Here is a 57,671-nt window from a genome sequence, read left to right as displayed (position 1 = left end):
CAGCAGGGCCGTTACCACGCCGCCCAAGCGGCCGTAGAGGCTCCAGCCGCGCTTCACGGGATTGCTGTAGCGCACTTCCAGCGGAATGCTGGCCATGCTGTAGCGGAAATCGGTGGTGCGCAACTGATGTTTGGTGCCGGCCTGGCCCAGGTCGAACAACTGCTCGCCCACGAAGGACGACGATGAAGCCGACTGCGCCGTAGCCTGGCTGAATTCGGCCCCGGTGCTCAAGGACCAGTGGCCGCGCAGGTGGCGCGTGGCCAGCAGCGCAATGCGCTGGCTCAGGCCCGGCCGCAGGTTGTTGCGGTACTCGGTGGCAGCTATTTCAGTCAGTTTTGGGGAGTCCGTACCGAAGGCGGCGCCTCGGTCATAATCGAATTCCGGCTCGATGCCGGCCCGTGAGAAATTAACGTTGGGGTTGAATACGCCGGCCGTGTAGCTGGCCCCGTAATGCCAGCGGTGCGCGTCGACGGCGGGCAGTTCTTCAACCGGCACCGTGGCCAGCCCATTCGGCAGCGCGCCAGCATTGGCCAGACTCAAGGATGACTGGCGAGCGGCCAGTAGGCTTACTTCCTCGGACGCAACCGTGGCCGCCGATGCGGTGGTAGCGGCCAGCGAAGTTGTGGCTGCTACACCGCTGCCCGTTGCGCCAGCCATGCCGCCTCCCGCAACTGCCGAAGTGCCGGCCACAGTTGTGCCCGCTACGTCAGCCGCTGCCAGCATGCGGCCGGTATTCTGATTTGAAGTCGATTCTTCGGATTTTGCCTGGGCTGCTGCCAGGTTTGTGACCGACGTTAGCGTTTCGTTAGCAGCTATTGCTACAGTAGAAGCAGCCGTTGCAGTGCGGCCTTCCGGGGTAAGACCGTTCTGCGAAGCTGATTCAGCCATTGAAAGTTTGCCAGCCGAATAGCGGGCCGTTGAGGCCGGACCGAAGCCGGTGTACTTGCCTTGAGTAGCCGCAGCTACGGCCGGCCGGTTCGTAGTAGCAAAGCCTTGATTACCTGCTGATGTAACGTTGGAGTTGTTATTCGTTGAGGTGCCGTTATTAATAGAAGCCTTACCCGACGTAGCCGCTCCGCTAGTGCCGGCTGCCGAATTGTTAGCAGCCAGCGAAGCATCGGACTGGCTCGCTACCTCTTTTATGCCCAGCGTATCTGCATTATTAGCGCGGCCCAATTGAGTACCGATGTTTGCAGCCATTTCTGCACCGCCCAATACATCGGTGCGGTTAGCCCACCAGCCGGTGCCGGCCAGCGTGGCCAGCAGCAGGCTGGCCGCCGCCACCCAGCGCATAGCCACGAGGCGACGGCGGTAGGTTTCGTTTTGCCGAATCAGCAGCGAGTTATCAATCTGGTCCCACAGCATGGGGCGCGGGGGCACGGCGGCCTCCTCGCCCAAGTGATGGCGGAATAATTCCTCCAGGCTGCCGGTGGTTTTAGGCGTAGAGTTGTCTTCGATAGGATTAACGGACATGGCGGGTTGGGGCACCGAGGCGCTCCAGTTTAGTTTGTAGGATGACGCGGGCCCGGGAGTATTGGGATTTGCTGGTGCCCTCGGTAATGCTTAGTAATTCGCCGATTTCTTTATGGGTATAGCCTTCAATAGCGTAAAGGTTGAAAACCATGCGGTAGCGCGGAGCCAGCTCCTGCACCATTTCCAGCAGTTCGTTGAAGTTGAAGTTGCTGAGGGTAAATTCTTCGCTGGAGAGGGTTTCGGGGTAGTCGCCATCACTCACCGCTACCAGTGAAGCGTTGCGGCGGTGCTGACGCAGGGCCGCGTTAATCATGATACGGCGAATCCAGAATTCCAGCGGGCACTCGCGCCGGAAGCTGGCCAGCGTCCGAAACACCGTCAGGAAACCTTCCTGCAACACGTCCTCGGCCTCGAAGGTGGTTTGGGCGTAACGCAGGCACACGGCCATCATTTTGCCGGCGTACTTGTCGTAGAGCAGCTTCTGGGCCAGCTGGCGGCCGCGTAGGCAGCCGTCAATCAGCTCGGCCTCGGTGGGCGGGCTGGTCACGGCCGCACTGCGGCTGGCCGTGAGGCGGGGCGCCGTGGCGGGCTGGTCGGGCAGCACATCATCCGCCCCGAACGCGAACCAGGTAAGCGCGCTCATGCCCGAGCCCGGTAACCCGTGCCGGCCAGGGTAAGAAGGGTAGAGGAGTCCATTTTTACTTGCATAGAAAGGTGTGTCAACCAGAAGGTAACCAGCATGTGGTAGGCCGGCTTATGGGAGATGCGCGCCCACCGGAAAAGGTTGCAAACGACTTTCAGTTATCAAGCAGTTGCTCCCTTGTTCCAAATGTCCCAGGCGGCTTCGGCCTGCAGGCACAGCATTTCAAAGCCGTTTTTTACCTGCGCGCCGGCCGCCCGGCCTTTGGCCATAAACAGCGTTTCGGCCGGGTTATATACCAGGTCATACAGGTAGTGCTGCGCCGTCAGCGCCTCGTAGGGCAGGCGCGGGCACTCCTCTACCAGCGGGAAGGTGCCCAACGGTGTGGTGTTGATGATGAGCTGATGCGCGGCCAGCACCTGTGGCGTCAGGTCATCATAAGTCAGGCCGTGGCCCAGCGGGTCGCGCGTCACCGACCAGTAGGCAATGCCCAAATCGTTCAGCGCCACGCCCACGGCTTTGGCGGCCCCGCCCGCGCCCAGCACCAGCGCCCGCGCTTCGGGCGGGGCCGGAAAAAACTGGCGTAGCGACTCCCGAAAGCCCACTACATCGGTGTTGTGGCCGCGCAGGCGGCCATCCGGCAGCCACTCAATCACATTCACGGCCCCCACGCGGCGGGCCGAGCTGGCCAGCTCATCAAGGTACGGCACCACGCTTTCCTTGTACGGGATGGTCACGTTCAGGCCCGCCAGGTCAGGATTCGCCGCCAGCAGGGCCGGAAGCTCGTCGATAGTAGCTAGCTCAAACAACTCATACGCGTGGTCGGCCAGGTTCTGCGAGTAAAACTTCTGGCTGAAGTACGTCTGCGAGAACGAGTGCTTGAGGGTACGGCCAATGAGCCCGAACTGACGCATGGAATTGAAATTAAAACCGAAAAACAACCCAAAGTAGCGCAAAAAAGCCGTCCCGGATATGAAAATCCGGGACGGCTTACGATTGGCGAGGGGCGTTCCCGAGCTGGACAACCCACCGGCTACAGGGCCGAGGCGTCGGCCGGGCCAGCCATCTTGCCTTTCACAAACGACCACAGCGGCGGTAGCACCGACAACGCAATAATGCCCAGAATCACCAGCTCGAAGTTCTTCTTCACCACCTCAATGTTGCCAAACAGGAAGCCCGCCAGCGTGAGCAGCACCACCCACAGCACCGCACCCATGATGCTGTACGACGCGAAGTAGCGGTAAGTCATCGTCCCAATACCCGCCACAAAGGGCGCAAACGTGCGTACGATGGGCACGAAGCGCGCCATGATGATGGTTTTGCCACCGTGTTTGGCATAGAAGGCTTGCGTCTGGTCGAGGTACTTGCGGTTCAGGAATTTGAAATCCTCGCGGAACACGCGTGGCCCCAAGTAGTCGCCCACGGCGTAGTTCACGTTGTCGCCGATGAAGGCAGCCGCAATCAGCAGCGGAATGAGCACCCATACACTCAGACCGGTTTCGGGGCGGGCGGCCAGCGCGCCGGCCGCAAATAGCAGCGAGTCGCCGGGCAGGAAAGGGAACACGATAATGCCCGTTTCGGTGAAAACGATGAGGAAAAGCACCAGGTAGGTCCAGGTACCGTAGTTGTGCACCACCTCTACTAGAGTCTTGTCGAGGTGAAGCAGAAGGTCGAAAAAGTGTTTGATAATTTCCATGCCGGGCGTGAAGTGAGCCACAAAGAAAACCGGTTGCCGCCGAAACCGCCCTACCATCGGGCATCAGTTGTTGGCACAGCCGGTTTATTATTCCCCGCAGTTAGCGTCCCGAACCTATGACTCTTACCTTTGCGGCCCGATTGGCTAAGCTGGCACTCGGCTTAGTATTTATTGGGTATTCTTTCGAATAATGTAAAAATCCTATATTCTGGGTAATAGACCTCTTGCCGAGCATTGTGCGGCATAGACGTGCTGTTCAGTTAAGCGCTACGCGGCAAAATGTGGCATGACCTATGATAGGGGCCGTTGCAACGCGAATATGGATTCGGTCACTGTCCAGTTTCATTATTCCACTGAGCGCTTAAATAGGCTCAACCCCGGCAAATCATTTACCGTTGCAGGACAAAAAATACTAATTCAATGATTGTTTATCAGGGCGGAGATTGGTGGCGGGCCTTGTGGCACTTTCACACCTCGGCGGTCATCCGCCTGTTGCTGAAGCGTGTGGCCCTGGTCGGGCTGTACGGTTCGGCCATCGCCGTCATCAGCCTCGATTTTCATACCCTCAACGTTCGCATCGGGCGCGAATACCTCTCCATTCTGGGCATCCTGCTCAGCTTGCTGCTGGTGTTTCGCACCAACACTGCCTACGACCGTTACTACGAAGGCCGGCGCGTGTGGGGCCAGCTCGTGTCGCACTGCCGGGGCCTGGCCATGGAAATGAACGCCCTGCTGCCCCGCGAGGCCAAATCCAGCCGCCGCTACTTCGCCGCCCTCATCTCCAACTTCCCCATTGCCCTCGAAGGCAGCCTGCGCAACAAAGTCCGCTTCGATAAAATGGAGGCCACGCCCGACATCATCGAGCGCCTCCAAAAAGCCGAGAGCGTGTGCTCCACCATCATCGCCGTGCTCATGGAAAGCGTGGAGCAACTGCGCCAGGTCCAGATTTTCGACCCCATCCACCTCATCAACATCAAGCAGCACTACCTGGGCATGATGACCGTGAACGGCACATGCGAGCGCATCAAATCTACGCCCATCCCGTATTCCTACAGCTTTTTCATCAAGTGCTACATCACCGTGTTCATCATGGTAATGCCCTTGGTATTGGTCGATTCCTGCGGCTGGTGGATGGTGCCCGTCACCATGATTGGGGCCTACGCCATGCTCGGGCTGGAGATGATTGGCAACGAAATTGAAAACCCGTTTGGGTACGATAGCAATGATTTGCCTATCACCCAACTCTCCAATAAAATCCGGGTAAGTGTACATGATTTGCTGGGCGTGGAACTACCCGCCGAGAAAAAGGCTTTGGCGACCGTACCTTACAGCGTGGTTCATTAACCGAGTGGTTTTGTGTATTCAGCCATTAATAAATATCATTCGTCTATGCTCGCTTGATTATCTCGTAAACAGTTTATTTGGATAGATTCGGCATTCGTTTAAATTTTCCTAGACTAGCTCACCCTTTTTTTTAACCTCTGCGTATATGCGCCTCGTCGTGTAATCCGCATTCCAAGCGTTTCGTTCTCTCTTACATTCAACCCTCAATTACATGCAAACTCTAACCTTTACTCAGAAGCTGTCGCGACAGCGGCGCTTTCTAAGCTCCCTCCTCCCGCTCTTCGCCATTTTCTTGGGCTTGGGCGCCTCGCTGACGGCTTCGGCGCAAACTATTAACACTTCCAAGGTATTTGTTGACCCTAACGCAACTGGTACCAACACTGCTTACGGTGCTAAAGGTGGAGGAGCACCTCTGTTTCAAGGTGCTGCGTTAGGTACTTTCGATATTAACACGGGTCAGCTATTGCTCAATGGCGGTATAGTTACGACAACTGATGGTACAGATGGTACTGATAATTATGCTTTTAACAGCGTTGTTTTATCGTACTCAGTGTATAAAAGCACAGCTACTGCTCCTAGCACATATCAAAATACTATCAACCTCCCTCGTACCAGCGGGCCTGATGCAAGTGGCAACAGCACTTTTAGCCTGAGTACAGCTCAGATTAATCTGATTCGCGATGCAGCCGTTACTGCTGGTGGTGGCGGTGCTTCGCCTGGCACAACGTATAACATAAAGCTCAAATTCGACGCTAACTTTACTGCTACGCTGGTCGCTGATGGTTCTGCTGACCCTGCAAGCGATGGTACCATTACTGATGCACGTAACGCAGGCAATAGCGGTTACATAGCAACATTCAAAGTAACTGGTACTCTTCCTGCCCCTAGCTCGGTCACCTTCTCTGGCGAATCGGTTACCGTGGACCAAGGCAACGGCTCCGTTAACTACGTTGGTACTGGCTTCAACACGAAACTGATTGACCAAAAGCCCGGCTCGACTACGACTCCGGCTTTCGATATCAACGCTGGCCAGCTCATCCTGCAAGGCGGCACGGTAACTACTACTGAAACCGGTACCTATCAGGTGAACGGTGCCAACTTGGATTATACCCTTTATGACCCTAGCTTCAACCAAGTAAGCACTGGTACGCTGCAACTGACGCAGACAAGCGCCAACAATGGGGTGCGTACTTTTTCGCTCGGTAGCGGTAACACTAACCTGATTAGCCTTATTTCTAATGCTGGTAATGGTTATACCATTCAGGTATCGTTCCACGCCACATACCAGGTAAACGGGGCGGGCCTGCCGCAACGCGCCAATGACAACAACTCCTACGCTGCTACTTTCGACGTAGCCGGTACCAAGACGCCTGCTCCAACTATTCAGGCTAACACCATCGGCATTGCTCCGAACAACAGCGGCACGGTTATATACAACATCAACCCGAACACGCCGCGTCCTTTCCAAGGTGCTGACCTGAGTGCTTCTGCTAACAACGGCACTACCTACGACGTGAACACCGGCCAGTTGCGCCTGAACTCTACGACGGTAACTACCACCGAAGCCGGTGCCAATACCATTACCAACGTAGTGCTCTATTACCGTACCCGCCTGAGTGGTACGTCCGGTGGCGCTTTCCAGCCCATTAACCTTACCCAGTCGGGCAACACCGTCAACGGGACGCGTACGTTCATCCTCGACCCCGGTGTTAACGGGATTAACCCCCAGCCCAACTTGATTGCTACTCCGGCCGTTACGGCTGCCGGTAACTATCTGGTTGACGTGTACTACCAGGCCAGCGGTACGAACTCCATCACGAACATGAACTTCACCATCACCGACCCGAACGGTGCTCCTGCAAACTACTATTCGGCCAACTTCACGGTTGTCGGTACGCCAGTCGCCCAAACCATCTGGACGGGTTCTATCAATGACAACTGGTTCGATGCCCGCAACTGGAGCAATGGCGTTCCGGACGAAACCAAGAATGCCCTGATTCGTGACCTGGGTGCCGGTAGCGGCGTTCCCTATCCCAACATCAACTCTGACGTTGCTACGCCTACCTACAGCAACATCGGTTCCGGCCCGGCCAAAACCCTCAACCTGATTATGGGTGGTACTTCACAGGGTTCGCGTTCCATCACCCGCCTCGTACGGGGGCAGTTGAAAGTGTACGGCAACTTCGATAACAGCTACGACAGCTTCATCCAGCGTGAGAATACCATCATGGAGTTCGCGGGTAGTGCGACCCAGACCATCTCGGGCGGCTCATTTGTCCGGGTTGATATCTCGGGTGGCGGCAGAAAGGATGTGGTTGGTATTATGAACGTTTCGGAAGCTATTAACTTCCTGACTCCTAGTGTTAATGCTGTTAACACAATCATCCCAAACCCCTATACTGCGCTCAATGCCAATGCTGGCGTTCTAACTACTGATATTCTTCAGCCGCTGCTGTCGGTGATTGTACTTGCTGACCGGGCACTCACCAATGGTAACAACGGTGCACAACTCAACGGCGAAACGGATGACTCTTACCTGCGTGGCTTCGTTCGCACCACCCGTCAAGGTGTATTGGTAGGCGAAACGCGTACGTATGGCAACATGGGTATGACCCTGACCTTCAACGGCACGAACAGCCCCGGCAACGTAGACGTAACCCGCAACACGGTAGAAGCATATGCGCCAGTAAGCGGCCGCTTCGGCATCCGCCGCATCTTCGGTGTCCGTCCTTCCGACCAAGCTACTAACAATGGCGGCCTGACTGCTACGATGATTTTCCACTACCGCGATTCGGAAACCCGCAACCTCAACGGTGCTGATATCCGCACTCCCGGCAACAGCAGCATTCCGGAAGACCAGTTGACTATCTTCCTTTCCAGTAACGGTGGTGGTGCCTTCAGCCTGATTGGCCGCGACGGCCCGGTTGACCAAACGAACAACAACGTGACCAAAACCGGCGTTACCCAATTCGCCACCTTCACGTTGGGCAGCACCGAAACGCCCCTGCCCGTTCGCCTGATGGCGTTCGATGCCAAGCGCATCGGCAGCGACGCTCTGGTGACCTGGCAGACGGCTACGGAAGAAAACAGCAAAGGCTACGAAGTGCAGGTTTCGACCAACGGCACCGAGTACCGCACGCTGGCCTCGATTCCGAGCGCTTCGCCTAACACCACGCAGGTGACCAACTACAGCTACGTAGACAAAGAAGCCAACAAGTCGGGCAAGCGCTACTACCGCCTGCACCAGATGGACCTGGACGGCAAAGATGCCTTCTTCGCCCCCACGGTGGTTAGCTTCGATGGCAAGGCTCCTTCGTCCAGCTTCGTGGCCTACCCCAACCCCCTCAATGCTGGCAACGAACTTCACGTAGCTCTGCAGTCGACGGCTACGGGCACGGCCAAGCTGCTGGTGACCGACATGACGGGCCGCACCCTGCAGCAGCAGAACGTAGTCCTGACCGGCAACCTCACCGATACTTCGGTAGCCGGCATGGGCGACCTGAAAGCTGGTGTGTATCTGGTGAAAATTACCTTGCCCAACGGCGAAGTGAAGAACCTGAAAGTGGTGAAGCAATAAGCTAACCACGGCTCTGACCAACAAAAAAGCCGGTCTCCGCAAGGAGGCCGGCTTTTTTGCTGGCGTTACAGCAAGCAACAATCCATGAAAAAGCCCGCCATGCATAGCATGACGGGCTTTTTTCCATCTGTAATCGGCTGGCAGTACTCCTGCTTAGCCGCGAGGCATGGAAGTGCCGGGCTTGCCGGTCTTGGCTGCCGGCTGAAACATGGGGTCGACGGCATCCATGTCGAGGAAGTGCGAGAACGTGTCGCCGCGCAGGCCCAAGCGAATGGTTTCAAGGCTTACTACTTCGTTCGGAGCAATGTTGCCGAGGTTCACATTAGCACCCAGCAGTTTGATGAACCACACCTGCTGAGCTTTCTGCGGGGCTTCCCACAGAATTTTATCCGAAGGAATTTTGGTGAGAATCTCTTCTACCAGGCCCGAGCGTACCTCGCCGGTGCTACGGAACAGGCCCACGTTGCCACCCTCGCGGGCCTCACCAATTACCTTGACGGCCCCAGCCTCAAGCTCGGTCTGCATCTGCGAAATCCACTTGTAGGGGGGGATAATTTTTTCGGCATCCTTCGAGCCCACTTCGCTCAGCACGCGCACGGCCTTGCTCAGCTCGCGGATGTACTCGCATTTGCGCTCGTGGTCGAGGTCAATGCTTCCGTCCGATACCTCGGCATATTCCATGCCGTAAGTGTCCAGCAGGCGGCGGTAATCGTCGAATTGGTTACGAATGATGAAGGCCTCGAACAGTGTGCCGCCGAAATACACCGGAATATTGGCTTCGCGGTAGATTTCGAGCTTGCGTTTCAGGTTGGGCACGACGTAAGAAGTGGCCCAGCCCAGCTTCACCACGTCGGTATAGGACTCGCCTACTTCCAGAAAGTCTTCTACTTCGCGCAGGCTCATGCCTTTGTCCATTACCATAGTGTAGCCCTGCTCGCGGGGCTTGGGAGTACGCTCTGGCAGTTGGGAGAGGTCGTAATTCATTAATAAAAAGTGGAATATGAGAATTTGGGGAAGACTTGCCCGCTCTGAAAAAGGGGTGGCACGGGCAAAGAAAAACCGCCCGTCGGCTGACGGGCGGTTACAAAAGTAGCATTAAGCCAAAAAGTTATTTCCGAAACTGCTCAATAAGCCGTTTCAAACCCGGTTGCTCACGCAGTTGGGGGAAGTAGTCGAACAAAACAACATGCTGCTCATAGTTGAGCGTAAGGGCCGTTTCGAGGGTTGCGTAAGCCTCGCGCATCCGGCCATCGGCCAGTAGATAAGCGCACAACATGTAGTGAAAATGGGCCTCGTGCGGGTGCAGCTCCACGGCATGGCGCACCAAATCAACAGCTTCGCTAAAATGGCCCTGCTCGTAGAGAATGGCGCTCCAGCTCACCCAGCCCTGCACGTCGTTGGGGGCTACCTCGGTGGCTTTCTCGTACGATTCGAGCGCACTCACCACGTTGCCCACCTGGTTTTCGGCCGCGCCCAGCGCCGACCAGTATTCGCCACTTTCGGCATACAGCTCAGTGGCCTTGCGGAAGTAGTGAATGGCCTCAAACCAGCGCCCTTGCTCCTGCAGCAGCACGCCCTGGCCAAACCAGGCCTCGTCCATTTCGGGGTTCAGCTCCAGCGCCTGGCGGTAATATTTGCGGGCGGGCTCCCACTCGCGCAGCTTCTCGTAGCACTCGCCAATGTTGCACAAGGCCTCATCGGTGGGCTCGCCGGGCGGGTAGGCCATTTCGAACTCCGGAATGGCTTTCAGATACTCCTGCTGGCACACGAAGGTATCGGCCAGCCAATGGTGGGCATCGTAGAAATCGGCGCGGATGGTCACGGCGAAATCAAACGCCTCGGCAGCCTTTGCAAAATCCTCGCGGCGGTACCAATACTGGCCCAGGTTGTACCAGGCCGTGGCCGAGTAGGGGTCGTCGTCGGTGAAGCGCTTGAAGAAATCTTCGTGCTCCTCCAGCCGCGCCGTGATGTCGAGGCAGTGCAGGAGTTCCTGCACGCCGGTTTCGTTGTCGGGGTTAAGGCGCAGGCTCTGCTTGTAGTGCTTGGCCGCGCTCTTAAATTTTTGCCAGCTCTGAAAAGCCAAGCCGAGATTAAAATGAATGTCCTCACGCTCGGGCTCCTGCTCCAGGCCGGTGCGGAAAAATTCCACGGCCTGCGCAAATTCGCCCCGCTGCGTGCTGATAATGCCCCGCGTCACGGCCACGTCGGCATTGGTGGGGTCGAGGGCCGCCACGGCGTCAATCTGACGCTCGGCTTCGCTGTAGTCGCCACGCATGGCCGTCACCTGCGCGCGGTCAATCAGCAGCTCAGTCGAAAAAGGGTATTGGCCGAGGGCCGCTTCACAGGCCTGGAGGGCCTTGTCAAACTCTGCACTCGTCACATAATGGTCGATGATGTTCTCGAAATCTTCCAGGTCGAAGAAAACAGACTCCTGCTGGGCCACCATGCGCTCGAAGCGACGCACGGTATCCAGCACGGTCCGGTGATTATCAAAATTTTCGTTCATGCGCATAAAATCGCAGTTAAGTGGATTAATCTGGTTTTGTGAATTAGCGAATCCAGCGACCAGGGGCGTTTATGCCACCACTTGCCAGAACCATTCCACTCCACTGTCTCAGTACTCTATCAATGATAACAAATATTGGCCAAAACCGTGCAATCTGGTTGTTGCTAAGATACGATAACCGGTTCGAGGCGCTTGGGTTTTGTCTCTAATTCAGCGGCGCACCACGCTAACGTCTCGGCTAATGGCCGGAATGATAGGCCTGTAGCGCTTTGCACTTTGGCGTGGCTGTATACCACCGGCTGGCGCCCGGCACGCGCGGTGTCTTTGGTGATGAGCGGCCGGGCACCTGTAAGCACCGCACGGGCGTGTTCCAGCCGCCAGATAATTTCGGCGGCCCAGTCGGGCACGGCCACGGTGGGGGGGCGGCGCTGCATGGCCGCTGCCGCTTGCCGGAAAAAGTCGGCTAGTGGCACGGCCTCGGCGCTCAGAATGTAGCGTTGGCCGTTCGCCTCGGGCTGGTCGAAGGCCAGGGCCAGCAGCTGGGCCACCACATCGCGCACATCCACGAAGTTGATGAGGCCGCGGGTGTAGAAGCGGTGCTGCTGGTGGGCGTAGCGCAGTAGGCGGGTGCTGCTGCGGCGCCAGTCGCCCGGCCCGAGCACCACCGAAGGGTTCACAATGACGGCCGACAGGCCTTCGGCCACTCCGCGCCATACTTCCAGCTCGCCCAGATACTTGGAGGTGGCGTAGGCCGAATGCGCCGCGCCCAGGTCCCAGGATGCCTTTTCGGTCACGGTAAGCACCTCGCCGGGGGCGGCCGTAGCGCCGGCTGCCGGCCCGCCCAGCGCGGCCACCGACGAGACGTGCACCAGCCGGATGCCCGACCGCTCCAGGCAAGCATCCACCACGGCGGCGGTACCCTGCACATTCACGCTCAGCAGCAGGTCCTCGTCCTGCGGCGCGTAGGAAACCAGCCCGGCGCAGTGGAAAACGTGCGTGACATCGGGCGTGAGAGCCACCCGCAGCTGTTCGGTGTCGAGCAGGTCGCCGGCCAGCCATTCCACGCCGGGGGCCGCGTCGGCGGGCACCGCGCCGCGGTGCAGCGCCCGCACAGCTAGTCCCCGCTCCCGCAGTGCCCGCAACAGAAAAGAGCCGATAAGGCCGGTGCCGCCGGTAACAAATATCATGAAATCAGGAATTAACGCTTAGAAACCAATGGTGGGCATCAGCCGGCCGTAATGGCCTGCTAATTACAACTAACGGACCAGTTGTTTAAAGCGTATTGTTCAGCAAAGGCAGCCGGAGCAGCTTTTCCATATAGGGCTGGGTGAGCGTGCGCTGGGCCAGGGTATCGGTGTGGCGCAGATGGTGGGCATCGGTGCCCACAAAATCAACCAACTCGCCGTCAATCAGCTGTTCCGCCACCTTTTTGGCGGCCGGCGAGTAATAGCCAGCCAGCGAATTCAGGTTCACCTGGAGCAGCACGCCGTAGTCGCGGCGCATCTTCTCAATCTCAGCAAAGCGGCCGTAGAGGTAAGTGTAGCGCTCCGGATGGGCCAGCACCGGCTGGTAACCTTGGGACTTCATCTCAAAAATGATTTCGAACAGATTCAGTGGCTCGTTCATGTAAGAGGTTTCAAACAGCAGATAGCGCTTGTCGCCGCCGAAGGTGAGCATCTCGGTGCCATCGGCCAGCTTTCGGCCCAGAAACTCGTCGAGGTAATATTCGGCGGCGCATTCAAGGGCTACGTCGTGCAGGCCCGTTGCGGCAGCGGCCTCGCGTAGCAACTTAAGGGCGGCCCTTATCCCTTCCGGAGTATTCTTATAGAAGTCGCCCATGATGTGGGGCGTCATCACCAGCTTGCGGTAGCCGAGGCCGCGCAAGGCCCGGAGCAGGTCCAGTGAGTGCTCCACGGTTTCGGCCCCATCATCGAGGCCGGGCAGCAGATGCGAGTGCATATCGGCCTCTAGGGCCGCCAGCGAAGCCGTGGCCACCGGAGCGGAAGTCGCCCCGCCAAATAGTCGTTGCCAGAGCGAAGCCATTTATCCTGTGCGCGTTAGGTAAAGAACTTCTTCAGCTTCTCGCCGAAGGTAAGTTGTTTGGTCGCAGGCTCTTCGTAGTAGCCCTGTCCATACGCACCGTAGCCGTAGCCGTAGCCGTAGCCATACCCGTAACCGTAGCCATAGCCACCACCCGACTGGGCATCGTTGAGAATGGTACACATGCGCGTGAAATTATTGCTGCGAATCAGCCGGTTCATATTCTTAATGAAGGCTTTGCGCGAGTAGCCGGCCCGCACGATGTAGAGCGGGATATCGGCCTTGCGCATGATAAGGATACCATCCGTGACCAAGCCCACGGGGGGCGTGTCAATCAGAATGACATCATAAAGCTGAAACAATTCCTGAATCATGGTATCGAACCGGTCGCTCAGAATCAGTTCCGACGGATTAGGCGGTGTAGGGCCGGCCGAGATGAATTGCAGCGAATCAATGCTCGTGGGCTGAATGCATTCCTGCACATTATGCCGGTCGATGAGGATGGTACTCACCCCGCGTGTGTTTTCGGCCCCAAATGCCAGGTTGACTTTGGGCTTACGCATGTCCAAATCCAGGATGACAACCTTCTGCCCGGAAAGGGCAATAATGCCGCCGAGATTAACGGTCACAAAGGTTTTGCCTTCGCCGGAGATGGTGGACGTCACCGAAATCAGCCGCTTCTTTTTGGCCGAGCTGATGAAATCCAGGTTGGTTCGGATGGAGCGGATGGACTCGGAAATGGCCGATTTAGGATTCTTGTCCACCACCAGGCGCGACACTTCCATCTTTTCCTTGTCATAGGTTGGGATGATGCCCAGCACCGACGCTTTAGTATTGCGCTCCAGCTCCCGCACGTTGGTCACCGTGTTGTGCATGAAGTAGCGCACCGCAATCAGGCCCAGGCCCAGCAGTAGGCCGCCGGCTAGCCCTACGGCGTATACGATGAGCTTGTTGGGAAAGATGGGCAGCGCGGGCGGCGAGGCCGGCGACAGAATCTGGAAGTCGGCTGTGGTACCGGCCTTCTCGATGTTGAACTCCATTTTCTTGTCCAGCAGCATCAGGAAGGACTTTTCGTACAATTCCAGCGGACGTTGCAGGCGGGCCAGCTCGGTGCCCTTCTCGGGCAGACTTTGCAGCTCGCCAGTGAGTTTGGCGCGCTGGGCGTTGAGTTCGTCCATGCTGCGGCGCAGCAGCTTTTGGTTTTGCAGCAGCAGGCGTTGAATGTTGTTGCGGGCAAAGTTGATTTTGGCCTGCTCGGCCTGAATCACTTCCGTCTTATCGGTGTAGGAGCGCGACAGCCGTCGTAGGTTCCACTGCAGGCTGTTGAGCTCGGCCAGCTGGTCTGCTAGTTGCGGGTCTTTAAGCTCGGCCAGTGCGGGAATGCTCTGCTGCACGGTTTGGTTTTCGTCGCGCGTGAGGCTGCCCTGCTGCGCCATTTGCGCTACCTGGCCCAACATCGTCAGGGTTTCTGAAAGCTTTACCCGGTCCTCTTCCAGCTTTTCCAGCTTTTCGCTAATCGTCCCCACCTCGGCCTTCACATCGTAGGTGCCCGAGCGCTGCACAAAATTTTGCAGGTTGTCTTCGGCTTCCTGCAGGCTTTTGCGGTTTTCCTCCGAAATCTTATCCAGAAAGCGCAACTGCTTCTGAGTAGCTTCTTGCTTGCTGGCAATTTTCTCGTCCAAGTACACCGAATCAATCTTATTGACGATGTCCTGCGCCTTCACCGCATTGAAATCGTTGAACGAGATGCCAATCGTGTTGGCGTCCGGGTTCACAATCTCGACGGTCAGGTTTTTATCCAGGTAGGCACTCACGGTGTTGTCGTCCTGCACCGTGAAGTGATAGCTGCCATCCAGGGCTTCCTTATTCAGCTTCGGGGTCGGCAGGATTTGTAGTGTAATACCAGGCAGCGTGATGGTTTGGCCCAGCGCGTATTCGCCCCCCTGCGGCCGGTTCTGATTGGTGAATTCGAGCTTAAAACGCTGCTGGTTCACAAATTTCAAATCAAACTTGCGGTTGTACAGCGCATTATCCGTGATTTTGTAGACCACCCGAAAAGGGGAGGTGCCGTACATTTCTGACTCCAGCACCGTGCCCTGCACGTAATAGTTCACATCGAGGTCCAGCGAGTCTTTCAGCCGCCGGTAGATGATGTTGGACTTAATCAGTTCTACCTCGCCGGCCAGTTTGGTGCCGTGGGCTTTGTCCACCACGGCCGGAGCCATCTGCCCGGCCAGGCCTAGGGCGCTTCCTTCGTTGCGCTCGTCAATTTTGAGCAAAGATGTCGACTTATACACCGGCTTGGTGTAGCGTAGATACAGCCACGAGGCCGTGACGCCCAGAATAATCAGCAGCAGCATCCACAGCAGGCTGCGGCGGGCTACCATTACCAAGGTGGCCAAATCCAGGCCGGCAGAATCATCGTCAGCCTCATTGCCTGCGGCGGTGGGCACGGCCGAAGGCTCGGCTGTTCCGCCGCTGGCATTCCGGATGAGCTCTTCCAGCTCCGAGTTTTCGTTTACGGCCATTGTGATGCTATTGCCAGCAAGCGCTGGGTATGATATAAGGGGCTCAATCGGTGCGTTATTTTACAACGTTGATGATAACAAGTGTAGTAGTCAGGATAAGCGAAGCAAAGCTGATAATGGGTGCCGCGTCGGTCAGGGTTTCCAGCACCGGGCGGTGCACCGGTTCTACGTAAATAATATCGTTTGGCTCCATTTGTAGGTTGGCTCGGCGCATTCCCTCCAGCGTGGTCAGGTCCACTTGCTGAACGCGCGGGTTCTTCAAATCGCCCCGGATGATGCGGATATTGCTGGCCTTGCCGCCGTAGCGGTAGAAGCCTTGGTTGCTACTGCTGCCCTGGCTGCCACCGTCGAGGCCGCCGGCCAAAGCCAGCACCTCAATCAGGTTCATGTTATCGTTGGCCAGGGTAACTACTTGGCCGCCCGGTGCCCCTAGAATGAAAACGCGGTTGTTAGTAACGCGCGTGGTCACGAAGGATTCTTTATAAAATTCGTTGTAGCGTACCTGCAGTACACTGTCAGCTTGCAATAACGACAAGCCACTCACTTTCACCCTGTTCACCAAGGGTAATACAACTGTGCCATCGGCCTGAACCAGAAACTCAGAGCCCGACGTGGCACTGCCAGCCGCTTGGCCCACGGCACGCTGGCCCACAATACCGCGCGCATTGCCCCCGCTGCTGGAACTGGCGGCGCCTGCGCTACGGCTAGGCAGTGCCCCGCTGGGCTGGCCAAACTGTAGCTCGCCGTTGGGGTCCAGAATTCGTTCGCCCTTGTTGGTGTTCACGCGCACCTCCAAGTAGTCGTTGGGCTGGATGAGGTAGTTGCGGGCCGTGCGGTTCACGGCCAGGCGCAGCTTGGTGCTATCTAACTGGCGGCCCTGGCTATCGGTGAGCCGGAACATGGTGCGCTGGTTATAATAATGAGTGGAAACGCACGACGAAAAAAGCAGCAGCGCGGGCAGGGCCAGCAGCCACAGCGGCTTGAGGCGGCGAAAGGGAAATGTCGGCATGAAGGCCAATTAGGGCTGAATCAAACAAAAACCAGGAAAAAATTTGGCCTCGAAAGGCAGATTCCCCCCAAAAAGCCTCAAAAGTAACGCTTTTGCCGCGCCCATTCAACAACAGGTGGTTGCGACGGGCCGTGCCCTCCCCGTTGCCAACTGCCTGAATCGTACTTTCGTGGACCGAAAACGGTGAAACGGCCGTTGCGGTAACGACGACCTTACATTCTCCCAAATCCCACCCTTAGTTCCCTTTATATGGAAGCCGTAGCCACCGAAAACCAAACCATGATAGCGCAGATGGTGCGCGACTTTGGTGCCCAACACATCAAACCCGAGATGATGAAATGGGATGAAAGTCAGGAGTTTCCCATCGACGTATTTCATAAGCTCGGCGAGCTGGGCCTGATGGGCGTGCTGGTGCCCCAGGAGTACGGCGGAGCCGGTTTTGGCTACGTCGAGTACGTAACCGCCATTGCCGAGCTGGCCAAGATTGACGGCAGCATCGGCCTGAGCATGGCGGCCCACAACTCGCTCTGCACCGGCCACATCCTGCAACATGCCTCCGAGGAGCAGAAGCAGAAATACCTGCCCAAGCTGGCCTCCGGCGAATGGATTGGCGCCTGGGGCCTCACCGAGCCCAACACCGGCTCCGACGCCGGCAACATGCGCACCACCGCCGTGCTTGATGAGAGCGGCGAGAACTATATTATCAACGGCGCGAAAAACTTCATCACGCACGGCAAATCCGGCAACGTGGCCGTAGTCATTGTGCGCACCGGCGAAGTGGGCGACTCGCACGGCATGACAGCTTTCATCATCGAGCGCGGTACGCCGGGCTTCGCGGCCGGCCGCAAGGAGGACAAGCTGGGCATGCGCGCTTCGGAAACCACCGAGTTGATTTTTACCGACTGCAAAGTGCCCAAGGAAAACGTCATCGGCAAAGTAGGCGACGGCTTTGTGCAAAGCCTGAAAGTGCTCGACGGTGGCCGCATCAGCATCGCAGCCCTCAGCCTGGGCATTGCCCAAGGCGCTTTGGAGGCTGCCACCAAGTATAGCAAGGAGCGTCACCAGTTCAACAAGCCCATCAGCAGCTTCCAGGGCATCAGCTTTAAGCTGGCCGACATGGCTACCGAGGTGGAGGCCGCCAGCCTGCTCACCTACCGCGCTGCCGATATGAAGGACCGCGGCCTGAACGTGAACCTGGAATCGGCCATGGCCAAGCTTTACGCCTCGGAAGTGGCCGTGCGCACCGCCAACGAAGGCGTCCAAATCTTCGGCGGCTACGGCTACACCAAAGATTATCCGGCCGAGAAGTACTACCGCGACGCCAAGCTGTGCACCATTGGCGAAGGCACCAGCGAAATCCAAAAGCTGGTCATTGCCCGGGCATTGCTCAAGTAAACTATGGATTTTGACGGATTTGGCGGGTTTTGGGTCTGGTTCGGCCACTTTCGCCTAGGCGTTGGAAATGAATAGACTACAAAATCCGTGAAATCCATTTGAATCCGATAAATCCGTGATTATCTTTGCGGCCCGGTTTACACCGCCTCCCTCTGAAAATCTCCCTCATTCCCTGATATGATTATCATTCAAATCAAAGACAACGAATCGGTTGACCGCGCTCTGAAGCGTTTCAAAAAGAAGTTCGAGCGCACCGGCGTTCTGAAAGAGCTGCGTCGTCGCACTTTCTTCCAGAAGCCCAGCATCACCGAGCGCAAGATGAAGCAGAAGGCTGTTTACAAGCTTGCCACTTACGGCCAGCCCGGCGAATAGCCCGAAAGTTTTTCGGCCGTTTAGCTTTGTTGAAAACCGGCTGGTTTGCCTCTGTTGGCAAGCCGGCCGGTTTTTTCGCGTCCATACCTGAGCGGTAAGCTTGATGGAAAATAAAAAAATGCTACATTGGATGCCCGGCCCAACCGCCGGGCTTTTTTGGTGTTGGTATGAATGCTTTTCTCGATTTTTTGCGCTTTGAGCGGCGCTACAGTCCGCACACGATTGTTTCGTATCAGACCGATTTGGGGCAGTTTGCGGCCTACCTAAAGTCGGCTTATGAGTTAACCGACCCCACGCAGGCCACGCATCCGCTCATCCGGGGCTGGGTGGTGGAACTGATGCAGGAAAACCTCGACCCGCGCACCGTGAACCGCAAAGTGGCCTGCCTGCGCTCGTACTATAAGTTTCTGCTCCGCAACGGCCTTATCGACAGCAACCCCATGCTGCGCATCAAGGCCCCCAAAATGGCCAAGAAGCTGCCCGAGTTTGTGCCCGAAGAGGCCCTGAACGGCTTGCTGAACACGTTTGAATTTGGCGACGACTTTGCGGGGCAGCGCGACCAATTAGTGCTGGAAATGCTGTACGGCACCGGCATCCGCCTCTCGGAGCTCATTGGCATTCACGCCGACGATGTGAGCCTGGGGGCCGGCACCGTGCGCGTAACCGGCAAGGGCAATAAGCAGCGCCTCGTGCCCCTGAACCCCACGCTGAAGCTCGTGATTGAGCGCTACCAGGCCCGGCGGGCGCACGAGTTTGGTGCGGTGGGTGGCCCGCTGCTGCTCACCGACAAAGGCGACGCGATGTACGAAAAATTCGTGTACCGCACCGTGAAGCGCTACCTGAGCCAGATTACGACTTCCGGGGCGCAGCAGCACCCGCACGCGTTGCGGCACGCCTTTGCTACGCACCTGCTGGGCAAGGGGGCCGACCTGAATTCCATCAAGGAATTGCTGGGCCACGCCAGTTTGGCGGCTACGCAGGTGTACACGCACTTGTCCGTCGACCGCCTGAAATCCGTATTTGAACAGGCCCATCCCCGGGCCTGAGTTTTGTTTACCCTTTTACCTCTAAATCACCCACCTTATGAAAGTACAGATGCATTCGGTGCATTTCGACGCCGACAAGAAACTGCTTGATTTTGTTCAGCAACGCCTGAATAAACTGGAAACTTTTTACGATAAGGTCACCGAAGGCGAAGTAATTATGCGCCTCAACAACAAAGATGGTATCGAGAACAAAACCATCGAGATAAAGCTGCTGGTCCCCGGCAACATCCTGTTTAGCCAAGAAGATGCTGCTTCTTTTGAAGCCGCTGCCGATGCCGCTACTGACAGCCTGCGCCGCCAGATTACGAAGCACAAGGAAAAGGCCATCGCCCATTAATAGATTCGGCATTCTGCCCAACAAAAAGCCCCGCCTGATTTATCAGGCGGGGCTTTTTGTTGACGGAGTTCGCAGATTTTACAGCCCGAACTCGGCCTTAATCTGGGGCACGTAGTCGAGCTTTTCCCAGGTGAAGGTTTCGAAGGTTTTCTTCTCGCCGTTGGGCATCACCACGTCCACGGTGCCGGGCTGGCGGCCCATGTGGCCGTAAGCCGCCGATTGGGCGAAGATGGGGTTTTGCAGGCCGAAGCGCTTCACGATGGCATAGGGACGCAGGTCGAACAGCTTGTTCACTTTCTCGGCCACTTCGCCGTCGGTGAGGAGCTGGCCGGCAGCATTCTTGGCCTTGATGGTGCCGTAGGTGGTCACGAATACGCCCACGGGCTGGGCCACGCCGATGGCGTAGGCTACCTGCACCAGCACTTGGTCGGCCACGCCGGCGGCCACCAGGTTTTTGGCGATGTGGCGGGCAGCGTAAGCGGCGGAGCGGTCTACTTTCGACGAGTCTTTGCCGGAGAAAGCACCGCCGCCGTGCGCGCCCTTGCCGCCGTAGGTATCCACGATGATTTTGCGGCCGGTGAGGCCGGAATCGCCGTGGGGACCACCGATGACGAACTTGCCGGTGGGGTTGATGTGGTAGGTAATTTTGTCGGTGAACAGGGCCTGGGCATCGGCGCTCAGACCGGCTTTCACGCGCGGGATGAGAATCGACAGGACATCGGATTTGATTTTGTCCAGCATCACGCTCTCGGAGGCATCAAATTCGTCGTGCTGCGTGCTGATGACGATGGTGTCGATGGCCTCGGGCTTGTGGTCGTCGGAATAGCGGATGGTTACCTGGCTCTTGGCGTCGGGGCGCAGGTAGGGCATGTCGCGGCCTTCGCGGCGGATGGCGGCCAACTCCTGCAGCAGGCGGTGCGAGAGGTCGAGGGCCAGCGGCATGTAGTTGGCCGTTTCGTGGCTGGCGTAGCCGAACATCATGCCCTGGTCGCCGGCGCCCTGGTCTTCGTCCTTGGCGCGCTCCACGCCTTGGTTGATGTCGGGCGACTGCTCGTGCAGGCGGTTCATCACCTCGCAGGTGTCGGCGTTGAAGAGGTATTCGGGCTTGTTGTAGCCAATGCGGCGGATAGTTTCGCGCACAATGGGCTCGGCATCGACGTGAGCCGTGGACTTGATTTCGCCGGCAACGAGAGCGAAATCGGTCGTCACGAGGGTTTCACAGGCTACTTTGGCAGTGGGGTCCTGGCGCAAATACTCGTCGAGGATGGCGTCGGAAATCTGGTCGGCAACTTTATCGGGATGGCCTTCCGAAACCGATTCGGAAGTGAACAGATAGGGCATTGAATGCGCGAAAAGAGCGGAAGATTGAAACGAAGCGCGCCCGCCAGGCCGAAACCGGCGGGCGGGCGCGGCACAAAAGTACGGAAACCCGCGCTATTGGCGGCTATGCCCCCGCCGATGAAATGTGGTAGGAGTCAGCAACCAACGAAAAATAGTTGCCGAAATCTGCTGGGGTGAGCCGTGGTGCTACAACTGAGCCAGCCGGCCGCCATCCACCACCAGCGTGGTGCCGTGCACGAAGCTGGCTTCGGACGATGCCATGAAGGCAATGGCGGCGGCCAGCTCCTCGGGCGTGCCTACGGCGGCTTTATCGATTTTCTCGGTGCCGTTTTTTACGTTGGGGTTGCTCCAGAGCATGGGCGTGTCCACGGCCCCGGGGGCTACGGCATTGATGCGGGTTTGCTTGCGGTCAAGTTCCAAGCTCAGGCCGCGCACGAAGGCTTCGAGGGCGCCCTTGCTGGTGGCGTAGGGTACCACATTGGCCGTGGTCTGGTGGGCATGCACCGAGCTGATGGCCACGATGGCGCTGCCTTTGGGCATGTGCGGCAGGCACAGCTGGGTGAGTTGGGCCAGCGAGCGCAGGTTCACCAGCATCAGCAGGTCCCACTGAGGCAGGGGTAGGTCTACGAGATGGTCGAAGGTCATCATGGCTGCGTCGCACACCAGCACGTCGATGCGGTGGTATTTGGCCAGCACTTTTTTCACCACGGCGCTGATGGCGCGGGGCTTGGCCAGGTCGCAGGCCATAAAAACGGCCTGGCCACCGGCTTTGGTAACCAGGCGCACGGTTTCGACGCCATCGGTTTTGTCACGGCCCAGCACCACTACGGTGCCGCCTTCGGCTCCCAGCCGCACGCAGCAGGCCCGGCCAATGCCGGATGTTCCGCCCGTCACCAGGCACACCTTGTCTGTAAAACGCATTAATCTGGACTGTTGAATGGAAAGCGCTACGCTAGCTGCGCAGCTACTCTACGGCTCACAACCGATTACAGCGGCTTTTGTGCTGGCGAAACGACGTGGCGTGCCCGGGATTACGCAATGGCCGCAGGGCCATTTACCGGGGCCGTGAGCTTTTCGCACACCAGCACTACCAGCCGCCCGCGCAGGTCGGTGGTCGCAAACAGATATATCTCGCCGCCCTCGCGGATGCCGGTGCGCCGCCGGAAGTCGGCCACCGAATCGGGGTAATTGCGGGTGGTGACGTGGGCGCGCGCCTCCGGCCCCAAGTACGCCTTGAGGGCCGCGCCATCGGCCTTTTCCACGGCCAGAATCTTGAAAACCCGGCCCGGAAAATCAGCCCGCAGCACATCCGAAGTATACAGGTGGCTGTGCTGGTGCAGCTTGAGCAGCTCGAATGCCGTGCCGATGCTGCGGAACGCGCCCGCTTTGAGCACGGCCGCGTTGGGCTCGTATAGGTACTGCTGGGCCTCGGCGTAGCGGGGTGTGGCACGGGCTTCACGGGCGCGGTTGAGGCGAAATTCCTGCTGGGTGCCGTCGCGGCGCAGGTTCAGGGCGTAGCGTTCGGGGTCCACGGCGGGCTCCTGGCCCAGTTCGTACAGAACTTCTTTTACCTCATTATCCACGGCCACCACCCAGAGGCGGCGCACGTGGGCCAGGCCCTGCACGGCGTGCTCAATGTCCAGCATGGGCGAGGTCTTGAGCAAGACTCTGTCGGCCTTGTGCAGCAGCAGCGGCATAAGTTTCACCACGTCGGGCTCACAGTCGCGCAGCAGGAAAATCTTGCGGGCGGCCGTGTCGCGCCGGGCCGGGTCGAGGTAGAGCCAGTCGTAGTGGTACGGCGTGCTTTTCAAAAAAGCCACTGCATCGGCCGCGTTAATGGTCACGTTATCAATGCCGAGCTGGCTGAAATTGTAGCGCACCACGCCAGCCAGCGCGGGGTCGCGTTCCACATAATCGACCTGACTCACGCGAGTGGCAAAAGCAGCCGAGTCGGCTCCGAAGCCGCCGGTGAGGTCGGCCAGGCGCTGGCCGCCTACTAAGCTAGCTTTAAACGCGGCTGTGCGTGCCGATGAAGCCTGCTCGACGGACAGGGCGGGCGGAAAAATCAGTTCCGGGTTATCGGCCCAGGCGGGGAGCTTGGCGCGAGCTTTCTGACGGGCCTGAATCTGGCGCACCAGCTCGGGCACGGGGAGGCCGGGGTGGCGGCGGGCTTGGAGGGCCAGGTGGGCGGGGTCGTCGTGCAGGTGCGCGGCCACGTACCGCCGGGCCGCTTCGGGCAAGGGGTAGTCCATGGATGACCTTATACGGGAAAACGCGGCACTTAGCGCAAGGCCCAGCGCAGCGAAAGCAGAGGCTGACCCGTGGGCGCAGCCGCAAAGCCGATAGCGGCCGGCTGCAGGCGCTGCCAGGTGCCGCCATGGGCCACGTCCTGGTTAAAGGTTTTCACCGCCCGCTGCAGGTGCGAATTAGTATTGCGGTTGATGAAAATGCTGGCCACCAGGCTCGTAGCAAATGCCCCGATGGCTACCTGCTGTGTGGAGTTGAAATACACCCGGTCGCCGTGGGCCAGAATCTGCTGGCCGTAGAGGCCAAATGAACCGACGGCCACCAAGCGGTCAATCAGGAAAAAAGTCTTCTGGCGGCGGTACTCGTTGAGGTGCGCCAGGGCATCGGCATTGCCGGCGAGGTAGGGGCGAAGCTTCTGCCCAAAGAAACCGGCCGTTTGATAATTATCGCCGCTGGCGCCAGGGGCCAAGAAATCAAAATTGTGCTGGGGGCCGCCTAGGCCACGCCCTTCATCTTCGGGCAGGAGGCGAATACTACCGGGAGCTTGTTGGGCCAGTGCAGGCGCTAATAAGCTAAGGGATAGGATAATAGTGGCTGCGCCACGGCGCTGCCAATTACCTGAACGCAGCTGGTTGATTTCGTGCATAGTAACAAATATAATGATGCTTATAGGGCTTAAAAGAGCGTCGCCGCAATATTTTCTGGCCGCCAACCCAACAAACCCGGAGTACTACACGTTCAGGCCGAACCGGCTAATCACCCCTTGGGCCGCGTGTTTCACCCACCAACCCGAAATTTTCCATGAAAACATCCTCCGTATTCCGCCGCGCCGTTCAGGCTGTTTTGCCGGCCACGCTGCTGCTGGCCGCTTGCAGCAAGAGCGATACGCCTGCGCCGACACCAGCTCCCGACCAAGGTCGTCTCAGCGTGTACCATATGGCGGCGAGTGCCAACGTGGGTTTGAAGTTCCTGTTTGATGATGTCGAAAAAGCTTCGCTCAACTACGGGCAGAATTCGTTAAACCAAGCACTGAACACAGGTAGTCGCACCATCAAAGTAAACGTTGCTTCCTCTGGTGCTAACGTGGACACGAAGACTGTCACGGTAGAAAAAGACAAGAACTACTCGTATTTCGCTTACTCTACCAGTGGTACTCAGTTAGCGGGTCTGGTCACGACGGATGACCTCACAGCACCATCGGCAGGTAAGGCCAAAATTCGCTTAGTACACCTCGGACAAGGTGCTGCTACACCGCTCAAACTGTCTGCTACTGCTTCGTCGGCGGTAGATGTTGTGGGTACAGAAACGCAGTTTGCCTCTGCTTCCCCGTTTATCGAAGTGCTACCCGGCTCCTACAACGTAGCGGTGACCAGTGGGGCCGCTTCAACTGTGATATACAATGTGGGCGACGGCAACGGTACGAGCACCAACGATATGGGAACAATTGCCAACAAGACATACGAAGCGGGCAAGATATACACCGTTGTTTACCGCGGATTGACGGGCACTACTGTGTCCGACCCGCTGAAGTTAAGAGCTGTAATAGTTCAGAACAACTAGTCGCTTAATCGGATAAATATTCTGGTAGCAAAAGCCCGTACCTAATCGGTGCGGGCTTTTTTGTGTTTCAAGGCGAACAAATCCAGTATCTTTGCAGTTGAATCGCCACACAATAAATTAATCCGTATCATGGTGGAAACCACGACGAAGACGTACGTTCCGTACAAAGTAAAGGACATGAGCCTGGCCGAGTGGGGCCGCAAGGAAATCCGCCTGGCCGAAGCCGAAATGCCCGGTTTGATGAGCCTGCGCGAAGAGTTTGGCGCGGCACAGCCCTTCAAAGGCGCGCGCATTGCCGGCTGCCTGCACATGACCATTCAAACGGCCGTGCTCATCGAAACCCTCAAGGCGCTGGGCGCGGAGGTAACGTGGTCGTCGTGCAACATCTTCTCGACCCAGGACCACGCTGCGGCCGCCATTGCTGCCGCTGGCATCCCGGTGTATGCCTGGAAAGGCATGGACGAGGCTTCGTTCGACTGGTGCATCGAGCAGACGCTGTTTTTCGGCGAAGACCGTCAGCCCCTGAACATGATTCTGGACGACGGCGGCGACCTCACCAACATGGTACTGGACCGCTACCCCGAGCTGGCCGCCGGCATTAAAGGTGTGTCGGAAGAAACGACGACCGGCGTACTGCGCCTGTATGAGCGCGTGAAACAGGGCACGCTGCCTTTCCCCGCTATCAACGTGAACGACTCGGTAACGAAGTCGAAATTCGACAACAAATACGGCTGCAAAGAGTCGGCCGTGGATGCTATCCGCCGGGCTACCGACGTGATGATGGCCGGCAAAGTGGCCGTGGTGGCCGGCTACGGCGACGTAGGAAAAGGCACCGCCGCTTCGCTGAGCGGCGCGGGCGCCCGCGTTATCGTGACCGAAATTGACCCCATCTGCGCTCTGCAGGCGGCCATGGACGGCTTCGAGGTGAAGAAGATGGAAAATGCCATTCCGCGCGCCGACATCGTCATCACCACCACCGGCAACTGCGACATCATCCGCGAGGAGCATTTCCGCGCCCTCAAGGACAAAGCCATTGTCTGCAACATCGGTCACTTCGATGATGAGATTGACATGGCGTGGCTGAACAGCAACTACGGCCACACCAAGGACACGGTGAAGCCGCAGGTGGATATTTACACCATTGACGGCAAGGAGGTTATCATCCTCGCCGAAGGCCGCCTCGTGAACTTGGGCTGCGCCACCGGTCACCCCTCGTTCGTGATGTCGAACTCGTTCACCAACCAGACCCTGGCCCAGTTGGAGCTGTGGCAGCGCGCCGACCAGTACGAAAATCAGGTGTACACCCTGCCCAAGCACCTCGATGAGAAGGTAGCCCGCCTGCACCTCGCCAAAATCGGCGTGGAGCTGGACGAGCTGACCGCCAAGCAGGCCGATTATATCAAAGTGCCGGTAGAAGGTCCGTTCAAATCGGATTTGTACCGTTACTAGAACGTGTTAAACCAACAGCAAAAAAGGCCGGCTCACACATGTGGGCCGGCCTTTTTTGTCTGCGGGGAATGAAACGGCTACTCCAGCATTACGCGGTGAGAGACAATGGTGCTCCCAGCCACGCCCAGTTGAAGGGTGTAGGCACCAGTGGGCAACGCGGGCAGTTGCAATTGCCAGTGGCCGCCCTGTGGAAGGAGGGCTTTGCCGCTACTGATGTAGCAGGTGCGGCCCACCGCGTCCAGCAGCTTAATGGAATCGACTTGTTTGTCGCTTGGGATTGTAAGCGAGAGCGCACCGCCAACGGCGGGCGTTGGGTACACCGCCCACCCTTCTCGGGCGTGCGTGGTGGTGGCCAATGGGCTACGCACTTGGAACGTGAGGGAGGCGGTATCGCGGCGACCTTCGCAGAGTTGGTTCCCGCCTGCCGCCTCTACGCTGATAAAAGACACGGTGTAGGTGCCCACTGGCAAGCGGCCAACGCTCACCGAATCCATAAATTTGGACTGGTTGGTTGAATAGCCTATCTGATAACAGCCGGTGAACGTCATGTTTTGGCCGGTAACGGAAAAACTCGTGTTGATGCGGTAGCTTACCGCGCCCGTCCTTGCCAAAAAATATAGCTTAACAGCGTCAGAACTGGTAGGATTTGCGGGTTCTACAATCGGCCTGATGAAAAGATTGGGGTTGCCTTGGGCAAAGGCCGCAGGGGCAGCCAACATCAGGAAGAGCAAAGTAACAAGTTGACGCATAGAGTGGAAGGGTGAAGGTGGAAAAGGGTTGCAACGCAAATAATTTCCCAAGGTTTCACCGTATTCCCTCGCTTTGTTCACGCATTGGCTTTCCAGCTCGGTGAGCTATGCGTTTGGCAAAAAAGCTACACCTGCACGGGCGCAACGTTGCCCAGCGCTGCCCGCACGGCTGGCGCTACCTGCGTGCCCAGCAGCTCAATGGAGCGCAGTACGCTTTGATGTGAAATACCTTCGATGACAAGCTGGGCCAGGAAACGCGTGTTATTGAACAGTTTGTGCTGATAAAGCAATTTGTCAATAATATCCTGCGGCGAGCCCACCAGCAGCGGGCCCTGTGGGCCACAGAGGTAGTCGAAGTGGCGGCGGTCCATAGGCGACCAGCCGCGCTCGCGGCCTATGCGGTTCATGAGCTGTGAGTAAGGCGGGAAAAACTCGTCACGGGCCTGCTCGGCGGTGTCGGCCAGGTGCAGATGGCAGTTGATAGCGAGCTGCAACGCGTCCACGTCGTGGCCGGCTTTCTGGGCTGATTCGCGGTAGAGCTCGGCAAACGGCACGTACTGCGCGGGCGCACCGCCCAGGATGGCAATGGTGAGCGGCAAACCCAGCTGTCCGGCCCGAATGACCGAGGCCGGCGTGCCGCCCACACCAATCCAGACCGGAATTTTGGCCTGGGCGGGGCGCGGGTATACGCCTTTGGCATCGATGGCGGCGCGGTGCTTGCCCTGCCAGGTCACCACTTCGTTCTCGTTGATGTTCAGCAGCAATTGCAGCTTCTCAATGAATAGCGCATCGTAGTCCTTCAAATCCTGCCCGAAGAGGGGAAACGACTCGATAAAGGAGCCGCGCCCGGCGATAATCTCGGCCCGGCCGTTGGAAATGAGGTCAACGGTAGCGAAATTCTGGAAGGTGCGCACCGGGTCGACAGAACTGAGAACGGTGACGGCGCTGCTCAGCCGGATGCGCTTGGTGATGGCGGCCACGGCGGCCAGAATGACTTCGGGGGCCGAGATGATGAAATCGGGGCGGTGGTGCTCGCCGAGGGCCAGCACGTCGAGGCCGGTTTCATCGGCCAGCTTGCCCATGGCCAGGAGCTCCTGCATGCGTTGGGCGGCGGCGTGGTCCTGGCCGGCTACGTGGGCAGGGGCTATTTCGCCGAATGAGCTAATTCCTATTTGCATATGATTGGGCGGATTGAGTCGGATAAAGCAGAGACGCATAATTGCGTCTCGTCGTTGAACAACCGGTAATGGGGCCAGGCGTTTTCGTTCAATGACGAGACGCAATTATGCGTCTCTACAGCAGTCAGTAAAAAGGCTTACTTCACGTCCGGCGTCACGCCCATGTTGGCGTAGCAGAAGCTCCACACGTCGGCCCACTCGTCGATTTGCAGCTTGGTGCTTTTGCCCGCGCCGTGGCCGGCGTTCACGTCCACGCGGATGAGGGTGGGATTGGGGCCGGTGTTGGCGGCTTGCAGAGCGGCGGCGAATTTGAAGGAGTGCGCGGGCACCACCCGGTCGTCGTGGTCGGCGGTGGTGATGAGCGTGGCGGGGTAGGCGGCGGGCTTCAGGTTGTGCAGGGGCGAGAACTTCAGCAGGTTCTCAAACTGCGCTTTATCGGCCGAGGTGCCGTATTCGGGGGCCCAGTTCCAGCCGATGGTGAAGGTCTGGTAGCGCAGCATGTCCATCACGCCCACGGCGGGCAGGGCCACTTTGCAGAGGTCGGGGCGCTGGGTCATGGTGGCGCCTACGAGCAGGCCGCCGTTGGAGCCGCCCGCGATGGCGAGGTGGTCGTAGTCGGTGTACTTGCTGGTTTTGAGGTACTCGGCGGCCGCGATGAAGTCGTCGAATACGTTTTGCTTGTTGGGCGTCATGCCGGCTTTGTGCCAGGCTTCGCCGTACTCGCCGCCGCCGCGCAGGTTGGGGATGGCCAGCACGCCGCCGTTTTCCAGCCACAGCATGCGCGCCACCGAGAAGCCCGGCGTGAGCGAGATGTTGAAGCCGCCGTAGGCGTAGAGGTAGGTGGGATTTTTGCCGTTCAGCTCCACGCCTTTTTTGTGGATGATGAACATGGGAATCTTCGTGCCGTCCTTGCTCGTGTAGAACACTTGGGTGGTCACGTAGTCCTGCGGGTTCACGTCCACCTTCGGGGCACGGAACACGGTGCTGGTGTTGGTGGCCAAGTCGTATTTGTAAATCGTGGTCGGGTAGGTGAACGACGTGAAGGCGTAGTATACCGACTTGGCATCGCGCCGGCCACCGAAGCCGCTGGCCGTGCCAATGGCCGGCAGCTTCACGTCGTGCTCGAATTTGCCCAGCTCCGAATACACTTTCACCTGCGAGCTGGCATCGTTCAAATAATCAGCAATGAGCTTGCCGCCCACCTGGGTCACGCTTTCCAGCTTGTTCTTGCTTTCGGGCAGCACGTCGTGCCAGTTGGCTTCGGCGGGCTTCTTGGGGTCGATGCGGATGACGCGGTAGTTAGGTGCCTTGTAGTTGGTGTACACCAGCACTTCGCCGCCCACGTTGCCAATGACGCTGTTGTTGAATTCGTAGCTCGAAATGAGCATGGTCCAGGTCTTGGCCTGCTTGGGGTCGGTGAGGTCGCGCACCAGCAGCTGGTTGCCGTCGGCCTTGCCGTCGGTGAGCGTCAGGGCCAGGAACCGCTCGTCCTCGGTCGCATTAGCAAAGCGGAAACCGAGGGGCATTTTGGGGTTTTCGTACACCAGCTGGTCGGCGCTCTGCGGCGTGTTCAGCTTGTGGAAGTACACCTTGTGGAACTCATTCTTGCCCGAAAGGCCGTTTTCACCGGCTTTGGGGGCGTCGTAGCGGCCGTAGTAGAAGCCGTTTTTGGTCCACGACGTGCCGGATACCTTCACCCATTCCAGGGTTTCGGGCAGCAGCTTATTCGTTTGCAGGTCCATGATGCGGACCTTGTGCCAGTCGGAGCCGCCGCCGCTGGTGGCGTAGGCCAGGTAGCGGTGGTCGTTGCTGAACTCGGTGCCGGCCAGGGCGGTGGTGCCGTCGGCCGAGAATTTGTTGGGGTCAAGCAGAATCTGCGGCTCTTCGGTACCGCGCTGGCGGTAGAGCACAGCCTGGTTCTGCAAGCCATCATTCTTGCTGAACACCAGCTCCGAACCCACCTGCTCAGGCACCCCAAACCGCTCGTAGTTCCAGATTTTGGTGAGCCGCTCGCGGATTTTATCGCGGAACGGAATCTGCTTCAAATAGCCGAAGGTTACCTCGTTCTCCGCCGTCACCCAAGCCTTGGTTTCGGGCGAGTCGAGGGCTTCGAGCCAGCGGTAGGGGTCAGGCACTTTGGTGCCGAAATAGGTGTCGGTGAAGTCGGTTTTGCGGGTTACGGGGTATTTCACGGGGGGCAGGGGGGTAGGCAGCTCCAAGCCGGCGCGGCGGCTGGGCTCGCCTTTTTCGGGCACGGTGGTTTCGGTGAGAGCCTGGTGATTGGGCAGGGTGTTGCGGGCGGGAGGCGCGGTGGCGCGGCAAGCCGTGGCAGCCGCCAGAATGGCGACCAGGGGTAAAACAGCTTTCATAAAAAAAGGAAGAAAGATGAAGGCCGTTGCCAGCCGGACTAAGTGCGTGAAAAATCTGGGTCAGTTGAAAGTCAATCCATTTGAACATCGTCGGCCACGGCGCCGCCCTGGCTGCTGGGAGCGGCATCGGGCACGGGGGCGGCTTGTGCTACCGCGGTAGCTACACTCGGCTGGTTGATGGCGGAGGCCACCAGCTCGGGCAGGTTGGCGTGCAGCCAGCGCAACTCCTCGTCCACGCGCTGGCTCACCAAGCGCTCCACTTCCAGGCGCTGGGCGGGGCTGAGCTGGTCGAGAACCGGCGTAGCCGGGGCATTGTTGGCCTCGGATGCCGAAGCAGCGAGTATCAACGCTTCGGCGCGCTTCACGCGGGCTGCGGAGTCGGCCACGGCGGCGCTGGTTTCGGCTGCGGCGGCCTGGGCCGCGGTGGCGGCCTGCTTGGCCAGCAGGGTTTCGCGGCGCTGCTGGCGGCGCCACTGGCCCAGCGTCACGCGCAACATGATGTAGAGCACCAGACTGAGGATGCCCAGGATAAGCGCCAGCGGGGCCGCAAACCGATAAAGCAGGCTGCCCGGGCCGGTGGCAGGCAGCGCCACGGCCGAGGGGCCGGCGGCATCGCGCTCGGCGGCAGCCTGGGCTTCGGCGGCTTCGGCCGGGCCGGGGGCACCGGGAGTGGTGGCAGCAGTGTCGGCCGTTTCCGGGGCCATGGCGGCCGAGACTTCGCCCAGCGGCGTGCCCGAGGTCACGTAGTTGGTGAGGGCGGTTTCGAGGGCGGCCACGCGGGCCATGCGGGCGGGGTCTTTGCGGCGGGCGGGCGAGCTTTTCAGCTTGCTCACAATGGCTTTGGTGAGGGCGGCCAGCCGGGCCGGGTTGTCTTTCTTGCCCTGATAAATAGCGCCCCGGCCCTCAATGGACTGGTACAGCACGCTGTACACGCGCAGGCTGTCGGGGCGGATGCTGGCGGCCAGGGCATCGAGGTTGCCGCCTTCGCAGCGCACGGTGCTTTTGAGGTTGGGCCGGCCGGCGTCGTCGTACACGAAACGCACCGTGGCGCACCAGATTTGTACCTTGCTTTCATCGAGCGAGGGCTGGCCGAGGGGCGTTTGGGCCGAAGCAAACAACGGCAGGGCAACAGCGAAAGCAAGCAGCAGGCGACGGAAAATCATGCGCAGAAAAATGGTTGAGGGCCGAAAAGTACGAAATGCCGGCCCAGCGTCCACATCCTTCTTAGCTGTAGTCTATTTCGGTATTATCCCCAATATTCAGCGAGTGGTTCATGCCCCGGAACGAGGCGTCGGAGCCCACGATGCAGTCGTGCATCACGGCCGCGCGCAACTCCGAGTAGCTCCCGATGATGGAGTCGCTCAGGATGCAGTTTTTGACGATGGTTTTGTCGCCGATGGCCACGTTGGGACCGATGATGGAATGCGAAATCTGGCAGCCGCGCCCGATGCTCACCGGCGGAATAATCACGGTATCCGGGTATTCGGAATAGTTCTGGCCGTCGAGAAACTCGGGGCGGTTCAGCAGGCGGGCGTTGGCTTCGAGCAGGGTTTCCTTGCGGCCGCAGTCGAACCAGTTATCCACCGGGCAGGTCGTCATCACCTCGCCCTCTTCGATGAGGTGCATCAGGGCATCGGTGAGCTGAAACTCGCCGTGCGTACGCACGTCCGAATCGATAAGCCATTCCAGGGCCTGGGCCAGCTTTTCGGGGTAGGCGAGCTTGTAGAGACCCACCATCGCAAAGTTCGATTTCGGAATTTTGGGTTTCTCTACCACCTTGTTTACCCGGCCGTTGCTCCCGGTTTCGACCAGCCCGAACATGCTGGGGGTTTTCACCTCCTTCACGGCCAGCACCGAGCCGGGCGTGGCCATGAGGGCGGCCAGGTCCACGTCCACAATGGTATCGCCGAGCATGATGAGCACACCGTCGGGGTCGTGGCGGAACTCCTCGCGGGCAAGCCACAGGGCGTGGCTGATGCCCTCGCGCGGTTCCTGCACCACAAACGTGGCCTTAAGGTCGGGGTACTGGCGGCGCACGTAGCGCACGATTTTATCGCCCAGGTAGCCCACAATGAACACGAACTCGGTGAGGCCGGCGGCCTGCAAGCGGTCGATGATGTGGCCCAGAATGGTGTTGCCGGCCACCGGCACCAGGCTCTTGGGCTGGGTGTGGGTGTGGGGGCGCAGGCGCGAGCCAATGCCGGCAACGGGAATAACAGCTTTCATGAAACAGGGCTGTGTAATGGAGAAGGCAGGAGGACGATAAATGAAGGCGTTCGGGCCAGCTAAGCAGCAAGCTACAACCACTAGGGCTAAGCTGCGTACTTTGCCCCAAATCCGGTACCAAACCGGAGCAGGGGCTGCAAGTTTGGCCCGCTGCACTTTCAACCCGCGGATACCCTTCATTAACACCCTTCACAACCCATCATGAAACGCTTTCTTCTCTATTTCGCGGGCCTGGCCCTGTTGCTCACCCAGTCGTCGTGCGGCTACAACGGCATGGTGACGCGCGACCAGGCCGTGAAAGCCCAGGCCGGCAACGTGCAAAGCGCCTACCAGCGCCGCAACGACCTCATCGGCAACCTGGTGAACACCGTAAAAGGCGCCGCCAAGTTCGAGCAGGGCACCCTCACCAGCGTCATCGAAGCCCGCGCCAAAGCCACCAGCGTGCAGCTGAACGCCAATGACCTGACCCCCGAAAATATCAAGAAATTCCAGGATGCCCAGAGCCAGGTTTCGGCCGGGCTGGGCCGCCTGCTGGCCGTGTCCGAGAATTACCCTGACCTGAAGGCCAACGCCAACTTCCAGGAGCTGCAGGCCCAGATTGAGGGCACCGAAAACCGCATCAACGTGGAACGCAACAAGTTCAACGCCGTCACCAACGACTACAACACGTTCACCCGCTCGTTCCCGAATAACCTGTTTGCCGGCATGTTCGGCTTCCAGCCCAAGCCCTATTTCGAGGCCGATGCCGCCGCCAGCAAGGCGCCCACGGTTCAGTTTTAGGGTTGAATCCTGTGTAGGGTGCGGGGCTTGTCCCCGCCCGCCGTCCGCGCCGGTTTAACGATTCCGTGCAATGCTGGGCGGGGACAAGCCCCGCACCCTACTCACATATTAATTCCATGAATTCCCCCCTCACTCCCGCTCAGGATGCGGCCCTGGTGGCCGCCATCCGGCAGGCCGAAGTCACCACTTCCGGCGAAATCCGGGTGCATCTCGAAGACACCTGCCCCACGCCCGAGCCGCTGGACCGCGCCGCTCAGGTATTTGGCGAGCTGAACATGCACAAAACCGCCGCCCGCAACGGCGTCCTGTTTTACCTGGCCTGGCAAAGCCGGCAGTTTGCCGTCATCGGCGATTCGGCCATTAATGCGGCCGTGCCCGACGACTTCTGGGAAACCACCAAGGAAGCCGTGCTCGAGCAGTTCCGGCACGAAAACTACGTGCTGGGCCTGGAGCGCGGCATCAAAATGGTGGGCGAACAGCTGAAGCGCTATTTCCCCTACAACGCCGCCACCGACCAGAACGAGCTGGACGATTCCATTTCTTTCGGCGGCCAAAAACCGTCTTCCGACGCATGAAAAATTCCGTGGCTACTGCCAGGATATCAATTTTGTCCCGCCTCCCCGTCGTAAAGCCGGGCTCGCCAAGGGCGTGGTGGCCGATGCTGCTACTGTTTTTTGGGCTGGTTTCGGCCTTCAATGGCGCGGCGCAAAACATCCCACCCCGGCCCAACCCGCCCCGCCTCGTCAACGACCTGGCCGGGCTGATGCAAGGCGGCGAAGCCGACCAACTGGAGCGCAAGCTGGTGGCCTACGACGACAGCACCTCGTCGCAAATCGCCGTCGTTACCGTCCCAAACCTCGACGGCGATGAAATTGCCGACTACGCCCAGAAGCTGTACGAAAGCTGGGGCATTGGCCGCAAGGGCAAGAATAACGGCATTCTGATACTGGTGGCCCAGCAGGAGCACGCCGCCCGCATCCAGACCGGGTACGGCTTGGAAGGGGCCGTGCCCGATGCCCTGGCCAAGCGCATCATCAGCAACACGCTGGTGCCGGCCTTCCGCCAGAACCAGTACTACGCCGGCCTGGACAGGGCCACCGACCAGCTCATTGCCCTGGCCAAAGGCGAATACCAAGCCGACCCGGCCGACGCCCAACGCCGGGACCAGGGCGACCACACCGGCTCAGGCTTTCCGTTCTGGATTATTATCCTCGTGATGGTTATCGTGTTCACCATGTTGCGCAACCGGGGCGGGGGCGGCCGGGGTAACCGGGGCTTCGGCGGTGGCTTCATTCCCCCTATCATTTTCGGGGGCGGCGGCTTCGGCGGAGGTGGCGGCGGCTGGGGTGGCGGTGGCGGCGGAGGTGGCGGCTTCGGAGGCTTTGGCGGCGGCAGCAGCGGCGGCGGCGGCGCCAGCGGCAATTGGTAAAGCGGCAACTGCGCGGATTGAAATAACCGGCAACAGCCCGGTCGAGACTTCCTCGGCCGGGCTGTTTTGCTTGAATAACTACTGGTTGCGATGGGTTGATGCTAACCTTTTGGCCGCGGGCACAGTATCAGCCCTAACCCGCTGGCCCGCGTGCTTGCGGCTTTCACTCCCTTCTTCATTCTTTCACGCCATGAATGCTTCCCGTTTTACCCTCTTCTTATTTCTCTGCTTTCTGGCCACTTCGCTGACCGGCTGTGCGGCCATCGGCGATATTTTCAAAGCCGGGGCCTACACCGGCATCATTGCCGTGTTCATCGTGGTCGCGCTGCTGTTCTTTATCGTGAGCAAAATACGTGGCCCGCGCCCCTAATCCGGCGCTTGGCAACAATAAAAAAGCGCGGCTCCTGCATAGGAGCCGCGCTTTTTTGTGCCGTGGGCCGTCGGAAAGCTAGGCGTTTTTCTTGCTGGGCATGGTGCCGATGATGTGGTCCCAGAGCGTGCTGCTCACACCGAAGGCCACTTCGTCCTGCCGGTAGTGGTGCTGGCTGTGGTGCGTCCACCACACTTTCAGGAAGTTTTTGGGTGGCGAATAGGCGTGAATGGCATAATGCACAAACAGGTACATGGCGTAGCCAAACGTGAAGCCCGACAGCAGCCCAAACGCATACGAGCCAAAGCTGAAGCGGAAAATGAAGAACAGCAGCGACGCCACAAACACCGTGATGATGGGCGGCATGGCCAGGCGGGTCTTGTCCTTGGGGTATTCGTGGTGCACGCCGTGCATGGTGTACTGGAACTTGGCGCGGCCCGGCGTAGTGGCCGGAATGTGGTACACGTAGCGGTGCACCAGGTATTCCACCAGCGTGAAAGCCAGCAGCCCCACCAAAAACAGCCCCAGCGCCGCCACACCCGTCATGAAGCCGTGTGTGAGGCCATAATACATGCTGATGATGCCCGTAGCCGCAAAAATGCCCACCGGCAGCGCAATGTGCGTGTGCGAAAGCCGCTCCAGCACCGGGTTCTGGAAGAGCTGCGCCGAGCCTTTGTGTTTGGGGCGTACGGGAGCTGTTGAAGGGGTAGGAGCCTCGTTTACAGCTGGTTCTTCGGTGGATACTGATTGCATAGGGGTAACTAACGTCGAACGAATCAATTAACAAAATTACGATGCGGGCGGCAATGTAGCGGGCAGGGCAAATCCGGCCCCCGCCAGCTGGGCCACCACGGCCGGCAGCGTGCAGGCCGCCCCGCAACGCAGCCGTGCCTGGGCATAAAACTTACTTCGGGCGGCCAGGGTTTCGCGCAGCCAGGCCTCGGCCCCGCCGGCAGCGGCCAGCAACGGGCGTTTGGCTACTTCATCGGGGGGCAGGCGGGCGGCCAGCACTTCGATGGGCACGTCGAGCCAGAGCGTGGGGCCGGCCTGGTTGAGCAGCGCCATGTTGTCGTGAAAGCAGGGGGTGCCGCCACCCGTGGCGAGCACCAGCGGCGGCCCGGTGTGGGCGAGGGCATCGCGCAGCACCGCCGCCTCTACGGCCCGGAAGCTGACCTCCCCGTCTTCGGCAAAAATCGCCCGCACGCTGCGGCCGGTGCGGGCTTCGATGGCAACGTCCAGGTCGAGAAAGGGCCGGTTGAAGTGGGCTGCCAGCTGGCGGCCGAGCGTGGTTTTGCCCGCGCCGGGCAGGCCCACCAGGCTCAGGTGCCCGGAGCCGCCGCGAGAAATAATGGCGTCGGTGGGAAGCGGTTTCACAGTTATGGCCTGAGTTGGAATAATGTTGTTGCAGCTCTTAGCTGAGCTTCACGCGCGGGTCGAGCACGGCGTAGAGCACATCTACCACAATATTTATCAGCACAAACAACGCAGCTACAAACAGCGTAGCGCCCATCACCACCGGGAAATCGAGGTTTTCGACGGCGCGCAGCGTCACAGTGCCCAGGCCTTTCCAGTTGAAGATGTATTCGATGAAAAACGCGCCCGCCATGAGCGAGGCCAGCCAGCCCGATACGGCCGTGACGACCGGGTTCAGGGCGTTGCGCAGAGCGTGGTGCAGCACCGTGGTGGTGCGGCTCAGGCCCTTGGCCCGCGCCGTGCGGATGTAGTCCTGGCTCAGCACGTCGAGCATGCTGGAGCGCGTGAGCTGCGTGATGATGGCCAGCGGCCGGATGCCCAGGGCCACGGCCGGCAGCAGCAGGTTGCGCAGGACCAGGTGCCGCTCGCCCGTGAACGGGTCCGTTTCATACAGCTGCCCGGTGAGGCTCAGGCCCGTCCAGTGGCTCCAGTAGAAGCCGAAGGTGACGGCAATGAGGATAGCCGCCACGAACGACGGCACCGAAATACCCAGCACCGAGGTACTCACCAACACCCTATCGAGCCACGACTGCGGCCGCAGCGCCGCCACCACGCCAAAAGCCACGCCGCCCACGCTGGCAATGAGCATGGCCGCCAGCGCCAGCCACATGGTGCCGGGGAAATAATCGAGCAGAATGCGCAGCACGTCCTTGTTGCTCTGGAAGGAGCGGCGCAGGTAGGGCGTTTTCAGCACCAGTGCCTTGCGGCCCAGCGGCAGCAGCGCGAATCCGCCGTAGCGGGCGCGGCCGGCCGAGTCGGCCGGGTGCAGGCCCAGCGGCGAAATATCGTTGAGGTAGCCCACCAGGCGGGCGGGCAGGGGCTGGTCGAGGCCGAGGTCGGCGGTGATGGCGGCTTTGGTGGCCAGGTCGCTGCGCTGGCCGGCCAGCAGCGCGGCGGGGTCGCCGGGCAGCACGTTGAAGAGCAAAAACACCGTGCAGGCCACGCCCACCAGCACGAGCAGGCCCTGGGCTAAGCGACGGAGAATAAAAGGGAGCATCTCTAAGGTATGAGGGTAGAAAGGTAGGATGGGAGGAGGGTAAAGGGCCAAAGAAATAACCTCTTACCCTCCTGCCCCCATGCCCTCCTGCCCTAACGTTATTGCAGCTTCTCCTCCACTTTCCCGATGCTTGGGATGTCGTGGTAGTGGTACTTGCCTTTTACAACGCCGTCCTTCAGCAGCAGGAAGCCGGGATTGGAGCGGATGATGGACTTGAGCACCGTGGCATCGGCGAAGTAGAAGGGCACGGCCAGGTTGGCACTGTGGCGGAACACATCGAACTCGGCCGGGCTGCTGCTGGTGATGACGAGCGGCGTGATGCCCCGGCGCGAGGCTTTGGCGTCGTCGAGCAGCTGGTTAATCTGGGCGTACCGGTCGCGGTCGGCCTTGTCTACGTCCTGGATGATGAGCACCAGCTTGTTGCCGCGCAGCAGCTCGGGGGTGTAGTCGCCTTCATCGTTCCAGACCTTGAAATCGGTGATTTTGGGGCCGTCTTCGGGGTTGAGGGGCTCCATGCTCTTGTAGGTCCAGGTCGAGTCGGGGTAGGTGGTGAAATCCTCGGTCTTGCCGTTTTTCTCCATGGTGTACTTGTAGCGCAGCGGGGCGCGGGCCTTCATCAGCTGGCCGATGTTGTTGCCGACTTTATAGGGCAGGAAATCGAAGTAGGGCAGGTGGCCCAGCGCCCGCACCCCAATGCCGATGGCAATGGCCGTGACAAACGTCATGGTCATCACCCCGAACATGCCCTGCACGAAGGAATGGCGCAAAAACCGCTGGTGCGTGAACACAACGGCCCACAGCACCAGCAAAAACAGGTCTTTAAAAAACGAAGTCCAGGGCTTGAGCTTGATGAAATCGCCGAAGCACCCGCAGTCCGTTACCTTATTAAACGCCGCCGAATAGAAGGTGAGGAAGGTGAAAAACACCAGCAGCGCCAGCAGCGCCCACAGCGTGATGCGCAGGTGCCAGCGCAGCAGCAGCGCCGCGCCCAGAATAACTTCGGCCGAGCTCATTAGGATGGAGAGCGTGCGGGCAATGCCCTTGAACCACAGGAAGAACCCCGCCAGGCTGGGCAAGGAGGCGGCAAACACTTCGAAATATTCTTCCAGCTTATAAGCCGTGCCCACCGGGTCGTTCAGCTTGATGAGGCCGGAAAAAATGAACAAAGCCCCGAGCAAAAACCAACACACACGGGTGAGGGTGCGCAACGGATGCGAGGCAGGAGCAACGGCGGTAATCGAGCTGGGGACGGACATAGGGAACAAAGGTAAGGCGGGGGCAAAACGCGCGGGCAAGGTATTGGGTTATTGCATGGACCTGTCATCCTTCGCGGCGCTCCGGATGACAGCTTTTTACCCCTCGCCCTTCAAAATCAGCGCAAACACGGCGTAGTTCAGCATGTCGCGGTAGCTGCCTTCCACGCTCTCGCTCACCAGGGCCGCGCCGCCGATGTCTTCGAGTTGCTTCACGCGGTGCAGCTTCATCAAAATCAGGTCGGTGATGCTCGATACGCGCATTTGCCGCCAGGCTTCGCCGTAGTCGTGGTTTTTGGCCAGCAGCAGGCGGCGGTTTTCGGCGGCTTCGTGGTCGTAGGCGTGGGCCACGGCATCGGGGGCCATGTCGAGCGGGGTGTCTGGGGGCAGGTGCAGCTGCATCAGGGCAATGAGGCAGTAGTTGATGATTGCCACGAACTCCTCGTTCACGTCATCGGCCACCAGTTGCACGCCGGTTTCCTGAATGGTCCGGATGCGGTTGGCCTTGATAAAAATCTGGTCCGTGACCGAGGGCAGGCGCAAAATGCGCCACGCCGTGCCGTAGTCGTGGGTTTTGGCCAGAAACAGGGTGCGGCAGCGGGCCAGCAGCAGGTCGTAGTGTTCGGGGGTATTCAATGGGTGAATGAGTGAATAGATGAATGAGTGAATGAGCGTTGCACCATCTTCACTGCCGCAAGTTCGCCTCCGTTAATGGATATTGAGCTTTCGTAGCTCTGAATCCTGCCTCATGCGTTCTTTGGTTCATTCACCCATTCACCCATTCGCTCATTCACTGTTGTCGCCCCACGGCCGCCTGCTCGACCTACGCCGGCCGCAGGTGATGGGCATTCTCAACCTCACGCCCGACTCCTTCTTTGCCGGTAGCCGCGTGGCTTCCGAAAGAGACCTGTTCGCCCGCGCCGAAGCCATGCTCGAATCCGGAGCTGCTGTGCTCGACCTCGGTGCCTATAGCACCCGCCCCGGTGCCGAGGACATTGCCGCCGAAGAAGAAACCCGCCGCCTGCTGCCGGCCGTGGAGGCCCTGCGCCGGGAGTTTCCGCAGGCCTTTCTCTCCGCCGATACCTTCCGGGCCGGCGTGGCGGAAGCCGCCGTGCAGGCCGGGGCCGACCTGGTGAACGATGTGGGCGGCGGCACCCTCGACCCCGCCATGTTTGCCACTGTGGCCCGTCTGCGCGTGCCCTACGTGCTGATGCACCTGCGCGGCACGCCCCAAACCATGAGCAAGCTCACGCATTACGAAGACGACCTGGTGCTCACGCTGCTACGCTATTTCCGCGACGGGCTGGCCGCCCTGCGCTCCGTGGGCGTGACCGACATGCTGCTCGACCCCGGCTTCGGCTTCGCCAAAACGGCCGCCCAAAGCCACGAGCTGCTGCGCCGCCTGCCCGAGCTGCAGGCGCTGGGCCTGCCCATACTGGCCGCGTTGTCGCGCAAGAAAATGGTGTACGGTCCTCTCGGCCTCGGCCCCGAAACGGCCCTCAACGGCACCACGGCCCTGCACATGGTGGCCCTGCAAGGCGGCGCTAAGCTCCTGCGTGCCCACGACGTGGCCGAAGCGCGCCAAACCATACAATTATTTGCCAATACCTTTCCAATGGCGGAATAATGGCCGTAATTTGAAGGGCGGGAAGCCTTGTCGTGCAACGGCCGCTACCCGCCGCGCCTCTTTTGCATAGGCGCAATGCTGCTCGCCCGCCCTCTTTTCAGTCCCACCCGATGACCGGCCCATTCCCCATCAATTTCCTGCATTTCGGCTGGATTGACGCGGCCGATGTATTGCTGGTGACGGTGCTGCTTTACCAGCTCTACAAGCTGCTGCGCGGCTCGGTGGCCCTGAATGTGGCCCTGGGGCTGGTGTCGTTCTACCTGCTGTATCTGGTGGTGAAGGCCACCGGCATGGAGTTGCTCACCAAGATTCTGGGGCAGTTTATGAGCGTGGGCGTGCTGGCCAGCATCATTTTGTTTCAGCAGGAAATCCGGCGATTCTTGTTGAATGTGGGCAAGGCCACGGCCCTGGAGCGGATGCGCGGCTGGGCCTGGGGCCGCCCGGCCGAGGTGGCCCCGCTGCCCATCAGCCCCTTCGTAGAGGCCGCCAAAAGCCTCTCCAACAAGTACACCGGCGCGCTCATCTGCTTCACTCAGACCTCCGACCTCACGGCCTTCGCCGATTCCGGCGACCGGCTCGATGCCGAAATCAGCAAGCGTCTGCTGCTCTCCATCTTCAACAAAACCTCGCCCCTGCACGACGGGGCCGTGATTGTGGCCAACGGCCGCCTGCGCGCCGCCCGCTGCATCCTGCCCGTGAGCGAAAACCCCGATGTGCCCGCCTCGCTCGGCTTGCGCCACCGCGCCGCCATCGGCCTGAGCGAAGTTACCGACGCCGTGGTGCTGGTGGTGAGCGAGGAAACCGGGGCCATGAGCCTCGTGCGCCACGGCGAAGTGTACCGTAACCTGGGCACCAGCGAGCTGCGCGCCCGCCTGAACGAATGGCTCTTAGCCCCGGCCCCCAACGCCGCCAGCCCTTCGCGCAAAGCCGAAGCTGCTGCCTGATAACGGCCCCGATGAGGCCGCGCAGGGCGCACCCTATCAACTCATTTCTTGGGATAATATATTGATAACCAACTGCCTGGGGTGCGAGTTGGTGATTGGCGGAGCCAGCGATAACCGGGAGGGTATTAGGTTTTCGAACTTTTCGGTTCTACTTTTCTCAGACGTTCTGTGCTTTGCCTTTCAGGTAGTTGGGTTTTGGTGCGACTCACCCAGCGCACCCCCGGCCAAAGCCACCCGGCGGCCGGCGCAAAACCAGCCGCCAGTTGCGGCGCTACCACCCGGTTGCTTTTTTCTTCATTCCCCTTTTTTCACCCTTCTATTCAACCACTTTACTCTTTTGTCTTATGCACAAAAAAATACGCTGCGCGCAGCAGGGGCTGCGGCGCTGTGCCCTGTTGCCGCCAAAGCAACTGACGCGCCTGCTGGGTGCGGGCCTGCTGCTGCTGGGTGGGCTGGGCGCCCAGGCCCAAACCACCACGGTTTTCAACGAAACCTTTGAAGGCACCAACAGCTTCACGCTCGTCAACGGCACCGTGACCAACCAATGGGCGGTGGGTACGGCAGGGGGCAACGGCCCCACCACCACGGGCACCAAAGCGGCCTACATCAGCAACGACGCGGGCGTGACCAACGCCTACACCATTACGTCATCGTCGTTCGTGCACATGTACCGCGATGTGACCGTTCCGGCCGGCCAGGGCAACATCCAATTGGGATTTGACTGGAAGGCGGGGGGCGAAAGCACCTACGACTACATTTTGGTGCAGGTGGCGCCCACCTCGTTTACGCCGGTGGCTGGCACCGCGCTGAGCACCACCGGGGTCACGGTGTTGGCCCAAATCAACCTGCAAACGGCCTTTGGCCGCACCACGCTGCAGCTGCCGGGCAGCTTTTCGGGCAGCACCCAGCGCCTGATTTTCAGCTGGCGCAACGATGGTACGGGCGGCGTGCAGCCCCCCGCTACGATTGACAACATCGCGGTGACGAGCCAGACGGCTAATCCCTTCAGCGGCGCCTACACCATCAACAACGCGCTGCCCACGGCGGGCACCAACTTCGCCAGCTTCACCGATGCCGCTACGCGCCTAAACCAGGACGGCATCAGCGGCCCCGTGACCTTAACCGTATCGGGCGGGCCGTACACCGAGCAGTTTCTGCTGGGCGAAATAGCGGGCACCAGCGCCACCAACACCATTGTGGTGAACGGCGGCGGGCGCACCATCCGGTTTGCTTCGGCCAATACCAACCAGCGGGCGGTGGTGCAGCTCAACGGCACGGATTACACCACCATCAACAACCTGAACATTGATGCGACCGGCGGCAGCGGCACCAGCGGCACCTACGGCTACGGCGTGCTGCTGACCAACGCGGCCGACAACGACCGCATCAGCAACAACACCATCAACGCGGACATTGCCACCACGTCGAGCAACTTTGCGGGCATCGCGGTGAACGGCTCCACGGCCAGCGCCACTACCAGCGGCAACTCGGCCAACAACCTCATCATCGAAGGCAACAGCGTGAATGGGGGTTACTACGGCATCACACTGTACGGCAACAGCACGACTTCGCTGAACACCGGCAATATTGTGCGCAACAACAACGTGCGCGACTTCTGTACCTACGGGATTTATGCGGGCTACCAGGACGGGGCGCAGTTCATCGGCAACGACATCAGCCGCACGCTGCGAACCAACCCCAGCACCTACTACGGCCTCTATACCTCTGGCTCGTCGCGTAGCCTGGCCATTGAGAAAAACCGCCTGCACGACCCGTTCACGGGCAACCCGACTTCGACCAACTCCATATACGGTATTTACCTGTCTAACAGTACCGGGGCCACCGCCAGCACCACCAACGACGTGGTGAACAACGTGCTCTACAACATCAACGGCGCGGGCACGCAGTACCTCATTTATAATTCGGGCTCGGCCTTCAGCCGCATCTACAACAACTCCATCGCCGCCGACGACCAGTCGGCCACGACCAACACTACCTACGGCATCTACAACTCCGGCGCCAATACCGAAGTGAAAAACAACGTGGTGAGCATCACGCGGCCCAGCACGGGCACTAAGTACGGCCTCTACTACTCGACGGCCCCGACCAGCAGCGACTACAACGACATTTACGTGCCCAACGGCAACGTGGGCTACTACAGCACGGCCCTGGTAACGCTGGCCGACCTGCAAGCCGCCAACAACAAAACGTTTGACCCAAGCAGCATCTCGGTGAACCCGGCCTTTGTAGGGGCCAGCACCGGTAACCTGCTACCCACCAATGTGCTGTTGAACAACGTCGGTACGCCACTCACCCGCGTAACCGAGGACATTACGGGTGCCGCCCGGGGGGCGCAGCCCGACCTGGGCGCGTACGAGTTTACTCCGGTAGGTATCGACGTGGCCCCGGTGGCTCTGCTGGGCCCGGCTACGGGCACGAGCTGCTATAGCGCCGCCGAAGCGGTGGTGGTGCAGATTCGCAACGCCGGTACCGCCACCCTCGACTTTGCCACTAACCCGGCCACGGTAACGGTGGTGGCCACGCTGCCTGGCGGCCTTACGCAAACCCTCACGGGCGGCGTGAGCACGGGCACCCTGGCCAGCGGCGCTAACCTGAGTGTAACTCTGACCAACACGCTGAACTTGACCACCCCGGGCACGTACTCCTTTGCCGTGACGGCCACCGTAACCGGCGATGCCAACACTGCCAACAACGTGCTGACGCCCGGCGCTACCCGCACGGTGGTGGCCCCGGTGGCCGGCACACTGTCCCCTGCCACTTTTAACAGCTGCGGCAGCGGCAGTGCGTCGCTGACGCTGGCCGGCGCTTCCAACGGCAGCCTCCAGTACCAGAGCAGCAGCAGCGCCACCGGTACCTTCACGGATATTGCCGGCGCTACCACGGCCACGTACACCACGCCCGTGCTGAGCAGCACCACCTACTACCGCGTGCGCAGCACCTGTAATGCCAACACTACTTACAGCAACGTAGCCACCGTGACGGTGAATAACCCCGTGATTTCGGCGGCTCCCACGCCGCTTAGCACCTGCACGGGCGGCACTGCCACGCTCTCGGCCACGGTGCCGGCCGGCATTTCGGTGCGCTACTTCACGGCCGCTACCGGCGGCACCGCCGTAGGTAGCGGCACCTCCTTCGTAACCCCGGCCCTCACGGCCAATACCACGTACTACGCCGAAGCCTTCGCCGGCGGTACCGAGAACGTGGGCGCCGCCGCCTACAACAGCACGGGCCAGACCCCGCAAACGGGTGGTGCCATGTACTTTACCACGACGGGGCCCGCCACCATCGCATCGGTTACGGTTTACCTCAACGCTGGCCAGGCAGCCGGCACCATCACCATCGACCTGCGCACGGGCAGCAGCAGCAGCGGCGCGATTGTGAATTCGCAAAACCGGGCCTTTGCCGTGCCCGCTGGCCCTGCCACTGGCGTAGCGCCCTACGTAGTACCGTTGAACTACAGCGTACCGGCCGCCGGCCAATACACCTTGTACCTGAGTACTGCTACGCAAAGCGGGGTTCTGCGCGACCCTTCGGGCTCCAATACCACGGGTTACCCATATACTTCGCCCAGCGGCCTGGTGAGCATCACTGCTTCGAGCCTGTCGGGTTACTACTATTACTTCTATAACTGGGTGCTCGGCTCCGAGTGCGTGGGTACCACCCGCACCCCGATTCAGGTGAACGTAGGCGGCGCGGGCCTGGTGGCTTCGCTACCGGCTGCCACGGCCAGCACGTGCGGCCGCACCCCGTACCAGCTGGCCGGCACCATTGCCGGCACGGCCACGGGCGCTACGTACACCAGCACCGGCACGGGCACGTTCTCGCCCAATGCCACTACGCTCAACGCAACCTACACGCCTTCGGCCGCCGATGTAACGGCCGGCAGCGTAACCATCACCCTCACGCCGACCGGTCCGGCTGCTTCGTGCACCACGGCCGGGCAGGTGGTGCTGGCCATTGCATCGGCCCCCGTTGCCACCTTTAGCTACCCTGCGGGTACCTATTGCACGGGTTCGGCTAGCACGGTAGTGCCCACCCTGGCCACCGGCACCACGGCCGGCACGTTCTCGACCTCGGGCACCGGCCTGGGCCTCAACCCCACCACGGGCGCCATCAACCTGGCGGCTTCGGCAGCCGGCACCTACACGGTAACCAACACCGCGGCGGCAGCCGGGGCCTGCGCCGGGGCTTCGGCCACGGCCACCATTACCATTGTGGCCGGCCTGGCCACGCCCACGCTCACGGCCACGCCCCAGACGGGCGGCGGCGTTCTGCTGAGCGCACCGGCGCTGGCTGGAGCCACCTACCAGTTCTCTCGCAACGGCAGCCCGGTGGGCACGGCCAGCACCAGCAACACGCTGCTGCTCCCGGCCGGCTCCCCGAACGGCAACTACACCGTGGTCATCACCTCGACCTCGGGCTGCGCTTCGGCCGCTTCGGCCGCGCTGGCGGTGGTGGTGACGGGCACGCAAACGGCTTCGCTCACCGGCGTGAGCCTGCTGGTGTACCCCAATCCCACGCCCAACGGCAGCCTGACGCTGGAGCTGCGCGGCCCCCGCGCCACGGCTTCGCAGCTGACCGTGCTGAACTCGCTGGGCCAGGTGGTGCACACCAGCACCATCGCCGCCGGCTCGGCCTCGCTGAACCTGGCGCACCTGGCTTCGGGTGTGTACACCTTCCGGGTGAAAACGACCGAAGGCGTGCTGACCCAGCGCGTGGTACGCGAATAGTGTAGCGCCTCGCGCTAAGTAAAAAGGCCCGCTGCCAGCTGCCAGCGGGCCTTTTTTGTGTCTGATAAAACGGATTCAGCGGCTGGCTGAATCGAATATTTATTTCAGTACTTCCAGCTCCTTGCCCACTTTGGTGAAAGCGGCAATGGCCTTGTCGAGGTGCTCGCGCTGGTGGCCGGCGCTGAGCTGCACCCGGATGCGGGCCTTGCCCTGCGGCACCACGGGGTAGTAGAAGCCCACCACGTAAATGCCCTCTTTGAGCATGCGGGCCGCAAATTCCTGGGCCAGCTTGGCATCGTAGAGCATGACGGGCACGATGGGATGCTCGCCGGGCGTGATGTCGAAGCCGGCGGCGGTCATCTGCTCACGGAAGTATTTGGTGTTCTCTTCGAGCTTGTCGCGCAGCGCGGTGCTTTCCGTCAGCAGCTCCAGCACGCGCAGGCTCGCGCCCACGATGGCCGGGGCCAGCGTGTTGGAGAACAGGTAGGGGCGGCTGCGCTGGCGCAGCATGTCGATGATTTCCTTGCGGCCCGAGGTGAAGCCGCCCATAGCCCCGCCCAGCGCCTTGCCCAGCGTGCCGGTGATGATGTCGACGCGGCCCATCACGTTGCGGTACTCGTGGGTGCCGCGGCCGGTGCGGCCCAGGAAGCCGCTGCTGTGGCACTCGTCCACCATCACCAGGGCCTGGTACTTATCGGCGAGGTCGCAGATTTTGTCGAGCTGCGCGATGGTGCCGTCCATCGAAAACGAGCCGTCGGTGACGATGATGCGGTGGCGCGTGCCCTTGGCCACGGCGTCCTGGAGCTGCTTTTCCAGGTCGGCCATGTCGTTGTGGGCGTAGCGGTAGCGCTGGGCCTTGCACAGGCGCACGCCGTCGATGATGCTGGCGTGGTTTAGGGCATCCGAAATAATGGCGTCCTGCTCGTTGAACAGCGGCTCGAACACGCCGCCGTTGGCATCGAAAGCCGCGGCGTAGAGGATGGTGTCTTCCGTGCCCAGAAATTCGGCCAGCTTGGCTTCCAGCTCCTTATGAATGTCCTGCGTTCCGCAGATGAAGCGCACCGACGACATGCCGTAGCCGTGGGTATCAATGGCTTCTTTGGCGGCCTTGATAACCTCGGGGTGCGAGCTCAGGCCCAGGTAGTTATTGGCGCAAAAATTCAGCACTTCACCGGCTTCGTCGGTTTCAATCTCGGCGCCCTGGGGCGAGGTGATGATGCGCTCTTTCTTGAAAAGGCCGGCGTCTTTGATTTCCTGAAGCTGCTGGGTGAGGTCGGGCTGGAGGGTAGCGTACATACTTGGTGGGTTGATGGATGAGTGGGATGGTGGATTGGTGGATTGTCGACTGTCATCCTGAGCTTGCGAAGGACCTTATCACGCTCGAATAGCTTGCAGTAATCCTAACGCTGCAAAGGTGAAAGGTCCTTCGCAAGCTCAGGATGATGTGTCTATTTATTAAAAAACGCCTGCGCGCCCTTTCGCCCGCTGTCCATCAGCTGCTTTTTTTGGGCATCCGAAATCCGTTTGATTTTGGGGCTGAAGTTCAGGAAGTCGATGCTGATGGTGCGCTGCCAGTCGCCGGGCTGCACGGGGTTGAGGTTTTCGAGGGCCACGGTGTAGAGCGCGCCCATGTAGGTGTTGAAATCGGTGATGTCGTAGGGGGCGAGCTGCTGGCGGCCAGCGGGCGCGCCGTCCAGTGGTATCTGCTCGGCGCGGTCGAGGCGCAGGCCCAGGGTTTCGGGATTGAAAACACGGCCCCGGGCATCGGGCGGGCTGGGGAAGCCGGCGGGCAGGTAGCGCGGGTAGTCGAACAAATCGATGGGATAATTGGCCAGCAGGCCGCCATCGACGAGTACCTGCACGGGCTGGCCGGGCGCGGGCGTGCCGGTTATCACCTTGTTATTGGCATCGAGCAGCACGGCCCGAAAGTAGAGCGGAATGCTCATGCTGATGCGCACGGCATCGGCCACGCGCATGGTGGGGTTGGTTTCGTAGCTGAACACCTGCACGCGCTGCTGGGTGAGGTTGGTGCCGGTGGTGTAGAGGTCGCGGAAGCGGGTGGGCTGCTGCTGGGCCAGTGCGTGCAGCTCGCCGAGGGTGAGGTGGGCGTTCTGGGTTTTGCGGCCCACCAGCTCGCCGAGGTAGGTGCTGAACTCGTCGCCGCGGTACCAGCCGTATTCCTTCACCAGCCGGTGCGTGCCGCCGAAGAAGATAAACCGGCCATCATTCAGCCGCTGCACGGGCGTGGCATTCACCACATCAATTATTTCCTGGGCCGAGTAGCCCACCGCCAGCAGCGCCGCCTGAATAGCGCCGGCCGAGGTGCCACCCACTCGCTGCAAATCGCGCAGCACACCGCGCTGCTCCAGCTCCAGCAGTGCCCCGCCGTAGGCAATGCCCCGAATGCCACCGCCTTCCATCACGAGGTTGTGGTAGCGCGGCGCGGGCACTTGGGCGCGAGCCGCCGCACTTCCCAGCAGCCAGATTCCAAAATACAATAGCAGCAAGCGCATCTTCATGGCCCCAAAGATACCGCCGGGCGGTAGCCAAGCCGCCGGGCGCTACTGGTCCTGGGCGCGGCCCTGGGCGAAGTGATAAAGGCGCTGCGCAACTTCCTCGGCGGGATGTGGTGTGTGGCCGGGAGCCGCTGCCAGCGGCAGGATGCCGGCGATTTTTTCCAGGGCCTTGGCATCGGCCGGGATGTAGGCCATGCGCCAGTCGGGAAAGGCGCGCTCGGCAATGGGGCCGTAGGCCACGGTGCGCACGGCGTAGTGGCGCGGGTCGGCCTGAATGCGGGCGTAGAGCTGGCTCAGGGCGGGCTCGGGGCCTTCGAGCACTTGCATAAATTCGCCGTTGGCATGCAGCAGCAGGCCGCCGAGGCGGCTGCGCTCGTTGTGCAGCCGGGCCTTGCGCAGCAGCGGCGGCAGCGTCACTTCGTGCACCGCCCGAGAGGCCTGGCTGCGGTAAATAAGCGTGTAAAGCATAGGTTGTGGGGCATCGGCGGGGCGTGGATGCCATAACGTAAGGCGCTCCAACACCGTTGTGGGCAAAACGGTGCCCGCGCCGACGGCCCGGCCACGGCCGCCCCGGTATCTTTGCAGCCCAATTCCCACTCCCACCATCTCAACCCGCCCCCCGCGCATGGCCCTCACTCCCGGCGACCCTGAAACTTCTGTATTACCCGGCTCCGTGCTGGTGATTGGCGCCTGCGGCCAGCTCGGGCTGGAACTGGTGGCCGCCCTGCGCCAACGCTACGAGCCCCACCTGGTAGTTGCCGCCGACGTGCGCCCACCCAAAAACCCGGATTTGCTGGCCGGCGGCCCCTTCGAATTGCTCGACGTGCTCGACCGCACCCGGCTCGATAAGCTCATCCGCCAGTACCGCCCCAAGCAGATTTATCACCTCGCCGCCCTGCTCTCGGCTACGGCCGAGAAAAATCCGCTCTTCGGCTGGCAGCTGAACATGGATGGTCTGCTCATTGTGCTCGAAGCGGCCGTGGCCCACGGCGTGGCGCAGGTGTACTGGCCCAGTTCCATCGCCGTGTTCGGCCCCGATACCCCGCGCGATAACACGCCGCAGGTCACTATCATGAATCCCAACACGGTGTACGGCATCAGCAAGCTGGCCGGTGAGCAGTGGTGCGAATGGTACCACCGCAAGCACGGCCTCGATGTGCGCAGCCTGCGCTACCCCGGCCTCATCGGCTACAAGAGCCTGCCCGGCGGGGGCACCACCGACTACGCCGTGGATATTTACCATAAGGCCGTGGCCGGCGAAAACTACGAGTGCTTCCTCGAAGAAGACACCTACCTGCCCATGATGTACATGCCCGACGCGCTGAAAGCCACGCTGGACCTGATGCACGCCCCGGCCGAGCAAATCAAGGTGCGCACCAGCTACAACCTGGGCGCTATGAGCTTCTCGCCGGCCGAAATCGCGGCCAGCATCCAGCAGCACGTCCCCGATTTTGAAGTCACCTACAAGCCCGACGGCCGCCAGCAAATCGCCAACTCCTGGCCCGCCAGCATCGACGACTCCAAGGCCCGCCAGGATTGGGGCTGGCAGCCCGATTTCGACCTCGATAAGATGACCGCCGACATGCTGCTGCATTTGAAGCAGATGCAGCCGGCGTAGCAAACCCCCTTCGCTTAGAGCAAAAAGCCCCGCATCAGCTGATGCGGGGCTTTTTTTTATAAATCCTACGCCTGAACAATTACGCCTGTTGCTGCGGCGCTTCGGCAGATTTGGTTTCGGCGGGGCGGTTGCCGCCCGCGTGCCGGGGCACGTTGAAGAGCAGCGACGTGGCCCACGGCACGGCGAAGGCCGCCACCGTGAGGATGGTAATGGCCACGTCGGCGGCTTCGCTTTCCAGCGCCTCGCTCACAGGGTGGCCGGGCAGGAAGTGGGCCACCAGCGAGAGCACCAATTTCAGGCCCAGTAGGCCGATGACCCCGAAGGCGGCCGTTTCCAGAAACGGGTATTTGCCCATCAGTAGCACGAAGCCTTGCGCCACCAGCCGCATGGCCAGAATGCCGATGAACACGCCCACGCAAATCAGAATCAGGTTATCCGTAAAGGCCACCACGGCAAAGACGTTGTCGATGCTGAAGGCCAAATCCATGAGCTCAATGAGGGCTACGGTGGCCCAGAACTTGCCGAACAAGCCCAGCGTGTTGCGATAGAACCAGCTTTTTTCCTTCTCGATTTTCTCCTCGTCGTGTGCCGGGCCGGCTTTGAAATGGTCGTACACGAGGTACAACAGGTAGAGGCCACCCAGCGGCTTCAAAAACCAGAACTTGATGAGGAACGAGGCAAACAGGATGCACAGCCCCCGGAAAATGTACGCTCCAAAAATGCCGTAGCGCAGCGCCTTGTGGCGCTGCTCGCGGGGCAGGTCGCCCACCATGGTGGCCAGCACGGCGGCATTATCCACCGAGAGCAGGCTTTCGATGATGACCAGGTTGCCCACGATGGCCAGCGAAGCTAGCGGGTTGTGCAGGATTTGCTCGATGTATTGATTCACGGGGTAAAGCTAGGATAGCGGGATAGTAGAGACGCATAATTGGGCCTCGTCGTTGAACGACCCGGGCTGCGCTCAACTTTGCCAGGCAAAACGCCACTCAGCGAAGCCAACGACGAGACGCAAATATGCGTCTCTACAGCTGGATGATGCCCAGCAGCAGCGACACCGTCAGCATCACCAGCACCGTGCCGCCGGCCCATTTGAGGGTGAAGCGCTGGTGCGCGCCAATGTCGACGCCAGCCAGGCCCACCAATAAATACGTGGACGGCACCAGCGGACTCAGCAAATGCACCGGCTGGCCCAGCAGTGAGGCCTTGCCCATACTGGCCGCTGAAATGCCAAACGCCGCCGCCGCTTTGGTGAAGAAGGGCAGGATGCCGAAGTAAAACGCGTCGTTCGACATGAAAAACGTGAGCGGCGCGCTCACCAGCCCCGTCAGCACCGGGAAGTGCGGGCCGAGCGAAGCGGGCACCAATTGCACGAACGTCTGCGCCATGGCATCGACCATGTGCGTGCCGCTGAGAATGCCGGTGAAGATGCCCGCCGCAAACACCATCGCCGCCACCGACAGCGCATTGCCGGCGTGGGCCGCAAACCGCTGCCGCTGCTGCGCCAGATTCGGGTAGTTGAGCACGGCCGCCAGCGCGAAGGCCAGCATGAACAGCACCGGCAGCGGCAGCAGCTCGCGCACCAGCGCCACCATCAGGGCGATGGTGAGCAGGGCATTCACCCACAGCAATTTGGGCCGACGCAGGGCTTTTTCTTCGGCTGAAATTTCGAGGTTGGGGACTTCGGGTAGCGGCTGGGGCAGGCCGGCCGCCAGGCCGAACACGACGGCTTTCTTCTTCGCATCGGCTTCGTTGAGATGCTGCAGGCCCAGCCGCTTGCGCTCGCGCTTGCCGAAGCGCCAGGCCACGAAAAACACCCACACCAGCCCCGCGCCCATGGCCGGAATCAGCGGGTTGAAAAGCTGCGTGCTGTCGAGGTGCAGCACGCTCATGGCGCGGGCCGTGGGGCCGCCCCAGGGCAAAATGTTCATCACGCCGCCCACCAGCATGTTCATGCAGGTCAACATCAGTGGGTTGATGCCGAGCTGGCGGTAGAGCGGCAGCATGGCCGTAACCACGATGATGTAGGTGGTAGCCCCGTCGCCGTCCAGCGACACCAGCAGGGCCAGCAGCGCCGTACCGATGATGATTTTCAGCGGGTCGCCGTGGGCCACGCGCTGGATGCGGCTGATAACCGGGTCAAACAGCCCGGCATCCGTCATCAGCCCGAAGTAGAGGATGGCGAACACCAGCATGATGCCCGTGGGCGCAATGTTCTTGATGCCGTCGAGCATCATCGGCCCCATCTGCGCGCCGAAGCCGGTGAGCACCGCAAACGCCACCGGCACCAGTAGCAGCGCCGTAATGGCCGACAGACGATTCGTCATAATCAGCACCATGAAGGTGAGAATCATGGCAAAGCCAGCGAGTGCGAGCATGGTGGTGGGTTGGTGGAAGGGTGGGGTAATGGATTAAAAAAGAACAGTCATGCTGAGCGTAGTCGAAGCATCTCTACCGCTTCGTTGCGCGGCTCACCATCCACGAGCAACGAATTCGTCCCACCTCATTCGTTGCAGCAAACGAGTTGCTATTGCGGGCAAGATGCTTCGCTACGCTCTGCATGACGTTCTTTTTACCTGGTCAAATCCTTAGAAGCTGAACCGCAGCGAGGTGAAATAATACGCCCCCATGAAGCCGAACTGCGAAGTGAAGCGCGTGTAGGGCGTCTGGCCCGAGGCCGTGAGCGAAGGGAAGGCGATTTCGTCGGGGTATACGTTGAAGACGTTGTTGGCCCCCACCGTCAGGCCCAGGCGCGGCGTGAAGCCGTAGGTGAGCGAAACGTCGGTGATGGTTTTGGCCGAGAAGGTCTGGTCCAGCTCCGCGGTGCTCTGGATGGCGGTTACTTCGCCAAAGCGGGTGGCGCGCACCAAGCCTTCGAGTTTCTTGTAGCGGTAGTTGGCCGAGCCGATGAACTTGGAGCGGGGCTGGGCTTTCTCAATCAGGCCAATCATCACGCGGTCCACGAGCGGGGTGCCGAGGTTGGCGAGCTGGGCCGGGGTGCGGACTTCGCCCACCACCTTGGTTTCGTTGAGGGCCATGGCCAGGTTGAGGCCCATTTCCTGGTCGCGGTCCATCTTTTTGCGGTAGCTGGCCACCACGTCGAGGCCGCGGGTGCGGGTGTCGAGGGCGTTGGAAAAGAACTGTACCTGGGCGTAGCCGGAGCCGGCGAAGGTGGGCTTGAGGGCCGGGCTGGCGGCATCTAGCTGGCCCGAAATCACCACCCGGTCGGTAATATCAATCTGGTAGGCATCGGCCGTGAACACGAGGTCGGGCGTGACCTGGGCCGTGAAGCCAAGGTTGTAGTCGAGCGTGGTTTCGGCCTTGAGCTGGCCCACGCCCAGCTTCTGCACGTAGGGGTTGTCGTTGCGCAGGTGGGCAATGGGGTAGGAGTCGAACACGCCGTTCAGCGTCAGCCACTGGGCGTCGGCGTAGTTGGAATAATAGAGCTGGTGCATCGACGGCGCCCGGAAGCCCCGGTTGAGCGAGCCGCGCACCGAGAACATCTCCGAGAACTTGTAGCGCGTCGAGAGTTTGCCGCTCACGTTCGAGCCAAAATCCGAGTAGCGCTCGAAGCGGCCGGCCGCGCCCACCAGAAATTTATCGGTGATGTCGCTGAGCACGTCCACGTACACGCCTACGTTGTTGCGGGTGCGGTCCACGGCATTCACGGCCGCGATGCCTTCGCGCCCGCTGCTGCCCACGTCGGGGTTGTTGGTGGTTACGGGGCCTTTTTTCCAGGAGGCTTCGTCGCCGGCCAGCAGCTGGTAGTTTTCCACCCTGAACTCGCCGCCGTAGCTCAACGCAAAGGACTTCAGGCCGCCCACCTCGAAGCCTTTCGACACGTTCACATTGGCCAGCACCTGCCCGAATTTGTTGGTGCCGGTGTAGAACGACGTGGGCGAGGCGTTGCCGTACGACGGGTTTACCGTGTGGTTGGCGTAGGTCTTGATGATGTTCTGGCCGCCGCCGAGGCTGAAATCGAGGGCCCAGCCGCTGGCCGTTTTGCGGCGCAGCCCCACCGTGGAGGCCACGTCCTGCACCGTGGCCGGAAATACAGGGTTGTAACCATTCGGGAACAGCGAGAGCACCGCCCGCGACTTGTTGCTGGGGTTGCGAAAGAAGCCGTAGGCCGTCATGTCCTTATAGGAATACCCGCCAAACGAGTATAACCGCCAAGCCTCGCCCAGCGCCACCTCGCTGTTGTAAAAGAACTGGCCCATGGTGTTGCGGGCCGTGCCGTATTTCGTGACGTGGCGGTTGAAGCCATTCTGCGCCACCAGGGCATCGTCGGTGGCTTTGTCGGAGTTGTACACGCGGCCGGTGTAGTCGCCCGAGCGGTCGGTGGGGTCGTTGTGGTGGCCCTGCACGGTCAGGTTCAGGAAGCCGTCACGCTTGCCCACGGGCAGGCCTAGGTTCAGGCCGGTGTCATAGGTGGCGCCGTCGCCCTTGTCGGTGATGCCGTAGCTGCCGGTGACCACGCCGCCGCGCGGATTTTTCTTCAGCACGATGTTTACGATGCCTGCAATGGCGTCGGAGCCGTATTGGGCCGCCGCGCCGTCGCGCAGAATTTCCACCCGCTCGATGGCGGCCGTCGGAATGGCGTTCAAGTCGGTGCCCACCGAGCCGCGGCCCACCACGTTGTTCACGTTCAGGGCAGAGGACTGGTGGCGGCGCTTGCCGTTGATGAGCACCAGCGTCTGGTCGGGCCCCAGACCGCGCAGGGTGGCCGGGTCCACGTAGCTCGTCACGTTGCTGATGGCGTGCTTGGTCGAGTTGAACGAAGGCGCGGTGAAGTGAATCATCTGGCCCAATTCCGTCTGGCCGGTTTTGGTGATTTCCTTGGCCGTGAGCACGTCTACGGGCACGGGTAGGTCCACGTTGGTGCGGGCTTCGGAGGCGCGGTTGCCCACCACAATCACGTCGGCGGTGGTGTGGGTGGCGGTTTTCATGGGCACGTCCAGTGTGCTGGCCCCGGCGGGCACGGGTATTTCGCGCAGCTCGTAGCCCACGTAGGAAATCACCAGCACGTCGCCGTCGTCCACATCGAGCTTGAAGCTGCCGTCGGCATCGGTAGTAGTGCCGCGGTTGGTGCCTTTAATGGCCACCGACGCAAAGGCCAGCGGCTTCTGGTCGTTGCCATCCAGAATGCGGCCGGTGAGCGGCCGGCGGGCCAGCGGCGCGGAATCGTTTGTGGCGTTGGCCACGAAAGAAACCGGCGAAGCGGCGGCAGCTGAGCCGGCCACCGCGCAGGCGGCCAGCAGCAGCGCCGCGCCCGCCGTCCGGGCCGAAAGGGGAGGGGAGGGTAAGTTTCGCTTCATGGGAATTTTGAGGAAGATGGAATGAATTCGCAATTGATGAAGCGAAGTAGCGGGGCGATTTAGAATACATTTGGAAGATTTGGCGGTTTGTGAAAAATAAGTGAGGGAGTGCTTACTTATTTGGCTGGGGCAATAACAGGCAGTAATAAAAAGAACGGCATGCTGAGCGTAGTCGAAGCATGACGTTCTTTGATAATCCATCCCGCTCGCCTTACCATTCCTGACCATCCATGAAACTGCTTTTCGTCGAAGACGAACCGGCCCTGCTGGCCAGCGTGGTGAGCTACCTGCAAGCCCAGCATTACGTGTGCGAAGTGGCCACCACCTACGCCCAGGCGCAGGAGAAAATGCTGCTGCACGACTACGAGTGCATCGTGCTCGACCTCACCCTGCCCGGCGGCGACGGCCTCGACCTGCTCCGCGAGCTGCAGCGGCACCACAAGGCGGCCGGCGTCATCATCACCAGCGCCCGCGCCGGGGTCGACGACCGCATCACCGGCCTGGAGCTGGGGGCCGACGACTACCTGCCCAAGCCCTTCTACCTGCCCGAACTCAGCGCCCGCATCGCGGCGCTGGTGCGCCGCCGCCACTACCAGGGCACGAACTTATTGCAGGCCGGCGAGTTGGCCGTGGACGTACCCGCCCGCCGCGCCGCCGTGGCCGGCAAGCCGCTCACCCTCACCCGCACCGAGTTCGACCTGCTGCTCCTGCTACTGGCCAATCAGGGCCGCGTCATCACCAAAGGGGCCATTGCCGAACACCTTTCGGGCGACGCGGCCGAGCAGTTCGATACGTTTGAGAACGTATACGCCCACGTCAAAAACCTCAAGCGCAAGCTCACGGAAGCCGGCGCGCCGAACTACATCAGGATGGTATATGGGCTGGGGTACCGGTTTGATGTTAATGGGTAAACCATCTGTCATCCTGAGCGCAGCGAAGGACCTTATCAAGATTGAACAGCCATAGTCCGAACGTGATAAGGTCCTTCGCTGCGCTCAGGATGACAGAGAAAACTTCCACTAATCATTAAAGAATGAAGCTCCTGGCCCGCACCACCGTTTACTTCCTCATCTATGCCAGCGTGGTGGCGGCGGCGGGCACGTTCGTGTACTACAACTTCATCCGCAAAATCTATTACCAATACGTGGACCGCACGCTGAGCCGGCGCAAGCTGCGCGTGGACAACGACCTGCGCTTGTACCTGCGCTCGCCGGCCGACCTGGCGTTCTGGCACCGGCTCGACCATAACGTGGAATTTGTACCGCTGGCCGCGCCGGGGCCGCCGGCCGCCTTCAGCGTGCGCATGATGTACAATCAGCTGGTGAAAAAGACGGTGCCTTACCGGCAGCTGGCCGCCCCGGTGATGTTTCAGGGGCGGCCCTACCGGCTGGAATTGCGCACCACCATGCTCGATAGCCAGGAGCTGCTGGCGCGCATCGGGCAGGCGGGGGCGCTGCTGTTTGGGGCGCTGCTGGTGGGGCTGCTGGTGCTGCAGCATGTGTTGGCCCGGCGGCTG

The 57,671-nt window shown here is 60.4% G+C and carries 48 protein-coding genes (2 of these 48 only partly in view); 18 read left to right on the top strand and 30 right to left on the bottom strand.

The features are described from left to right. The 4 genes from ACYU7Q_RS12895 to ACYU7Q_RS12880 form a co-directional block, all read right to left on the bottom strand. Positions 1–1,473, bottom strand: the 5' portion of a protein-coding gene (locus ACYU7Q_RS12895; RefSeq protein ID WP_460609836.1) for a hypothetical protein. Its footprint begins 270 nt before the window's first position; the window shows 1,473 of its 1,743 coding nt (coding positions 1–1,473); the start codon lies at positions 1,471–1,473; its stop codon lies beyond the left edge, outside the window. Then, positions 1,463–2,116, bottom strand: a complete 654-nt coding sequence (locus ACYU7Q_RS12890) for an RNA polymerase sigma factor (protein ID WP_460609835.1) — start codon at positions 2,114–2,116, stop codon at positions 1,463–1,465. The genes ACYU7Q_RS12895 and ACYU7Q_RS12890 overlap by 11 nt, the downstream gene beginning before the upstream one ends. 161 nt (positions 2,117–2,277) lie before the next feature. Next, the gene (locus ACYU7Q_RS12885) at positions 2,278–3,027 is read right to left on the bottom strand and encodes a shikimate dehydrogenase family protein (protein WP_460609834.1); all 750 of its coding nucleotides are present in this window, start codon (positions 3,025–3,027) and stop codon (positions 2,278–2,280) included. A gap of 119 nt (positions 3,028–3,146) precedes the next feature. Continuing rightward, positions 3,147–3,809, bottom strand: a complete 663-nt coding sequence (locus tag ACYU7Q_RS12880; protein WP_460609833.1) for a DedA family protein — start codon at positions 3,807–3,809, stop codon at positions 3,147–3,149. Positions 3,810–4,229: 420 nt separating this feature from the next. Between ACYU7Q_RS12880 and ACYU7Q_RS12875 the strand changes: the two genes are divergently transcribed. After that, a complete protein-coding gene (locus ACYU7Q_RS12875) occupies positions 4,230–5,153 on the top strand; it encodes a bestrophin family protein (protein WP_460609832.1) in 924 nt (307 codons plus the stop codon). Between the two features lie 919 nt (positions 5,154–6,072). Further along, on the top strand, positions 6,073–8,730 hold the full coding sequence (locus tag ACYU7Q_RS12870) for a T9SS type A sorting domain-containing protein (protein WP_460609831.1): 2,658 nt from the start codon (positions 6,073–6,075) through the stop codon (positions 8,728–8,730). A gap of 153 nt (positions 8,731–8,883) precedes the next feature. On the opposite strand, the gene ACYU7Q_RS12865 is transcribed toward ACYU7Q_RS12870, so the two are convergent. From ACYU7Q_RS12865 to ACYU7Q_RS12840, 6 genes are all read right to left on the bottom strand, one after another. Then, the gene (locus ACYU7Q_RS12865) at positions 8,884–9,714 is read right to left on the bottom strand and encodes a phosphosulfolactate synthase (protein WP_460609830.1); all 831 of its coding nucleotides are present in this window, start codon (positions 9,712–9,714) and stop codon (positions 8,884–8,886) included. Between the two features lie 124 nt (positions 9,715–9,838). Continuing rightward, on the bottom strand, positions 9,839–11,242 hold the full coding sequence (locus ACYU7Q_RS12860) for a tetratricopeptide repeat protein (protein WP_460609829.1): 1,404 nt from the start codon (positions 11,240–11,242) through the stop codon (positions 9,839–9,841). Positions 11,243–11,400: 158 nt separating this feature from the next. Next, on the bottom strand, positions 11,401–12,423 hold the full coding sequence (locus ACYU7Q_RS12855) for a Rossmann-fold NAD(P)-binding domain-containing protein (protein WP_460609828.1): 1,023 nt from the start codon (positions 12,421–12,423) through the stop codon (positions 11,401–11,403). An 85-nt stretch (positions 12,424–12,508) separates the two neighbouring features. Then, the gene (locus tag ACYU7Q_RS12850; protein ID WP_460609827.1) at positions 12,509–13,279 is read right to left on the bottom strand and encodes a tyrosine-protein phosphatase; all 771 of its coding nucleotides are present in this window, start codon (positions 13,277–13,279) and stop codon (positions 12,509–12,511) included. Positions 13,280–13,293: 14 nt separating this feature from the next. Next, complete coding sequence (locus tag ACYU7Q_RS12845; protein WP_460609826.1) at positions 13,294–15,804, bottom strand: P-loop NTPase family protein; 2,511 nt, start codon at positions 15,802–15,804, stop codon at positions 13,294–13,296. Positions 15,805–15,859: 55 nt separating this feature from the next. Continuing rightward, positions 15,860–16,813: a polysaccharide biosynthesis/export family protein gene (locus tag ACYU7Q_RS12840; RefSeq protein ID WP_460609825.1), complete on the bottom strand. Its 954-nt coding sequence runs from the start codon at positions 16,811–16,813 to the stop codon at positions 15,860–15,862. A gap of 249 nt (positions 16,814–17,062) precedes the next feature. Here ACYU7Q_RS12840 and ACYU7Q_RS12835 point away from each other — a divergent pair, with 249 nt between their 5' ends. The 4 genes from ACYU7Q_RS12835 (at position 17,063) to hpf (ending at position 19,963) form a co-directional block, all read left to right on the top strand. Beyond that, positions 17,063–18,208, top strand: a complete 1,146-nt coding sequence (locus ACYU7Q_RS12835) for an acyl-CoA dehydrogenase family protein (protein WP_460609824.1) — start codon at positions 17,063–17,065, stop codon at positions 18,206–18,208. Positions 18,209–18,385: 177 nt separating this feature from the next. Next, positions 18,386–18,580 carry a 30S ribosomal protein S21 gene (rpsU, locus tag ACYU7Q_RS12830; RefSeq protein ID WP_168672574.1) on the top strand — a complete coding sequence of 65 codons (195 nt, stop codon included), beginning with the start codon at positions 18,386–18,388 and terminating at the stop codon, positions 18,578–18,580. A gap of 167 nt (positions 18,581–18,747) precedes the next feature. Beyond that, a complete protein-coding gene (locus ACYU7Q_RS12825) occupies positions 18,748–19,626 on the top strand; it encodes a site-specific integrase (RefSeq protein ID WP_460609823.1) in 879 nt (292 codons plus the stop codon). Positions 19,627–19,663: 37 nt separating this feature from the next. Continuing rightward, complete coding sequence (gene hpf, locus ACYU7Q_RS12820) at positions 19,664–19,963, top strand: HPF/RaiA family ribosome-associated protein (protein ID WP_460609822.1); 300 nt, start codon at positions 19,664–19,666, stop codon at positions 19,961–19,963. Positions 19,964–20,041: 78 nt separating this feature from the next. Here the strand turns inward: hpf and metK are convergent, their stop codons facing one another. From metK to ACYU7Q_RS12800, 4 genes are all read right to left on the bottom strand, one after another. Continuing rightward, entirely contained in the window at positions 20,042–21,304 is a 1,263-nt protein-coding gene (gene metK / locus ACYU7Q_RS12815) for a methionine adenosyltransferase (protein ID WP_460609821.1), read from the bottom strand. Positions 21,305–21,490: 186 nt separating this feature from the next. Continuing rightward, positions 21,491–22,225, bottom strand: coding sequence for an SDR family NAD(P)-dependent oxidoreductase (locus ACYU7Q_RS12810; protein WP_460609820.1), 735 nt, complete (start codon positions 22,223–22,225; stop codon positions 21,491–21,493). 110 nt (positions 22,226–22,335) lie between these two features. Continuing rightward, positions 22,336–23,556 carry a THUMP-like domain-containing protein gene (locus tag ACYU7Q_RS12805; protein ID WP_460609819.1) on the bottom strand — a complete coding sequence of 407 codons (1,221 nt, stop codon included), beginning with the start codon at positions 23,554–23,556 and terminating at the stop codon, positions 22,336–22,338. A gap of 29 nt (positions 23,557–23,585) precedes the next feature. Beyond that, positions 23,586–24,020, bottom strand: a complete 435-nt coding sequence (locus ACYU7Q_RS12800) for a hypothetical protein (protein WP_460609818.1) — start codon at positions 24,018–24,020, stop codon at positions 23,586–23,588. A 332-nt stretch (positions 24,021–24,352) separates the two neighbouring features. On the opposite strand from ACYU7Q_RS12800, the gene ACYU7Q_RS12795 reads away from it, so the two are divergent. Together ACYU7Q_RS12795 and ahcY are read left to right on the top strand one after the other, a co-directional pair. After that, positions 24,353–25,111, top strand: a complete 759-nt coding sequence (locus ACYU7Q_RS12795; protein WP_460609817.1) for a DUF4397 domain-containing protein — start codon at positions 24,353–24,355, stop codon at positions 25,109–25,111. A 129-nt stretch (positions 25,112–25,240) separates the two neighbouring features. Beyond that, positions 25,241–26,560 carry an adenosylhomocysteinase gene (gene ahcY, locus ACYU7Q_RS12790; RefSeq protein WP_460609816.1) on the top strand — a complete coding sequence of 440 codons (1,320 nt, stop codon included), beginning with the start codon at positions 25,241–25,243 and terminating at the stop codon, positions 26,558–26,560. A gap of 77 nt (positions 26,561–26,637) precedes the next feature. On the opposite strand, the gene ACYU7Q_RS12785 is transcribed toward ahcY, so the two are convergent. The 5 genes from ACYU7Q_RS12785 to ACYU7Q_RS12765 form a co-directional block, all read right to left on the bottom strand. Further along, positions 26,638–27,309: a hypothetical protein gene (locus ACYU7Q_RS12785; protein WP_460609815.1), complete on the bottom strand. Its 672-nt coding sequence runs from the start codon at positions 27,307–27,309 to the stop codon at positions 26,638–26,640. Between the two features lie 125 nt (positions 27,310–27,434). Beyond that, entirely contained in the window at positions 27,435–28,487 is a 1,053-nt protein-coding gene (locus ACYU7Q_RS12780) for an LLM class flavin-dependent oxidoreductase (RefSeq protein ID WP_460609814.1), read from the bottom strand. Between the two features lie 137 nt (positions 28,488–28,624). Then, a complete protein-coding gene (locus ACYU7Q_RS12775) occupies positions 28,625–30,856 on the bottom strand; it encodes a prolyl oligopeptidase family serine peptidase (protein ID WP_460609813.1) in 2,232 nt (743 codons plus the stop codon). A gap of 71 nt (positions 30,857–30,927) precedes the next feature. Continuing rightward, on the bottom strand, positions 30,928–32,019 hold the full coding sequence (locus ACYU7Q_RS12770) for a hypothetical protein (RefSeq protein WP_460609812.1): 1,092 nt from the start codon (positions 32,017–32,019) through the stop codon (positions 30,928–30,930). A 61-nt stretch (positions 32,020–32,080) separates the two neighbouring features. Beyond that, the gene (locus ACYU7Q_RS12765; RefSeq protein ID WP_460609811.1) at positions 32,081–33,082 is read right to left on the bottom strand and encodes a sugar phosphate nucleotidyltransferase; all 1,002 of its coding nucleotides are present in this window, start codon (positions 33,080–33,082) and stop codon (positions 32,081–32,083) included. Between the two features lie 201 nt (positions 33,083–33,283). On the opposite strand from ACYU7Q_RS12765, the gene ACYU7Q_RS12760 reads away from it, so the two are divergent. The 4 genes from ACYU7Q_RS12760 to ACYU7Q_RS12745 all read left to right on the top strand — a co-directional run bounded on the left by ACYU7Q_RS12760 (position 33,284) and on the right by ACYU7Q_RS12745 (position 35,661). Next, positions 33,284–33,862 carry a LemA family protein gene (locus ACYU7Q_RS12760; RefSeq protein WP_460609810.1) on the top strand — a complete coding sequence of 193 codons (579 nt, stop codon included), beginning with the start codon at positions 33,284–33,286 and terminating at the stop codon, positions 33,860–33,862. Between the two features lie 116 nt (positions 33,863–33,978). Continuing rightward, entirely contained in the window at positions 33,979–34,437 is a 459-nt protein-coding gene (locus ACYU7Q_RS12755) for a TPM domain-containing protein (RefSeq protein ID WP_460609809.1), read from the top strand. 83 nt (positions 34,438–34,520) lie between these two features. Continuing rightward, complete coding sequence (locus ACYU7Q_RS12750) at positions 34,521–35,291, top strand: TPM domain-containing protein (RefSeq protein WP_460609808.1); 771 nt, start codon at positions 34,521–34,523, stop codon at positions 35,289–35,291. Positions 35,292–35,481: 190 nt separating this feature from the next. Then, positions 35,482–35,661, top strand: coding sequence for a hypothetical protein (locus ACYU7Q_RS12745; RefSeq protein WP_460609807.1), 180 nt, complete (start codon positions 35,482–35,484; stop codon positions 35,659–35,661). Positions 35,662–35,739: 78 nt separating this feature from the next. Here the strand turns inward: ACYU7Q_RS12745 and ACYU7Q_RS12740 are convergent, their stop codons facing one another. From ACYU7Q_RS12740 to ACYU7Q_RS12720, 5 genes are all read right to left on the bottom strand, one after another. Then, positions 35,740–36,414: a sterol desaturase family protein gene (locus tag ACYU7Q_RS12740; RefSeq protein ID WP_460609806.1), complete on the bottom strand. Its 675-nt coding sequence runs from the start codon at positions 36,412–36,414 to the stop codon at positions 35,740–35,742. Positions 36,415–36,450: 36 nt separating this feature from the next. Next, positions 36,451–37,035, bottom strand: coding sequence for a shikimate kinase (locus ACYU7Q_RS12735; RefSeq protein ID WP_460609805.1), 585 nt, complete (start codon positions 37,033–37,035; stop codon positions 36,451–36,453). 37 nt (positions 37,036–37,072) lie between these two features. Then, positions 37,073–38,131, bottom strand: a complete 1,059-nt coding sequence (locus ACYU7Q_RS12730) for an ABC transporter permease (RefSeq protein ID WP_460609804.1) — start codon at positions 38,129–38,131, stop codon at positions 37,073–37,075. A gap of 98 nt (positions 38,132–38,229) precedes the next feature. Then, complete coding sequence (locus ACYU7Q_RS12725) at positions 38,230–39,387, bottom strand: BT_3928 family protein (protein WP_460609803.1); 1,158 nt, start codon at positions 39,385–39,387, stop codon at positions 38,230–38,232. Between the two features lie 96 nt (positions 39,388–39,483). After that, complete coding sequence (locus ACYU7Q_RS12720; RefSeq protein WP_460609802.1) at positions 39,484–40,020, bottom strand: DUF1599 domain-containing protein; 537 nt, start codon at positions 40,018–40,020, stop codon at positions 39,484–39,486. A gap of 160 nt (positions 40,021–40,180) precedes the next feature. On the opposite strand from ACYU7Q_RS12720, the gene folP reads away from it, so the two are divergent. The 3 genes from folP to ACYU7Q_RS12705 all read left to right on the top strand — a co-directional run bounded on the left by folP (position 40,181) and on the right by ACYU7Q_RS12705 (position 46,706). Further along, a complete protein-coding gene (gene folP, locus ACYU7Q_RS12715; RefSeq protein WP_460609801.1) occupies positions 40,181–41,011 on the top strand; it encodes a dihydropteroate synthase in 831 nt (276 codons plus the stop codon). A 110-nt stretch (positions 41,012–41,121) separates the two neighbouring features. Then, positions 41,122–41,955 (top strand): diadenylate cyclase, encoded by an 834-nt coding sequence (gene cdaA / locus ACYU7Q_RS12710; protein WP_460609800.1) that lies wholly within the window; start codon positions 41,122–41,124, stop codon positions 41,953–41,955. A 344-nt stretch (positions 41,956–42,299) separates the two neighbouring features. After that, positions 42,300–46,706 carry an Ig-like domain-containing protein gene (locus tag ACYU7Q_RS12705; RefSeq protein ID WP_460609799.1) on the top strand — a complete coding sequence of 1,469 codons (4,407 nt, stop codon included), beginning with the start codon at positions 42,300–42,302 and terminating at the stop codon, positions 46,704–46,706. A 99-nt stretch (positions 46,707–46,805) separates the two neighbouring features. On the opposite strand, the gene kbl is transcribed toward ACYU7Q_RS12705, so the two are convergent. The 3 genes from kbl to ACYU7Q_RS12690 form a co-directional block, all read right to left on the bottom strand. Beyond that, positions 46,806–48,002, bottom strand: coding sequence for a PLP-dependent aspartate aminotransferase family protein (gene kbl / locus ACYU7Q_RS12700; protein WP_460609798.1), 1,197 nt, complete (start codon positions 48,000–48,002; stop codon positions 46,806–46,808). Positions 48,003–48,154: 152 nt separating this feature from the next. After that, the gene (locus tag ACYU7Q_RS12695) at positions 48,155–49,225 is read right to left on the bottom strand and encodes a patatin-like phospholipase family protein (protein WP_460609797.1); all 1,071 of its coding nucleotides are present in this window, start codon (positions 49,223–49,225) and stop codon (positions 48,155–48,157) included. Between the two features lie 42 nt (positions 49,226–49,267). After that, complete coding sequence (locus ACYU7Q_RS12690; protein ID WP_460609796.1) at positions 49,268–49,690, bottom strand: BLUF domain-containing protein; 423 nt, start codon at positions 49,688–49,690, stop codon at positions 49,268–49,270. Positions 49,691–49,847: 157 nt separating this feature from the next. Between ACYU7Q_RS12690 and ACYU7Q_RS12685 the strand changes: the two genes are divergently transcribed. Next, positions 49,848–50,840, top strand: a complete 993-nt coding sequence (locus ACYU7Q_RS12685; RefSeq protein ID WP_460609795.1) for a Rossmann-fold NAD(P)-binding domain-containing protein — start codon at positions 49,848–49,850, stop codon at positions 50,838–50,840. A gap of 79 nt (positions 50,841–50,919) precedes the next feature. Here ACYU7Q_RS12685 and ACYU7Q_RS12680 read toward each other — a convergent pair whose 3' ends face one another. The 3 genes from ACYU7Q_RS12680 to ACYU7Q_RS12670 form a co-directional block, all read right to left on the bottom strand. Continuing rightward, entirely contained in the window at positions 50,920–51,729 is an 810-nt protein-coding gene (locus ACYU7Q_RS12680; protein WP_460609794.1) for a TerC family protein, read from the bottom strand. A 133-nt stretch (positions 51,730–51,862) separates the two neighbouring features. Beyond that, complete coding sequence (locus tag ACYU7Q_RS12675; protein WP_460609793.1) at positions 51,863–53,215, bottom strand: CitMHS family transporter; 1,353 nt, start codon at positions 53,213–53,215, stop codon at positions 51,863–51,865. A gap of 210 nt (positions 53,216–53,425) precedes the next feature. Beyond that, on the bottom strand, positions 53,426–56,155 hold the full coding sequence (locus tag ACYU7Q_RS12670; RefSeq protein ID WP_460609792.1) for a TonB-dependent receptor: 2,730 nt from the start codon (positions 56,153–56,155) through the stop codon (positions 53,426–53,428). A gap of 230 nt (positions 56,156–56,385) precedes the next feature. Here ACYU7Q_RS12670 and ACYU7Q_RS12665 point away from each other — a divergent pair, with 230 nt between their 5' ends. After that, the gene (locus ACYU7Q_RS12665; protein ID WP_460609791.1) at positions 56,386–57,066 is read left to right on the top strand and encodes a response regulator transcription factor; all 681 of its coding nucleotides are present in this window, start codon (positions 56,386–56,388) and stop codon (positions 57,064–57,066) included. 122 nt (positions 57,067–57,188) lie between these two features. Continuing rightward, positions 57,189–57,671: the 5' portion of a sensor histidine kinase gene (locus ACYU7Q_RS12660; protein ID WP_460609790.1), read on the top strand. It continues 789 nt past the right edge of the window; 483 of the gene's 1,272 nt are visible here — the first part of the coding sequence; its start codon is at positions 57,189–57,191; the stop codon falls past the right edge of the window.

Source organism: Hymenobacter terrigena, from assembly GCF_054776515.1.
The sequence above is the reverse complement of the archived record's forward strand: the minus strand, read 5'-3'. Positions and strand labels throughout refer to the sequence as shown.

Coding starts and splice junctions, on each gene's coding strand:
- hpf (WP_460609822.1), top strand. CDS start 19,664: ATGAAAGTACAGATGCATTCGGTGCATTTCGACGCCGACAAGAAACTG.
- ACYU7Q_RS12670 (WP_460609792.1), bottom strand. CDS start 56,155: ATGAAGCGAAACTTACCCTCCCCTCCCCTTTCGGCCCGGACGGCGGGC.
- ACYU7Q_RS12760 (WP_460609810.1), top strand. CDS start 33,284: ATGAAACGCTTTCTTCTCTATTTCGCGGGCCTGGCCCTGTTGCTCACC.
- ACYU7Q_RS12675 (WP_460609793.1), bottom strand. CDS start 53,215: ATGCTCGCACTCGCTGGCTTTGCCATGATTCTCACCTTCATGGTGCTG.
- ACYU7Q_RS12770 (WP_460609812.1), bottom strand. CDS start 32,019: ATGATTTTCCGTCGCCTGCTGCTTGCTTTCGCTGTTGCCCTGCCGTTG.
- ACYU7Q_RS12840 (WP_460609825.1), bottom strand. CDS start 16,813: ATGCCGACATTTCCCTTTCGCCGCCTCAAGCCGCTGTGGCTGCTGGCC.
- ACYU7Q_RS12805 (WP_460609819.1), bottom strand. CDS start 23,556: ATGGACTACCCCTTGCCCGAAGCGGCCCGGCGGTACGTGGCCGCGCAC.
- ACYU7Q_RS12725 (WP_460609803.1), bottom strand. CDS start 39,387: ATGTCCGTCCCCAGCTCGATTACCGCCGTTGCTCCTGCCTCGCATCCG.
- ACYU7Q_RS12845 (WP_460609826.1), bottom strand. CDS start 15,804: ATGGCCGTAAACGAAAACTCGGAGCTGGAAGAGCTCATCCGGAATGCC.
- kbl (WP_460609798.1), bottom strand. CDS start 48,002: ATGTACGCTACCCTCCAGCCCGACCTCACCCAGCAGCTTCAGGAAATC.
- ACYU7Q_RS12765 (WP_460609811.1), bottom strand. CDS start 33,082: ATGAAAGCTGTTATTCCCGTTGCCGGCATTGGCTCGCGCCTGCGCCCC.
- ACYU7Q_RS12875 (WP_460609832.1), top strand. CDS start 4,230: ATGATTGTTTATCAGGGCGGAGATTGGTGGCGGGCCTTGTGGCACTTT.
- ACYU7Q_RS12685 (WP_460609795.1), top strand. CDS start 49,848: ATGGCCCTCACTCCCGGCGACCCTGAAACTTCTGTATTACCCGGCTCC.
- ACYU7Q_RS12865 (WP_460609830.1), bottom strand. CDS start 9,714: ATGAATTACGACCTCTCCCAACTGCCAGAGCGTACTCCCAAGCCCCGC.
- ACYU7Q_RS12890 (WP_460609835.1), bottom strand. CDS start 2,116: ATGAGCGCGCTTACCTGGTTCGCGTTCGGGGCGGATGATGTGCTGCCC.
- ACYU7Q_RS12785 (WP_460609815.1), bottom strand. CDS start 27,309: ATGCGTCAACTTGTTACTTTGCTCTTCCTGATGTTGGCTGCCCCTGCG.
- ACYU7Q_RS12835 (WP_460609824.1), top strand. CDS start 17,063: ATGGAAGCCGTAGCCACCGAAAACCAAACCATGATAGCGCAGATGGTG.
- ACYU7Q_RS12880 (WP_460609833.1), bottom strand. CDS start 3,809: ATGGAAATTATCAAACACTTTTTCGACCTTCTGCTTCACCTCGACAAG.
- ACYU7Q_RS12695 (WP_460609797.1), bottom strand. CDS start 49,225: ATGAAGATGCGCTTGCTGCTATTGTATTTTGGAATCTGGCTGCTGGGA.
- ACYU7Q_RS12775 (WP_460609813.1), bottom strand. CDS start 30,856: ATGAAAGCTGTTTTACCCCTGGTCGCCATTCTGGCGGCTGCCACGGCT.
- ACYU7Q_RS12860 (WP_460609829.1), bottom strand. CDS start 11,242: ATGCGCATGAACGAAAATTTTGATAATCACCGGACCGTGCTGGATACC.
- ACYU7Q_RS12795 (WP_460609817.1), top strand. CDS start 24,353: ATGAAAACATCCTCCGTATTCCGCCGCGCCGTTCAGGCTGTTTTGCCG.
- ACYU7Q_RS12755 (WP_460609809.1), top strand. CDS start 33,979: ATGAATTCCCCCCTCACTCCCGCTCAGGATGCGGCCCTGGTGGCCGCC.
- ACYU7Q_RS12740 (WP_460609806.1), bottom strand. CDS start 36,414: ATGCAATCAGTATCCACCGAAGAACCAGCTGTAAACGAGGCTCCTACC.
- ACYU7Q_RS12745 (WP_460609807.1), top strand. CDS start 35,482: ATGAATGCTTCCCGTTTTACCCTCTTCTTATTTCTCTGCTTTCTGGCC.
- ACYU7Q_RS12690 (WP_460609796.1), bottom strand. CDS start 49,690: ATGCTTTACACGCTTATTTACCGCAGCCAGGCCTCTCGGGCGGTGCAC.
- ACYU7Q_RS12665 (WP_460609791.1), top strand. CDS start 56,386: ATGAAACTGCTTTTCGTCGAAGACGAACCGGCCCTGCTGGCCAGCGTG.
- ACYU7Q_RS12780 (WP_460609814.1), bottom strand. CDS start 28,487: ATGCAAATAGGAATTAGCTCATTCGGCGAAATAGCCCCTGCCCACGTA.
- ACYU7Q_RS12730 (WP_460609804.1), bottom strand. CDS start 38,131: ATGCTCCCTTTTATTCTCCGTCGCTTAGCCCAGGGCCTGCTCGTGCTG.
- ACYU7Q_RS12810 (WP_460609820.1), bottom strand. CDS start 22,225: ATGCGTTTTACAGACAAGGTGTGCCTGGTGACGGGCGGAACATCCGGC.
- ACYU7Q_RS12850 (WP_460609827.1), bottom strand. CDS start 13,279: ATGGCTTCGCTCTGGCAACGACTATTTGGCGGGGCGACTTCCGCTCCG.
- cdaA (WP_460609800.1), top strand. CDS start 41,122: ATGACCGGCCCATTCCCCATCAATTTCCTGCATTTCGGCTGGATTGAC.
- rpsU (WP_168672574.1), top strand. CDS start 18,386: ATGATTATCATTCAAATCAAAGACAACGAATCGGTTGACCGCGCTCTG.
- metK (WP_460609821.1), bottom strand. CDS start 21,304: ATGCCCTATCTGTTCACTTCCGAATCGGTTTCGGAAGGCCATCCCGAT.
- ACYU7Q_RS12825 (WP_460609823.1), top strand. CDS start 18,748: ATGAATGCTTTTCTCGATTTTTTGCGCTTTGAGCGGCGCTACAGTCCG.
- ahcY (WP_460609816.1), top strand. CDS start 25,241: ATGGTGGAAACCACGACGAAGACGTACGTTCCGTACAAAGTAAAGGAC.
- ACYU7Q_RS12855 (WP_460609828.1), bottom strand. CDS start 12,423: ATGATATTTGTTACCGGCGGCACCGGCCTTATCGGCTCTTTTCTGTTG.
- ACYU7Q_RS12705 (WP_460609799.1), top strand. CDS start 42,300: ATGCACAAAAAAATACGCTGCGCGCAGCAGGGGCTGCGGCGCTGTGCC.
- ACYU7Q_RS12750 (WP_460609808.1), top strand. CDS start 34,521: ATGCTGCTACTGTTTTTTGGGCTGGTTTCGGCCTTCAATGGCGCGGCG.
- ACYU7Q_RS12885 (WP_460609834.1), bottom strand. CDS start 3,027: ATGCGTCAGTTCGGGCTCATTGGCCGTACCCTCAAGCACTCGTTCTCG.